Annotated in this window: 59 protein-coding genes; 37 read left to right on the forward strand and 22 right to left on the reverse strand. The window is 36.8% G+C overall.

Annotated features, from left to right (window positions below):
* The first annotated feature begins 162 nt into the window (after positions 1–162).
* The gene (locus CQ046_RS12360; protein ID WP_228406941.1) at positions 163–651 is read left to right on the forward strand and encodes a response regulator transcription factor; all 489 of its coding nucleotides are present in this window, start codon (positions 163–165) and stop codon (positions 649–651) included.
* Between the two features lie 363 nt (positions 652–1,014).
* Here the strand turns inward: CQ046_RS12360 and CQ046_RS12365 are convergent, their stop codons facing one another.
* The 6 genes from CQ046_RS12365 to CQ046_RS12390 all read right to left on the reverse strand — a co-directional run bounded on the left by CQ046_RS12365 (position 1,015) and on the right by CQ046_RS12390 (position 6,425).
* A complete protein-coding gene (locus tag CQ046_RS12365; RefSeq protein ID WP_105702542.1) occupies positions 1,015–2,526 on the reverse strand; it encodes a carboxypeptidase-like regulatory domain-containing protein in 1,512 nt (503 codons plus the stop codon).
* 11 nt (positions 2,527–2,537) lie between these two features.
* Positions 2,538–3,902 (reverse strand): CsgG/HfaB family protein, encoded by a 1,365-nt coding sequence (locus tag CQ046_RS12370; protein WP_105702543.1) that lies wholly within the window; start codon positions 3,900–3,902, stop codon positions 2,538–2,540.
* A 24-nt stretch (positions 3,903–3,926) separates the two neighbouring features.
* Positions 3,927–4,337: a curli production assembly/transport component CsgF gene (locus tag CQ046_RS12375; protein WP_105702646.1), complete on the reverse strand. Its 411-nt coding sequence runs from the start codon at positions 4,335–4,337 to the stop codon at positions 3,927–3,929.
* Positions 4,338–4,348: 11 nt separating this feature from the next.
* A complete protein-coding gene (locus CQ046_RS12380) occupies positions 4,349–5,083 on the reverse strand; it encodes a curli production assembly/transport protein CsgE (RefSeq protein WP_228406942.1) in 735 nt (244 codons plus the stop codon).
* A 7-nt stretch (positions 5,084–5,090) separates the two neighbouring features.
* Complete coding sequence (locus CQ046_RS12385; protein WP_105702544.1) at positions 5,091–5,489, reverse strand: hypothetical protein; 399 nt, start codon at positions 5,487–5,489, stop codon at positions 5,091–5,093.
* Positions 5,490–5,606: 117 nt separating this feature from the next.
* Entirely contained in the window at positions 5,607–6,425 is an 819-nt protein-coding gene (locus tag CQ046_RS12390) for a hypothetical protein (protein ID WP_105702545.1), read from the reverse strand.
* A gap of 513 nt (positions 6,426–6,938) precedes the next feature.
* On the opposite strand from CQ046_RS12390, the gene CQ046_RS12395 reads away from it, so the two are divergent.
* From CQ046_RS12395 to CQ046_RS12420, 6 genes are all read left to right on the forward strand, one after another.
* Positions 6,939–7,568, forward strand: coding sequence for an NUDIX hydrolase (locus CQ046_RS12395; RefSeq protein ID WP_105702546.1), 630 nt, complete (start codon positions 6,939–6,941; stop codon positions 7,566–7,568).
* Between the two features lie 27 nt (positions 7,569–7,595).
* Positions 7,596–8,402, forward strand: coding sequence for a lysophospholipid acyltransferase family protein (locus CQ046_RS12400; RefSeq protein ID WP_047373745.1), 807 nt, complete (start codon positions 7,596–7,598; stop codon positions 8,400–8,402).
* Positions 8,403–8,418: 16 nt separating this feature from the next.
* Entirely contained in the window at positions 8,419–8,856 is a 438-nt protein-coding gene (locus CQ046_RS12405) for a hypothetical protein (protein WP_105702547.1), read from the forward strand.
* A 6-nt stretch (positions 8,857–8,862) separates the two neighbouring features.
* Positions 8,863–10,200: a UDP-N-acetylmuramate--L-alanine ligase gene (locus CQ046_RS12410; protein WP_105702548.1), complete on the forward strand. Its 1,338-nt coding sequence runs from the start codon at positions 8,863–8,865 to the stop codon at positions 10,198–10,200.
* Positions 10,201–10,503: 303 nt separating this feature from the next.
* Positions 10,504–11,292 carry a C-type lectin domain-containing protein gene (locus CQ046_RS12415; protein ID WP_105702549.1) on the forward strand — a complete coding sequence of 263 codons (789 nt, stop codon included), beginning with the start codon at positions 10,504–10,506 and terminating at the stop codon, positions 11,290–11,292.
* An 11-nt stretch (positions 11,293–11,303) separates the two neighbouring features.
* Positions 11,304–12,095 carry a C-type lectin domain-containing protein gene (locus CQ046_RS12420; protein ID WP_105702550.1) on the forward strand — a complete coding sequence of 264 codons (792 nt, stop codon included), beginning with the start codon at positions 11,304–11,306 and terminating at the stop codon, positions 12,093–12,095.
* Between the two features lie 55 nt (positions 12,096–12,150).
* Here the strand turns inward: CQ046_RS12420 and CQ046_RS12425 are convergent, their stop codons facing one another.
* Positions 12,151–12,762, reverse strand: coding sequence for a hypothetical protein (locus CQ046_RS12425; RefSeq protein WP_105702648.1), 612 nt, complete (start codon positions 12,760–12,762; stop codon positions 12,151–12,153).
* 413 nt (positions 12,763–13,175) lie between these two features.
* Between CQ046_RS12425 and CQ046_RS12430 the strand changes: the two genes are divergently transcribed.
* Positions 13,176–13,604: a hypothetical protein gene (locus CQ046_RS12430; RefSeq protein ID WP_105702551.1), complete on the forward strand. Its 429-nt coding sequence runs from the start codon at positions 13,176–13,178 to the stop codon at positions 13,602–13,604.
* 114 nt (positions 13,605–13,718) lie between these two features.
* On the opposite strand, the gene CQ046_RS12435 is transcribed toward CQ046_RS12430, so the two are convergent.
* The 3 genes from CQ046_RS12435 to CQ046_RS12445 form a co-directional block, all read right to left on the reverse strand.
* Entirely contained in the window at positions 13,719–14,783 is a 1,065-nt protein-coding gene (locus tag CQ046_RS12435) for an NAD(P)H-dependent flavin oxidoreductase (protein ID WP_105702552.1), read from the reverse strand.
* Between the two features lie 88 nt (positions 14,784–14,871).
* Complete coding sequence (locus CQ046_RS12440; protein WP_105702553.1) at positions 14,872–15,576, reverse strand: DNA alkylation repair protein; 705 nt, start codon at positions 15,574–15,576, stop codon at positions 14,872–14,874.
* Positions 15,577–15,679: 103 nt separating this feature from the next.
* Positions 15,680–16,555 (reverse strand): aldo/keto reductase, encoded by an 876-nt coding sequence (locus tag CQ046_RS12445; RefSeq protein ID WP_105702554.1) that lies wholly within the window; start codon positions 16,553–16,555, stop codon positions 15,680–15,682.
* Positions 16,556–16,839: 284 nt separating this feature from the next.
* Between CQ046_RS12445 and CQ046_RS12450 the strand changes: the two genes are divergently transcribed.
* On the forward strand, positions 16,840–17,274 hold the full coding sequence (locus CQ046_RS12450; protein ID WP_105702555.1) for a GNAT family N-acetyltransferase: 435 nt from the start codon (positions 16,840–16,842) through the stop codon (positions 17,272–17,274).
* A complete protein-coding gene (locus CQ046_RS12455) occupies positions 17,275–17,742 on the forward strand; it encodes a GNAT family N-acetyltransferase (RefSeq protein WP_105702556.1) in 468 nt (155 codons plus the stop codon).
* Here the strand turns inward: CQ046_RS12455 and CQ046_RS12460 are convergent.
* Positions 17,719–18,615, reverse strand: coding sequence for a LysR family transcriptional regulator (locus tag CQ046_RS12460; protein WP_105702557.1), 897 nt, complete (start codon positions 18,613–18,615; stop codon positions 17,719–17,721). The two genes, CQ046_RS12455 and CQ046_RS12460, sit on opposite strands and share 24 nt — an antisense overlap.
* A 40-nt stretch (positions 18,616–18,655) precedes the next feature.
* Positions 18,656–19,402, reverse strand: a complete 747-nt coding sequence (locus CQ046_RS12465; RefSeq protein WP_105702558.1) for a metallophosphoesterase family protein — start codon at positions 19,400–19,402, stop codon at positions 18,656–18,658.
* A gap of 391 nt (positions 19,403–19,793) precedes the next feature.
* On the opposite strand from CQ046_RS12465, the gene CQ046_RS12470 reads away from it, so the two are divergent.
* The 7 genes from CQ046_RS12470 to CQ046_RS12495 all read left to right on the forward strand — a co-directional run bounded on the left by CQ046_RS12470 (position 19,794) and on the right by CQ046_RS12495 (position 24,561).
* On the forward strand, positions 19,794–20,411 hold the full coding sequence (locus tag CQ046_RS12470) for an NAD(P)H-dependent oxidoreductase (protein WP_105702559.1): 618 nt from the start codon (positions 19,794–19,796) through the stop codon (positions 20,409–20,411).
* Positions 20,408–21,292 (forward strand): NAD-dependent epimerase/dehydratase family protein, encoded by an 885-nt coding sequence (locus CQ046_RS12475; RefSeq protein ID WP_105702560.1) that lies wholly within the window; start codon positions 20,408–20,410, stop codon positions 21,290–21,292. Before CQ046_RS12470 ends, CQ046_RS12475 begins: the two co-directional genes overlap by 4 nt.
* A gap of 2 nt (positions 21,293–21,294) precedes the next feature.
* On the forward strand, positions 21,295–21,582 hold the full coding sequence (locus tag CQ046_RS12480) for a putative quinol monooxygenase (RefSeq protein ID WP_105702561.1): 288 nt from the start codon (positions 21,295–21,297) through the stop codon (positions 21,580–21,582).
* A gap of 2 nt (positions 21,583–21,584) precedes the next feature.
* Positions 21,585–21,782, forward strand: a complete 198-nt coding sequence (locus tag CQ046_RS23880; RefSeq protein ID WP_228406943.1) for a hypothetical protein — start codon at positions 21,585–21,587, stop codon at positions 21,780–21,782.
* A gap of 57 nt (positions 21,783–21,839) precedes the next feature.
* Positions 21,840–22,337 carry a type 1 glutamine amidotransferase domain-containing protein gene (locus CQ046_RS12485; RefSeq protein ID WP_228406944.1) on the forward strand — a complete coding sequence of 166 codons (498 nt, stop codon included), beginning with the start codon at positions 21,840–21,842 and terminating at the stop codon, positions 22,335–22,337.
* Positions 22,338–22,499: 162 nt separating this feature from the next.
* Positions 22,500–23,483 carry an aldo/keto reductase gene (locus CQ046_RS12490; RefSeq protein ID WP_105702649.1) on the forward strand — a complete coding sequence of 328 codons (984 nt, stop codon included), beginning with the start codon at positions 22,500–22,502 and terminating at the stop codon, positions 23,481–23,483.
* A 109-nt stretch (positions 23,484–23,592) separates the two neighbouring features.
* Complete coding sequence (locus tag CQ046_RS12495) at positions 23,593–24,561, forward strand: cyclase family protein (RefSeq protein WP_105702562.1); 969 nt, start codon at positions 23,593–23,595, stop codon at positions 24,559–24,561.
* Positions 24,562–24,774: 213 nt separating this feature from the next.
* Here the strand turns inward: CQ046_RS12495 and CQ046_RS12500 are convergent, their stop codons facing one another.
* The 3 genes from CQ046_RS12500 to CQ046_RS12510 form a co-directional block, all read right to left on the reverse strand.
* Positions 24,775–25,218, reverse strand: coding sequence for a carboxymuconolactone decarboxylase family protein (locus CQ046_RS12500; protein WP_105702563.1), 444 nt, complete (start codon positions 25,216–25,218; stop codon positions 24,775–24,777).
* A 4-nt stretch (positions 25,219–25,222) separates the two neighbouring features.
* Complete coding sequence (locus tag CQ046_RS12505) at positions 25,223–25,657, reverse strand: DoxX family protein (protein ID WP_165790511.1); 435 nt, start codon at positions 25,655–25,657, stop codon at positions 25,223–25,225.
* Between the two features lie 63 nt (positions 25,658–25,720).
* On the reverse strand, positions 25,721–26,293 hold the full coding sequence (locus CQ046_RS12510; protein WP_105702564.1) for a Crp/Fnr family transcriptional regulator: 573 nt from the start codon (positions 26,291–26,293) through the stop codon (positions 25,721–25,723).
* Positions 26,294–26,357: 64 nt separating this feature from the next.
* Between CQ046_RS12510 and CQ046_RS12515 the strand changes: the two genes are divergently transcribed.
* From CQ046_RS12515 to CQ046_RS12530, 4 genes are all read left to right on the forward strand, one after another.
* Positions 26,358–26,723 (forward strand): DUF1304 domain-containing protein, encoded by a 366-nt coding sequence (locus tag CQ046_RS12515; RefSeq protein WP_105702565.1) that lies wholly within the window; start codon positions 26,358–26,360, stop codon positions 26,721–26,723.
* Positions 26,724–27,252: 529 nt separating this feature from the next.
* Positions 27,253–28,503: a glycine betaine/L-proline ABC transporter ATP-binding protein gene (locus CQ046_RS12520; RefSeq protein ID WP_105702566.1), complete on the forward strand. Its 1,251-nt coding sequence runs from the start codon at positions 27,253–27,255 to the stop codon at positions 28,501–28,503.
* Between the two features lies 1 nt (position 28,504).
* Entirely contained in the window at positions 28,505–29,332 is an 828-nt protein-coding gene (locus CQ046_RS12525; protein WP_105702567.1) for an ABC transporter permease, read from the forward strand.
* A 1-nt stretch (position 29,333) separates the two neighbouring features.
* On the forward strand, positions 29,334–30,188 hold the full coding sequence (locus CQ046_RS12530; RefSeq protein ID WP_105702568.1) for a glycine betaine ABC transporter substrate-binding protein: 855 nt from the start codon (positions 29,334–29,336) through the stop codon (positions 30,186–30,188).
* A gap of 58 nt (positions 30,189–30,246) precedes the next feature.
* Here the strand turns inward: CQ046_RS12530 and CQ046_RS12535 are convergent, their stop codons facing one another.
* Positions 30,247–30,636: a winged helix-turn-helix transcriptional regulator gene (locus CQ046_RS12535; protein WP_105702650.1), complete on the reverse strand. Its 390-nt coding sequence runs from the start codon at positions 30,634–30,636 to the stop codon at positions 30,247–30,249.
* Positions 30,637–30,728: 92 nt separating this feature from the next.
* Here CQ046_RS12535 and CQ046_RS12540 point away from each other — a divergent pair, with 92 nt between their 5' ends.
* Together CQ046_RS12540 and CQ046_RS12545 are read left to right on the forward strand one after the other, a co-directional pair.
* Positions 30,729–31,718: an NADP-dependent oxidoreductase gene (locus tag CQ046_RS12540; protein ID WP_105702569.1), complete on the forward strand. Its 990-nt coding sequence runs from the start codon at positions 30,729–30,731 to the stop codon at positions 31,716–31,718.
* 3 nt (positions 31,719–31,721) lie between these two features.
* On the forward strand, positions 31,722–32,192 hold the full coding sequence (locus CQ046_RS12545) for a cupin domain-containing protein (RefSeq protein ID WP_105702570.1): 471 nt from the start codon (positions 31,722–31,724) through the stop codon (positions 32,190–32,192).
* A gap of 173 nt (positions 32,193–32,365) precedes the next feature.
* On the opposite strand, the gene CQ046_RS12550 is transcribed toward CQ046_RS12545, so the two are convergent.
* Both CQ046_RS12550 and CQ046_RS12555 read right to left on the reverse strand, forming a co-directional pair.
* Entirely contained in the window at positions 32,366–32,827 is a 462-nt protein-coding gene (locus CQ046_RS12550) for a thioredoxin family protein (RefSeq protein ID WP_105702571.1), read from the reverse strand.
* Positions 32,824–34,893, reverse strand: a complete 2,070-nt coding sequence (locus tag CQ046_RS12555) for a TonB-dependent receptor plug domain-containing protein (protein WP_105702572.1) — start codon at positions 34,891–34,893, stop codon at positions 32,824–32,826. Before CQ046_RS12555 ends, CQ046_RS12550 begins: the two co-directional genes overlap by 4 nt.
* A 123-nt stretch (positions 34,894–35,016) precedes the next feature.
* On the opposite strand from CQ046_RS12555, the gene CQ046_RS12560 reads away from it, so the two are divergent.
* The 9 genes from CQ046_RS12560 (at position 35,017) to CQ046_RS12595 (ending at position 45,082) form a co-directional block, all read left to right on the forward strand.
* Positions 35,017–36,168 (forward strand): homogentisate 1,2-dioxygenase, encoded by a 1,152-nt coding sequence (locus CQ046_RS12560; RefSeq protein ID WP_105702573.1) that lies wholly within the window; start codon positions 35,017–35,019, stop codon positions 36,166–36,168.
* Positions 36,169–36,339: 171 nt separating this feature from the next.
* Positions 36,340–37,851 carry a succinate CoA transferase gene (locus CQ046_RS12565; RefSeq protein ID WP_105702574.1) on the forward strand — a complete coding sequence of 504 codons (1,512 nt, stop codon included), beginning with the start codon at positions 36,340–36,342 and terminating at the stop codon, positions 37,849–37,851.
* A 180-nt stretch (positions 37,852–38,031) separates the two neighbouring features.
* A complete protein-coding gene (locus tag CQ046_RS23570) occupies positions 38,032–38,217 on the forward strand; it encodes a bacteriocin-like protein (RefSeq protein WP_410493686.1) in 186 nt (61 codons plus the stop codon).
* Positions 38,218–38,683: 466 nt separating this feature from the next.
* Positions 38,684–39,958 carry an acetyl-CoA hydrolase/transferase family protein gene (locus CQ046_RS12570; RefSeq protein ID WP_105702575.1) on the forward strand — a complete coding sequence of 425 codons (1,275 nt, stop codon included), beginning with the start codon at positions 38,684–38,686 and terminating at the stop codon, positions 39,956–39,958.
* Between the two features lie 138 nt (positions 39,959–40,096).
* The gene (locus CQ046_RS12575) at positions 40,097–40,888 is read left to right on the forward strand and encodes a hypothetical protein (protein WP_105702576.1); all 792 of its coding nucleotides are present in this window, start codon (positions 40,097–40,099) and stop codon (positions 40,886–40,888) included.
* Positions 40,889–41,125: 237 nt separating this feature from the next.
* Positions 41,126–42,256 (forward strand): 4-hydroxyphenylpyruvate dioxygenase, encoded by a 1,131-nt coding sequence (gene hppD, locus CQ046_RS12580; protein WP_105702577.1) that lies wholly within the window; start codon positions 41,126–41,128, stop codon positions 42,254–42,256.
* Positions 42,257–42,327: 71 nt separating this feature from the next.
* Complete coding sequence (locus CQ046_RS12585; protein WP_105702651.1) at positions 42,328–42,792, forward strand: hypothetical protein; 465 nt, start codon at positions 42,328–42,330, stop codon at positions 42,790–42,792.
* Positions 42,793–42,845: 53 nt separating this feature from the next.
* Positions 42,846–44,093 (forward strand): fumarylacetoacetase, encoded by a 1,248-nt coding sequence (fahA, locus tag CQ046_RS12590; RefSeq protein WP_105702578.1) that lies wholly within the window; start codon positions 42,846–42,848, stop codon positions 44,091–44,093.
* Positions 44,094–44,257: 164 nt separating this feature from the next.
* A complete protein-coding gene (locus CQ046_RS12595; RefSeq protein WP_105702579.1) occupies positions 44,258–45,082 on the forward strand; it encodes a flavin reductase family protein in 825 nt (274 codons plus the stop codon).
* Between the two features lie 193 nt (positions 45,083–45,275).
* Here CQ046_RS12595 and CQ046_RS12600 read toward each other — a convergent pair whose 3' ends face one another.
* Together CQ046_RS12600 and CQ046_RS12605 are read right to left on the reverse strand one after the other, a co-directional pair.
* Positions 45,276–45,785: a hypothetical protein gene (locus CQ046_RS12600; RefSeq protein ID WP_105702580.1), complete on the reverse strand. Its 510-nt coding sequence runs from the start codon at positions 45,783–45,785 to the stop codon at positions 45,276–45,278.
* A gap of 48 nt (positions 45,786–45,833) precedes the next feature.
* Entirely contained in the window at positions 45,834–46,676 is an 843-nt protein-coding gene (locus CQ046_RS12605) for an alpha/beta hydrolase family protein (protein ID WP_105702581.1), read from the reverse strand.
* A gap of 60 nt (positions 46,677–46,736) precedes the next feature.
* Between CQ046_RS12605 and CQ046_RS12610 the strand changes: the two genes are divergently transcribed.
* From CQ046_RS12610 to CQ046_RS12630, 5 genes are all read left to right on the forward strand, one after another.
* Positions 46,737–47,993, forward strand: coding sequence for a T9SS type A sorting domain-containing protein (locus CQ046_RS12610; protein ID WP_105702582.1), 1,257 nt, complete (start codon positions 46,737–46,739; stop codon positions 47,991–47,993).
* A gap of 15 nt (positions 47,994–48,008) precedes the next feature.
* A complete protein-coding gene (locus CQ046_RS12615) occupies positions 48,009–48,782 on the forward strand; it encodes a HipA family kinase (protein ID WP_105702583.1) in 774 nt (257 codons plus the stop codon).
* Complete coding sequence (locus CQ046_RS12620; protein WP_105702584.1) at positions 48,769–49,152, forward strand: DUF3037 domain-containing protein; 384 nt, start codon at positions 48,769–48,771, stop codon at positions 49,150–49,152. The genes CQ046_RS12615 and CQ046_RS12620 overlap by 14 nt, the downstream gene beginning before the upstream one ends.
* Positions 49,153–49,173: 21 nt before the next feature.
* Complete coding sequence (locus CQ046_RS12625) at positions 49,174–50,211, forward strand: alpha/beta hydrolase (protein WP_105702585.1); 1,038 nt, start codon at positions 49,174–49,176, stop codon at positions 50,209–50,211.
* A 193-nt stretch (positions 50,212–50,404) separates the two neighbouring features.
* A complete protein-coding gene (locus CQ046_RS12630) occupies positions 50,405–52,246 on the forward strand; it encodes a carbon starvation protein A (RefSeq protein ID WP_185126186.1) in 1,842 nt (613 codons plus the stop codon).
* Positions 52,247–52,319: 73 nt separating this feature from the next.
* Here CQ046_RS12630 and CQ046_RS12635 read toward each other — a convergent pair whose 3' ends face one another.
* A complete protein-coding gene (locus CQ046_RS12635) occupies positions 52,320–55,088 on the reverse strand; it encodes a TonB-dependent receptor plug domain-containing protein (RefSeq protein ID WP_105702586.1) in 2,769 nt (922 codons plus the stop codon).
* A 209-nt stretch (positions 55,089–55,297) separates the two neighbouring features.
* Positions 55,298–57,628 carry an ATP-dependent helicase gene (locus CQ046_RS12640; RefSeq protein WP_105702587.1) on the reverse strand — a complete coding sequence of 777 codons (2,331 nt, stop codon included), beginning with the start codon at positions 57,626–57,628 and terminating at the stop codon, positions 55,298–55,300.
* Positions 57,629–57,671: the final 43 nt, after the last annotated feature.

Raw genomic sequence — 57,671 nt, forward strand, 5'->3', positions numbered from 1 at the left:
TAGAAGAACTATGGCATTTTGGACAATCCATTTTTTTTATTCCAAAAATATAAAATCTATTTTATTTTAACAATACCTAATATTTTTAGTACCATTGACATTTGTAATTCTTTAGAACCCCTCACCAAACGTTTAAAAGATCAGCCTCCGGAAATGCTAATCATGAGTTCCAATATGCTGATGCTAACGGAACTCTGCAAGCTTACAGAAAATATTATTTCTGAACATCGAAATATGAAAATCATTATCATAGGAAGTTCTTATGATGTGATCGATATCCGGAAACTTTTCAATAAAGGCATCAAAGGTTATCTTGACAAAAATTGTACGTATGATGAATTCCTGAAGTCTATCAATATTTTACTCCTTAACGAGATCTACATCTGTGATCATGCAAAGGAAAAAATGATCAGCTTTATCAGTAGTGAACAGGAAAAACCCAACCCTCATATCAGAGAGCCTCTTACCCGCCGCGAAATGGAAATCCTAAAACTTATATGCGACGGAAACAGCAGTAAAGATATCTCTGAAAAACTTTTTATAAGTATCAATACGGTAGAAACACATCGAAAAAGAATTCTTTTAAAACTCAATGCCAAAAACTCAGTCGGAATTGTAAAATATGCTATTGAGAATCATATCATCGACTGAAATTCTTCCATGAACAACTCGAAAAAATTCCAAACTTTACAGTTTGGAATTTTTTTGTCTGCATTTGGTCTTGTGACTCAGAATGGGACAGACAACTCATTAATAAATTTTATTTTAAGGCTGGAAGTGAGATAAAGAGATTGAAAACCGGGCAACTAAAAACTATATTGCTTAGACCTTATTATTTCATTTGCAAACAACCCGAATTTCCAATCTCCTGTTCACCACTGGAACTTTAACCTTAAAACCTGGACTTTATATTAGTAATAATCATTTCTCAGGTAAAGCCCATCATTAAATTAAATGTCAATGAAAATGATAAACAACATTAAACTAAAAACATTAAACTTTGAATCTTGAACCTTATTCATAATCCGGCATTTCTCCGTTACTGAAAAGTGTAGTATGCGTAAGATCTGTCAGACTACTCGATAGGTCAATTACCATCACGTTTCTTTGCGAAATATTATCATTGGAAGTATTCATAAAAATGATCTGAGCATTATTAGGTGAGAACCTTGGATCAAGATCATTGGTTCCCATTACTTTTTCGCTTTCAGCAGAAATATCACTTACAACATCAGTAACCATATTATAGATAAAGATGTGGGAATCCAGCTGACGGTAATTTCCACTTCCATCCAGATATCCTGAAATATCGCGGGTAAAGAGAAGAAGCTGTCCGTCTACAGAGAAATTCAAACCACCGCTCGCTCCGACAGAACCGGACAATATGGTTTTAAGAACACTTCCCATCATATCTATTACATAGATTTTGGTATTATATCCATTATAATCATTGGTTTTCAATGCGATCTTGCTTCCATCATAACTCCAGTCGCATTCGGAAATCAAGCTTCCATCCGGAGTGGTATACACCAGACTCAGACCGCTTCCGTCTTTATTGATTCTGTACAGTTTATTAAAGTTAGAATAAATAATCTCTTTACCGTTGGTACTCCAGGAAAAATCCATTTCATAGTTATTAAAGCCTGCTACGGGAACCGTTGTTACTTTAAAAGGATTGGAACCATCAGGATTAGCGGTATAAATATGGGTACTTCCGCCTTCTGTACGAAGAAATGCTATGAGACCTGCATTATTATTTTTACGTGGCCGCCAGCTGTTGTAGGAGGAATTGGTAAACTGGAAGTTATTTCCCTGATCATCACTGGAGACGATAACGAAGTTTCCATTTTGCTTTTGGGTATAATGATACCTGTTGGCAGGAACAGTATTGGTGGTAAATTTACTGATAGAGCTTAAAACTGGCTGGTGAATGCCGTCCGAAACAGACACCTGCCAGAAGTAACTTACACCAAACTTCAGATTTGAAAGCGTATAGTGGTTAGCTGTCAAATCATTAACCTGAATCACATTAGTGTCAAGATTATTTTTAATTGTCAAACTGTATTTTAAAACATCCGCTGTATCCGGATCTGTTGCGCTCCAGGTTAATTCGACGCTCAAAGGTTGATTTACTGCGTTATCTATCGGACTTAGCAACTGTGGTGTAGTGGGAGGAGAGTTCAATGAAGTATCATCATCCATCTCAAAAACTACCGTTACCACCTGATTTTCATTTTGTATATTAACTGACTGAAAGCTTGTGATATATCCTGAAATTTCTGCTTTCACAGAATAATTCCCCACCGGCATGGCATCGATTTGAAATGAACCGTCTGTGCCACTGAAAACCGTCTGTGTCGTAGGATTAGTGAAAATTTTCACATTAGGAATCGGCACATTACTGCCTCTTTTTACGACTTTCCCTTTTAACGTTCCTGTTTGAGCCTGTTCTACAAGGTCTTCATTGCATGAAAACAGACAAAAAGCAAAGATGAATATGCTGAGTATTTTAATTAAAGTTTTCATAATTCGTGTTTTTATTTGTTTCCGAAGTAAAAATTGATTCCTATACCAAAGCGTAAAGCCTGATCTTTTCTTTTTCCAGTGACAAGGCCTTCCCAATCATCTTTGAAGCCCATATCATATTGAGCAGAAGCCCTTAATGAAAAATTCTTGCTGATCATATATTCCAGCCCGCCTCCTAACTGTGCTTTATATTGAGGTTTGTATTTTGAATACATTGCTCCTGCTCCACCATATATATAGGGACTGAATCTGTATTTTGGAAAAAGTATATATTCCAGGTTCACTTCGGGACCATAATAGTTTCTTTTCACAATATTTGAATTTTCAAGAGTAAAATAATTACCATTTATTTCTACGTTCAGATAAGGAGTCAGGAAATATTTGAATCCCACTTTTCCTCCTACGTTCATTTTAGGACCTACATAATCATCTCTGACTTTCTGTCCCTCAACATTAGCAAACATGGAAAATTTCTGTCTGTAGTTTTCAGGATATCTGCCACCTACTACTCTTCCATCATTTTGATCCTGTTCTTTATTATAATCATTGATTAAAGTTTGGTAGGGTCCGTTAGGGTCTACCGCTTTCCCCCAAATCTTATCCCTAATTCCTTCTACGATAAGAGATTTCACAGCCTTTTCGATAGCTTCGGTTACCGCAAGCTGTACGGGCTCATTTTGAGTGAGACCTACCTCAGCTTCAAGAAGTCTTTCCGTATCAATATATCTGAAAAAACTTCCGTTTACGCTTGTTGAAAGGATTGTTTTAGAGGTATAAACTGTTTTAAGAATCTCTCCATTGAGAGTAGAAACAGCACGAAGGTAAATGGTAATTCTGTCCTGACGATACTGTGTGGAAGCTCCGATACCGAAATATCTGGCTCCCAGCCCTCCTGTAAGAATATTACTATCATAGGAAATGACACCGCCTTCAAGAAGAATTCCGGCGTATAAAAGAGGGGGAAGTGCCTGGCTGTTTTTGTCAGCATCCTTTATATACTCCTGACGTGTGGAGCGGATGATTTGTCTTTCATTGAGAAGATTCGCAATATTTTCCCTTTCAATAGGGATAAACCAATGGCTGTCTTCCAGTGCTTTGATGAGAATAGTAGTGGTTCCTTGGGGAACTGCCGTACTCCAGTTGTTTCCGTTTTCGGAGGGTTTGTACTGGCCGGTCTGGTCTCTGAATTTGTAGACTCCTATTACAATCTTCTCTTTAGGAAGCGGGAGATTTTTCAATTCTGCGGTAGAAGAGGTAACCTCTCCCATCGTTGGTTTTTCGGGATCCGAAGGTAAACCAAATATTGAACTACAAGCCTGCAGAACGCATAGCAGGAAACTACAGAAAAAGATTCTGGTGTAAGTGTAGGTTGTCATGGTAAGTTTATTTTTAGTTATTTCCTATTTCGGAATTACGATCTCGGACTGATCGCCATTGCTGGTATCCAAAATATTGATTAAAAGTCCCTGATTAGTATTGGTAATTTGTAAATAAAGTGATCCAAAAAGATAATTTCCGGGCTTTATATTTCCATCACCAAACTGTTCATCAAACAGTTTTCTTGAAAGTTCACTGAGGATTTGTCTGTTGAGACTCTGGGTAAAACTGTCAAGAGAGTTTACACGATCAAGCAAATTGCTGTAATCATTTTTTTCATCGAATGGGTTTTGTGCATTAGCAGAGCTTAAAAGCCACTGATAATTAAATGTATCTCCTCCGAAAGCCGGATTTACCGGTTTATAGACGAGCTGCTGAGATTTTCCGTAGAAAATACCCGCAATACATGTCAAAAAAATGATAAGGGTTTTCATGGCGGACATTTTTAGTAGATGAATTCATTTTTAATAAGGTTTTTCTTAGCGTTAAATTCCTTGATATATTTTAAGCTGTAGGCCAGCTGTTCTTTTAAATAATCTTCTGCCGGATTGGTCATAAAACTGTAAATGATTTTATCTTCCATCTGAATATTGATCTGACCGCTTGTTCCACGAAGAGGAAGTTCTGTAATGGTAACAGCGCTGCTGCTCTTATCCGGAAGCTGGCTGTACTGCATATAAAACAGATCATAAAAATCTTTTCCTACTTTGGTTTTGGTTTCATCAATAGTAAGACCTCTCAGTTCATACGCGGCATCCTCTTCTATCTTGGCTGTTTTCTTTTTAAAAAGATCACTGTTCAGTTCCAGACTATCTTTGGCGACCAGCTTTTGTGTTTCTTCATCCCTGATATAAAGGAAAGCTTTCAACGCATCTTTTGATTCAAGGTTTACACTGATCTCTGATAATATTTTGACTTCATTGGGGTTGACAGAAAATTTACCACTCTGCTGATTGTTTGAAAGATTCCCTCCGTTTCCTTTTTTAATAGAAACCAAAAGATAATTCAGTTCCTTATAAACGGTAGTATTGTTCATAACAATGGCTTTCAATATAATCTGATTTTCAAGGAGACTGCTCTCTATCCTGGCATTTACTTTTTTATCTTCCTGCCCATAACCCCATACAGACAGGAAGGCAAAAAAGGTACTCAGGCTAAGGGAATATAAAAGTTTCATCATTTGTGTTTTAATAGTTTCTCATGAAAACGGTTTTATTATCCCCTTTTACATTGATCTGAATTCCGTCCGAAATACTATTACTTCCGGTGACATCAATAATATTATTATTTCCCTGTGCAGTAACAGCAGCTTTTGTTTCTTTATCCGTGAATGAATTGATAAAATAGAGGGTATTAAAATCCCCCAGTTGTTTTACCACAATATTAGTTCGGGCGTTAAGAGAAAGCTCTGCATTATTATAGCCACCTATCTGAATGATATTGGAACCGTAAGAACTCTGATCAGTCTGCTGCCTGGCTATAAGATTAAAGATTGTATTACTGTTGACCTTATCCCAGTCTATCTCTTGTGCATGCAATCGCAGTAGTGCAAAAAGAGCGAAGGCACTCCATCTTAAAGTAAACATAGCCTATCTGGTTTTAATTACATCTATACAAATCATAGAAAATCGAAGGTAAAAAAAGGAGAAACACTGTAGTTTCTCCTTTACAATTTCTAAGATTTACAGTATGTGTTATAGGGCTTAATTGGATTGATTCACAATCATTGAGTTTCCGTTACCCATCTGAGTTCCTACGTGGATATGACCATCACCGCTTTGAGATACCCAGGTAAAGTTACCGTTACCCATTTGAAGGTCAATAGCTGTGTTAGCATCTCCTATCTGGAACTGATAAAGTTGGTTGGCATTACCTGCCTGTACTCCTACAGTAGTGTTATCATCACCTACCTGAACTGAAGCTGCTATATTACCGTTTCCTGCTTGTGCATGAGTAGCACTGTTATCATTACCATCCTGATATTGAACAAGAATATTGTTAGCACCTACCTGAACTCCAGTAGCATCATTTCTTCTTCCTAACTGAATCTGATATGCCTCATTTCCAAGACCTACCTGAAGAGCAGAAGCATCATTTCTTCTTCCGTCCTGATATTGAACGACTGAGTTTCCTAATCCGATCTGTACTGAAGAAGCATCATTTCTTCTTCCGATCTGAGTTTGTTCTGTAGAATTAAGTACTCCAAGCTGCCATGTTGAAGCAGAGTTTCTGTTACCCATCTGCATTACTTCATTTGAGTTTCCGATACCCACCTGATCCACATCTATAGAGTTTCTGTTTCCGATACTTTGTGCATTATTGACGTTTAAAATTCCAACCTGGTCAATATCTGCAGTATTACGATTCCCTGTTTGTGTAAGAGAATTGATGTTCAAAAGACCAGTCTGGTCTACAGTAGCAACATTTAAGTTTCCTGTTTGGGTAGTTACATCAATATTGAATTGTGCAAATCCGAAACTCATGGCGAATAGTGTAAGTACACCTGTAAGTAAATTTTTCATCTTAGTAAAAATTAATTGGTTAATAGTAAGGCAAAGGTAGCTTCTACATCAAAGTGAAAAACCACCATCAAAGTGTAAATTTCAAAAGTCACGGTTTATAGTTGGAGGGGTCACCAATTGCCGTCGTACAAATGTCATTGTTTTCAGTGACGGGAAAATACGGTAGTGAATTATTACCTAAAAGTAAGTCCGTAAACAGTGATATTAAATAGTTTACAAATACCACACATACTCATTATTTCACTTTTAGTACAGTATTAAAACATCACAATGGAGGGGTTTAAATTTCTTACCATCACTGCCCATTTTTACTCATCCGGGAAGCAAAACTGATGAATGAAATTAAAGATTAAAGTTTTTAAGGGTAAGGTTTTAAATTTTTATTCCTTGCTGGTGACGATGATCTATTTTTGAAGTACAGTTCATTACAACCATCTTCTACTCTTAATTTCTGCATAGGTTAATTAATGTTAAGGCATTTATTTCTTCAATATATATTGTTAAATTTGAGGTATGGAAAATTTTGGAAAAGATTTATTACGAAAAATAAAAAGCGTGGAACTTCCCGGTGAACATGCACATGGAGTATTCTCCCCTCCCTACCGACCCGTTTTTACTTATGAAGAAGTATTGGCAAAGAATCCCAAATTTGCAGCTGTCAATATTGTTCTCTATCTAAAAGATAACGAGTGGTATTTTCCATTGATTCAAAGAACGATTAATGAACACGACAGACACAGCGGGCAGATATCACTGCCTGGAGGAAAGCGTGAAGAAATGGACAGAGATTTTGCTGAAACCGCAGTTCGCGAAACCTCTGAAGAAATAGGAATAGATAAACATTATGTAAGGATCATCAGAGAGATGTCTCCTATTTATATTCCACCTAGCAATTTTTATGTATATCCTTATATCTCTTATACTAAAAAGGATCCTACCTTCGTTCTTCAGCAGACAGAAGCTGTGGAAACCATAGAATTTCCTATTACTTCCTTTCTAAACCTGTCCGACATCCCCGAACTCATGGCTTTGCCTGGCGCAAGCGGACATGAGGTTCCTGTGATCAATTTCAACGGATACATTATCTGGGGTGCTACAGCAATGATATTAAGTGAATTCAGCCAGTTGCTGAAAAAAATGTAACTTTGCACTACCGTGTTTAATTGAGAGATGGCGAAGAAAAATATTTTTACCGATGCATTCGGAACCCCTTATTTTTTGAAAAGGTTTATTATTTTTATTTTAGGAGTTGTATCATACAGACGATTCAACGGCTTTAATAAGTTAAAGATAACCGGTACAGAACACCTTGTGGATCTTCCGGACTCTAACGTGCTTTTTGTATCCAACCATCAAACCTATTTTGCAGATGTGGCAGCAATGTACCATGCTTTCTGTGCGGTGAACAATGGATATCTGAACACAATAAAAAACCCGATCTATCTGCTAAACCCTAAGATTGATTTTTACTACGTAGCAGCAGAAGAAACCATGAATAAAGGGATTCTTCCCAAGATTTTCAAAATTGCAGGAGCTGTAACAGTAAAAAGAACATGGAGAGCAGAAGGAAAGAATGTCAACAGAATGGTAGACATGAGTGAGGTAGATAATATTATGAAAGCATTGGACAATGGCTGGGTAGCTACTTTCCCTCAAGGAACTACATCAGCTTTTGCACAGGGACGAAGAGGAACTGCCAAATTGGTAAAAAATCAGCGTCCTATTGTAATTCCAATCAAAATAAACGGATTCAGAAGAGCTTTTGATAAAAAAGGACTCCGCGTAAAGGTAACCGGTGTAAAACCTACGATGGAATTCAAAGCTCCTTTGGATATTGATTACGATAATGAAAAAGCACCGGAAATTTTATTGAAAATCATGACTGCCATTGAGCAGACAGAAGATTTCAACCTATTACACAGTTATGATGAAGAACTTAAAGCTAAAAAATTAGAACAAAAGGACTCAAATAATTAAAGTAAATAGAAAAATTATGAACAAAATACTTGGAATATTATTCGCAATCATAGTATTAGTTTCATGCAACAGCCAAAAGGTATATTCGGATTTTGATATCAGCTATTCGAAAAGCGGAGGCTTTGCACCCGTATATGAAAACATGCTTATAAAAGGTAATAACATACACTACTCTTTTGAAGGGCAGGGCAAAAAATACAAACAGGATTTTAAAATTTCTGATGAAGATCTGAAAAAACTGGATCAGGTTCTTTCTCAGAATAATTTTAGAAGAATACAGGAAGACCGTAAAAAATTGTATGACAATATTTCAACTTCCATCAACATCAAGAAAGGTCCCAATGAAGGCAGTAAAACAGATGCCAGCCTGATTACTTCAAATTATCAGACCAATTGGAACAATATTCTTGAAGCTTTCCAGCAGATCATAAATACTAATGTTAAAAAACAGTAAATAGAATTGAAAACCCACTTCATTGCTATTGGCGGAAGCGCCATGCATAATCTTGCGATTGCATTAAAAGACAAAGGATATCAGGTAACAGGCTCTGATGACGCTATTTTCGAGCCTTCAAAATCCCGACTGGAAAAGAAAGGAATTCTGCCTCAGGAAATGGGCTGGTTCCCGGAAAAAATCACTCCGGATACTGATGCTGTTATTCTTGGAATGCATGCACATCAGGATAATCCTGAACTTGCAAGAGCAAAAGAGCTGGGCCTGAAAATATATTCTTATCCTGAATTTCTTTACGAACAGTCAAAAAATAAGACAAGAGTGGTTATCGCTGGATCACATGGTAAAACAACCATTACTTCAATGATTCTTCACGTACTGAACTTCCACCAAAAAGATGTAGATTTTATGGTAGGAGCTCAGCTTGAAGGTTTCGACTGTATGGTAAAACTGACTCAGGATAATGACTTCATGGTATTGGAAGGTGATGAATACCTTTCTTCCCCTATTGATCTTCGTTCGAAGTTTTTACTGTATCAGCCCAATATTGCTTTAATGAGTGGTATTGCATGGGATCATATCAATGTTTTCAAAACTTTTGATGATTATATTGAGCAGTTCAGAAAGTTTGTAGCAAGTATTACAGCAGGTGGAGTTTTGGTATATAATGAAGAAGATGCTGAAGTAGTAAAAGTAGTGGAAAATGCTGAAAACTATTTCAGAAAGATCCCTTATAAAACACCTGAATATGAAATCAACAACGGGAAAGTATATTTGAAAACCGAAATGGGAGATGTTCCACTTTCTGTTTTTGGAGCCCATAACCTGTTGAATATGGAAGGAGCAAGACATATCTGCCAGCAGCTTGGTATTATGGATGAAGATTTCTATGAAGCGATTATGAGCTTCAAAGGAGCATCTAAACGTCTTGAAAAAGTAGAAAGAGAAGATAAAGGAACTCTTTATAAAGATTTCGCTCACGCACCAAGTAAGGTGAAGGCTGCTGTAAAGGCTTTTGCAGAACAGTTTAAAAATGATAAAAAATACGGGTTCCTGGAACTTCATACGTATTCCAGCTTAAATCCGGCTTTCCTTGAGCAATATGACCACGCCATGGATGGTCTTGAAGAAGCTATCGTCTTTTATTCTGAAGATGCTTTGAAGATCAAGAGAATGGAACCTATTTCTCCGGAGTTTATCAAAGAAAAATTCAAAAACGAAAATTTAAGGGTTTTCACGAATGCTGAAGATCTTCATGCCTATTGGAATACACTTGATAAAACAGATGGTGTTTATCTGATGATGAGTTCCGGAAATTTCGGAGGTCTTGATTTAACTAAATAATGACCATCATCGCCAGTTTAGTTTAAAAATTTAATGTTCAGAAATACTTTTCAACATAATAAAAACTTCTTTCAAACGAAAGAAGTTTTTTATTTCCCAAATAAAACAAATTTTCAAAATAAATAAAATATGTTTTATTTATTTTATCATAAAATTATTATTAATGAAAAATATTTATCAATAAATAAACTAACATGTAAATATCGTTTTAAAACAATTGTTTAATTAGTTGATAATCAATAAATTGTGATTTATTATCGTAAAATATTTTTATATATTTGAGATGAATAAAAAAGCATAAAAATGAAAAAAGCTATCTTATTTATGGTTTTACCAGTAGCTATAAGTGCTCAGGTTGGGATCAATACAACTTCTCCTGCAAAAACACTTGATATCAATGGAGAATTACGAATCCGAACTTTGCCAGCTGGTGCAGCTGCTGATGACATCCTCTCAACGGATGCCTCTGGAAATGTAAGAAAGGTATCCAGAAGTGATCTTAGCAGCGGATCATCATCCGGTTTCAACAATACCATACTGGGATACGACCCAAAACCAGTAGCTACAAGGCCACAACCACCAGGTTCAGTACCAGGAGGAGGCACAGCCACTGAGCTTGGATGTAAGAAATGGTCTGGGAATAATCATACCTATTGTGCATATCAGCTTTCACAAGCTATTAACTGGTTCAATGCATTCAGTTTTGGAAAACAAATGGGCGGATATCTGGTGACCATGCCTAATGATGCAGAGAGAACGTGGGTAAATACCAATATTGTAGCTTCAGGAACGGGTTATAACCTAGCTAACAATGTATGGATTGGTTTTAATAAAATTCAGAGACCGGGAAATCCGGATCAGCTCCAATGGATTACCGGAGAAGAATTTAGAATCAACTGGTCTACCAATCCTGCCACTACAGAAAATTGGTTTAATCCCGGAGAGCCTAACAATTCAGGAGGAGTAGAGGGAGCAACCCATATATTTGCAGGCAGTGTAAATGCTGAAAGAAGATGGAATGATCTAAATGGAACATTGACTGCCAATTCCAGCATCTCCATGAACCAGCTTATTATTGAGTTTAATGAATAATAAAAGTACCTATGAAAAAATCAATTTTACTATTCATTATTCTTCCTTATCTTGCCTGTGCTCAGGTTGGAATTAATACAACCACTCCTACAAAGACACTAGACATTAATGGGGAATTACGAACCCGAACATTGCCACAAGGTGTTGCAGCTGATGACATACTTTCTACGGATGCCAATGGAAATGTAAGAAAGATTGCCAGAACCGATCTTAGTGGCGGAACAGCATCCGGGTTCAATAATTCTATATTAGGATATGATCCAAAACCAGTAGCTACAAGACCTCAACCACCGGGAGCAGTACCGGGAGGCGGTACAGCCAATGAACTGGGATGTAAAAAATGGACAGGAAATAATCATACCTATTGTGCTTATCAGCTTTCACAGGGGATTAACTGGTTCAATGCCTACAGCTTCGGAAAGCAAATGGGAGGTTATCTGGTGACGATGCCTAACGATGCGGAAAGGATCTGGGTTGCCACTAATATTGTAGCTTCGGAAACGGGTTATAATTTGGCTAATAATATATGGATTGGCTTTAATAAAATTCAGAGACCTGGAAATCCGGACAGGCTTCAATGGATTACCGGAGAAGAATTCAGAATGAACTGGTCTACCAACCCTGCCACCACAGAAAACTGGTTTGCTACGGGAGAACCAAATAATTCCGGGGGAACTGAAGGATCTACTCACATTTATAATACTACCGGAAACGCAGAAAGAAGATGGAATGATTTAAGTGGAAGTACCACAACTTTTACCGGATCAGCGATGAACCAGCTTATCATTGAATTCAGTGAATAAAAATAAAAAAGCTTCAGAAAAATAATCTGAAGCTTTTTTTATTGCATTTCCATTTCTAATCGTTCAATTTTTTGTTATTGGTCAGTTCAATACTTTTGATGGAGCCTACAGGTGCTATTTTTATTGTTTTATTTCCTTTAGCCAGATAGATATAATACATACTGTTGGATCCTATCACATAGACTTGCTCAGAATTTTCATCTCCATAGTTCAGTTTATAATCATATTTAAGCTTGTTTTCTCTTATTTTTCTTGTGAGTCCAATTCCTTCTCCCCAGCCTATTCCTACGAAGAAAGACAGTAGCATCATGGCAAGAAACCTTACAAACATATTGGTAAAATGATTTTCAATAGCCTCTTTAGTCATTGTTTCATGTTCCTTAAGAGATGCCATCTTCAGTGCCCACTTTTTATTTTTATTGGCCTGCTTTGACAAAAAAGAAGGAAAGGCAAATGAGAATACAATTATAATAATAAGGGCAATCAATATGACCGGATGAGACGTTAACGTTGCAATCGGGCTTATCAGAATATCCATGATTGTTGAGTATTTCAGAATATTAATATTGATCTGATAGTAAAAGACGCTTTCTTTTAATATTCCCATCACCACGAGAAACAGATAGCCGAACGGAAGTGATCTCTGAATTCCTTCTGAAAATTTCATGTATATTTTCGCTGATTTTAGTTTTATAATTGATTTACCAGATGTTTCTGAAAGAATTTTAATAAAAATAACTTCAACCCATCCAATAATCCTGATCACGAAAATATAAAATTACTATTAATTTTAAAACATATTAATGATATATATTTTTTCAAAAAAGCATAAAAATCAAACTTATCTGAGAGGCTTTTCATTGATTTTTTTAAAATCCAATTTAAATTCATTCAACAACATAATTAATATTTTCATTTTAACAAAGCAAAATATTCATAAACAGTTAAGCAATTAAACTAATGTCGTACATACATCATATCTAGCTTACATCTATGTAAGGTCTATGTAGGATCTCGTTTTATATCATCATTCCATAATATACATTACCTTCAGCCACACTAATTTAAATATTAATTTCAATGAAAAACAACACAAAAAAAAATTACAAAAAAATTATTTTTCTAATGATTATGGGTTTATTTGCAACATTTCTTTCGTGTAGCGATAGCGATCGTAACGATGAGCAGCCCCAACTTACAGATAAAGAGTGGTATTATAAGGTCGAGGTATCACAGGGCTCTACAATCACCAACATTCTTTATCAGAGCATTGTTCCCTCTCCTCCCTATTGGGATGATATTCCAGTTACAGATATAAATGGTACCTCATGGACAAGTCCAGTAAATAAAGTACGAGATAATGGAACAGGTCCTTCCCCAAAAATTAGAGTAAAGGCAACTGGATTAAGTGACCAATCTACTTTAAAGGTACAATTTTATCTCAATGGGGTTTTAAAAGCTGAAAAGAAGGATATTGGAAAGATACTTGATGTTTCTTTGGGCAATTAAATAAACTAAAATATCAATCCTTCTCAATATTGAAAGGGATTGGTATTATCACCTTATAAAGAAAAATCTTCAACCTCTTTCGTAATTTATATCAATTAAAACTATTATTATTTTTTAAGATACAGCTTCAGTTTGGCTAATAAGTTTTGCCAAAATTTCTTCTGTAGAAAGATCGCTGTACTGATGAATAGACTGCCCCACCCAGATCCCTACAAATTCTGGATTTCGCAGGTTCTTTGCTGCTTTACGCAATGCATTGGTCAGTTTATTCTGATAAGGATATGGTAAAATATATTCTGAATTTTCAACCTTTTCTATAAATTGATTTTTAATTCCTCTGGCATACCTTCCGGAGAAACTCTTTGTTAAAACAATCTCGTCTTCTTTTACTTTTTTAAGCCTTTCCTTTTCAAAAGGCAGTAAAGCACTTTCCTGAGAAGCCAATAAAAGATTGCCCACCTGAAAACCCTGAGCCCCCAGATCTTTAACAGCCTGCAATGTTTTTGCGTCATAAATTCCTCCTGCGTAAATCAAAGGCACTTTCACATGATCATAGATCTGTGACAGTAAAGACAACCCTCCGATTTGCGGAATATTCTCTGCTTCAAAACTTCCTCTGTGTCCTCCAGCTTCAATTCCCTGGGCACAAATGATATCAATGCCTGACTTTTCAAGCAGCAAAGCTTCTTTCACAGAAGTGCAGGTTCCTATAAGAATAACTCCGTTTTCCTTTAGTTTCCGAATACTTTGATCATCCAGGTTTCCAAACGTAAAACTTAGAATTTTACAGTTTTCTTCGATAACAGCATCTATCTGCGCATGATAAGTACTTACATTGATCTCTTCAAGATCCGGAAGATGTACTTCTATAGCATTTTCTTTTGCCAAATGCCCAATAAACTGCTTGGTTCTAGTATATCTTTCTTTTAAAGCATCTGTCACTTCCGGAATATCATGTACAAAAATATTGGCAGCGAAAGGTTTGTCTGTCCTCTTTTTCATTTCTCTGATCAATTCCACAGACTGATCTGCAGAAAGATCAGCCAGTGCCAGTGATCCGAGACAATCTGCTTTCGTTGCGGCAACAGCCATCTCTACGGTACTTACTCCAAACATCGGAGCCTGAATAAGAGGATATTGTATCCCTAGTTTTTTACTGATTGTATCTGGCCAAAACATAAGTGGTTCAAGGTTCAAGGTTTAAAGTTCAAGGTTTAGAGTTTGTGATTGGGAATAAACACCTATTGTGCATTGGATGAATCAGGGTCTATTTTTCCTTTCTGAGGTTTTTATAGTGCAATTTTGATTCCGGATCCAGTTTTTCTGTTGCATAAGAAAATGTAACAGCAGGCATGGTTTTCACATAGGTGTTGAGAAAATGCTGCAATTTCTTTTTGTCTTTTTTTCCGGCTTCCCGGATCCAGCTTCCTACGGCTTTATTTACCAATTCATTAGGATCATGAATAAGGATTTCCGCAATAGCAAAAGTATCCTCCACATCATTTTTTCTGATAAATGCATGTGTACAGACAATAGCTGTCCTTCTTTCCCATGGACTGTCGGAATAAGCGAGTTTATATAAAATATCTCTAGGTTTATCCATAAGATATTCTCCAATAACATTGCGTGCTGCCCTGTCTACAAAATCCCAGTTATTGAGACGGTCGTGACGGCTAAGATACAGATCAAAAAGAGCTTTCTTCTGTTCTTCAAACGTTTTTTTATTTCTTGCCTGAAAATCCATAATGCTCACCGCTCCCATTCTTACTTCATAAAAATCACTGTCAAGAAGCTTGTTGATCTCGTCTAAAGACATTTCCGAAAATTCCTTAGCCGTAGTAAAAACATCTCCAAATTTTACACCAAAGCTCTTGGTAACTCCATCATTTCCTTTGAAAAACTTATCAACTTTGCCAAGTTCTTTTTCGTTCTTAAACAATGTAAGTGTTTCTATGAATTCTTTTGCAGTCATGGGTTATTTTTTATTTAAAAATCCCACAGGTCTCACAATGACTCAGATTCATAATCTGTCAACCTGTGAAAGCTGCGGGAGTATTTTATTTTTAATTCTGAAATTAAATATCTGCTACGGAGTTTAGCATTTTTTGCTCCCATTCAGGATCTTTAGGATCAAAGAATAATCTTTTTCCTGTATCTAAAGAGCGAACAACGTTCATTTCATCCTCTGTAAGTTCAAAATCAAATACATTAAAGTTTTCCTCAATTCTGGATGGAGTTACAGATTTTGGAATCACCACAAATCCTTCCTGCAGGTGCCATCTCAGAATGACCTGCGCTACTGTTTTTCCGTATTTCTCTGCAATAGCTTTCAAGTCAGGGTTGCTTAAAAGATTCGCGTTACCGTTTCCTAGCGGGCTCCAAGGTTGTGTTACGATATTATTCTCTCTGTCATATACCTGCAATTCTTTCTGCTGGAATACAGGATGCAGCTCAATCTGATTAATCACCGGTAAAACAGTTGAATTGGCTTTCAACTCTTCCAGCTTCTCAACAGTAAAATTACACACTCCAATAGCTTTGATTTTCCCTTCATGATACAATTCTTCCAACGCTTTCCAAGTGCCCAGAAAATCTCCATACGGCCAGTGGACAAGATACATATCAAGATAATCCATCTGCAGTCTGTCTAATGTTCTCTGAAAAGCACTTTTCGTTTTTTCATATCCGTGATCCTGAACCCATACTTTTGATGTGATAAACAATTCATCTCTGTTTACTCCACTATTTTTAACTCCAGATCCTACTGCCGTTTCGTTCTGATAAATGGCAGCCGTATCAATAATTCTGTACCCTGTCTGAATCGCTTTGATTACCGCGTTTTCACATTCTTTCAGGTCTTCCATCTGCCACACTCCGAATCCTAAAGCCGGAATATCCACTCCGTTATTTAATGTTACCACAGGCTGCCCTGTATAGGTTTTCTTTTGCATAAGTCTTTATTTTAATGATTAATATAAAGTGATAAACAAATTTGCAACAAAAAATTGAAAATTCTGCCTACCAATTTTACTGTTTCTTCTAAAAACAACTGCTTTATAAGAGATTTAGGATAATCTTTAAACTACCCCGTCTTTTTGCTTTGCAAAAATCCACCCCTTCATGGAAGGGAAATGATTGTGGTCGATAAAACCTATCATGCCACTTCTAGCTTCTAACTTCCAGCATCTATCTTACTTCCTCAAATTTTCTTTATTTTTGTTCAAAATTAAAAATCATGTCACAAAATATCAGATTGGCTACAGCAGAGGATTATCCGAGAATGATGGAAATATGGGAATCCGCTGTAAAAGCAACACACGATTTTCTTGCCGAAGAGGATTTCAATTATTTCAAAGAAGCCATTCCAAGAGACTATCTTCCTCATCTGGAAGTGTATTTAATTACTGAAAATAATGAATCTAAAGGCTTTGCATCTGTAGCAGAAGGCAATCTGGAAATGCTTTTCATTCATAATGACACGCGTGGAAAAGGCTACGGAAAAACACTTTATCAGTTTATGAAAGAGAAAACCGGACTGACCAAAGTAGATGTGAATGAACAAAACCCTCAAGCCATCGGATTTTATGAAAAAATGGGTTTCAAAAAGACCGGAAGATCCGAGAAAGACGGTTCAGGAAAAGACTATCCACTTATTCATATGAGTCTGTAAATGGAAGATTTCACTTTCAATCTATTGCATTCTGATTCGGAAATTCCTTATCATTTATTATTGTTGGCAGATGAAACTAAAGAAGCAATCAATCAATATATTTTCAATTCTGACATTTATCTTTTACACAACAGTACTGAAAACATTGCCGTAATGGCATTGTATAAGAAAAGTACTACCGAACTGGAAATTAAAAATATTGCTGTGATTGAAAGCTACCGAAACAAAGGAATCGGAAGTATCCTAATGAATAAAGCAAAAGAAATTGCGAAAGAAAATCATTATAAAACACTGACTGTTGGAACCTCAGATACCGGTTTCCAACAGATCAGATTTTATGAGAAAAACGATTTCATCAAAAGTGGAATTCTGAAAGATTTCTTTATTGAAAATTATCCGGATCCTATTTATGAAAACGGTTTACAAATGAGAGATATGGTCTTATTAAGCCATCACCTTACGGAATAACCCTTTAATATGTTCAATTTCGGTTTGATAATTGGTTTTCTTACGGCATCCGAAATACAGGGTATTTTCAAACTTTTTCTTTCCTTCCCAGATGAGCTGAATATCACCGCTTTCAATATCATTCCTGCATAGAAAATCAGGAACAACAGCTAATCCTGTTCCCCCTTTGAGACAACGGATGATTGAGTTCATGTTGGGAACGATATAATTGGGGCGGAAATTAGGTTTATGTCCGAAATTCAATATCCAGTACTGGAAAAGATGCTCCATATCTCCGGTGGTTCCGTACCATTTTTCGTTTTTCAGCCATTCTTCAATCTGATCTGCATCTTTTGTTTTCAACACTTTATTGAAAGCTGTTTTATCTACACCTTTCCCTCCTACCAGGATGATCTGCTCCGAAGAGAATGCTTCATGTTCGATATTGGGTGAAGATCCTTTTTTCGGAGTAATGATTAGATCAAGAATTCCTTTGTCCAGCTGATCCAGCATTTCGGGGTATTCTCCAAAGCTGATAATCAGATTAAAAGGTAATGAAGAAACATACTGCTCCAAGGTGGTCTGAAATGTTTCAAAACACATCCCAACACTGATGGTTGGAGTATGCTTTTCTGTAGACTTTTGAAAGTTTTTCTCTACATCTTCCAGTTTGGTAATAGGCTCAGCCACTGCATTAAACAATACTTTCCCTCTTTCTGTAGGGATCATTTTTCTTCCCGTTCTGTCAAACAGCTTATATCCTACATAAGCTTCCAGAGAACTTAAATGCAAACTCACCCCGGGTTGTGATATGAATAGAGCATCTGCTGCACCTGTCAATGTCCCGGTTTTATAGATCGCCTTAAAAGTACGATACCATTCTAAATTAACCATGACTTAATTATTAATATTCTGATACAAAATTACAAAATAATTATAATATTAATGATGTTTCATTCTTCAGAAATGAAGCATAATAATCCGGAATATCACTTTCCTCAATTCCACGAATGGTTTCTTCAAGCGGATAAGATAATTGTACAATTTCAGGAGTAATTTTCTCTTCGTCTAAAGTCAGCACCAAATAAGAAGCCAGCCTGTTTTCTTCTTTAGAACGCCCCATGGAACCACAATTAATGGCCCATGTGTTATTTTCAAACTGTTTTTTAAAAGATAAATGGGTGTGTCCCATGACAATGACGTCAGATTGAGATTCTTTCAGCATTCTCATAAAAATCTCATCCTCTTCTGATTCATATAAATAGGTATCGTTACTTGATAAACTGGAATGAACCAACTGAATATCCCAGTGCTTCTTCCCTACTTTATAGTTTAATTTTAAATGAAAAGGCAGTTCTGATAAAAACTTTTTATTCTCCTTTGTAATATATTTTTTAGAATGATCTATTGCTATAAATCTTGCTTCAGTCTCTTCTTCAGAATGCTTTGATAGAGGAACAACAGGAATATCAAAAGCAATCCTTTCATCATGATTTCCCATTAAACAAAGAATATTCAGACTTCTTATTTTTTCAATCACTTCATTTCCCCAGGGTGCAAAATCTACCAGATCTCCCAAACAGAATTTCTGATGAATTCCTCTTGCTTCTATATCCTTCAACACAACTTCCAATGCAGGAAGATTCCCATGCACATCACTAAAAACAGCTATCTGTATCATTGTCCTTCAATTTGTTAAACAAATTTACATGACAGAAAGGAATTCCAGTTCAGAGAGAATATGATATTTTACCATGAAATGGGAAATGGTCAATAGTGAATGGTGAATTTTTGCTACGCAAAGTCAATTGTGAATGATTAATTACTTACAACCTCGAATCAAACAACCCGAACCTCAAACCTTAAACCTCAAATCTCATACCTCGCACAACGTACTCCAAAACGTCTAAAAAATTCACAAACGAAGCGGATTGACCATTGACCATTCACATATATAACCTTAAATCTCTCAAACTATCATTTAAATAATACTTTAATATAATTTATATTATTTTTATTATACAACAATCCATCCTAACTTTGCAGAGTAAAATTTAAACAATCATAAAAAAATGAAAAAAGTACTAATCATCAACGGTGGGCAAAATTTCGGACATTCCGGAGGAAAATATAATCAAACAATCGCGGAAAATACATTAACAGTTCTTAAAGAATTCGAGAACGTAGAGGTAAAGATCACGAATGTAAGTGAAAACTATGACAAAAATGAAGAAGTAGAAAAGTTTGTATGGGCAGATTATATCATTTATCATACTCCCATCTGGTGGTTCCAGCTTCCTAACGGACTTAAAAAATATATTGACGAAGTATTCACAGCGGGTCATGCCAAAGGAATTTATATGAGCGACGGAAGAAAAGCTGAGAATCCGGAAATCAACTATGGTACAGGAGGAATGCTTGGAGGAAGAAAGTATATGCTGACTACCAGCTGGAATGCTCCTGCAACAGCTTTCACGCTTCCCGGAGAATTTTTCAGTGAAAAAAGTGTGGATGAAGGTCCGTTATTTGGATTTCATAGAATGAATGCCTTTGTTTCATTAGAGAAAATGGAAAGCTTTCACTTCCATGATGTGGAAAAGAATGCCAATATAGAGCGTGATATGAAATTGTACAGAGCGCATGTAAGAAATGTATTTGAAAAAGAATTGAAACCGGAATTGGTATCATGAAAAAAATACTGATCACAGGTATTACCGGCTATATTGGCGGAACTATCGCAAAAAAACTCCTTGACAGGAATTATGAAGTGACAGGACTGGTTCGTAATGAAGCTCACGTTCAGGAACTGGAGTCATTGGGAATCAAAACCATTGTGGGAAATATTCATGATAAAGATCTTATCAGAACAGCAGTTTCCGGTGTAGATGCGATTATCCATAATGCAGATTCTGCGGATGATGCTTATGCAGCAGATAACTTTATCAAAGCTCTGGAAGGAAGTCATAAAACGTTTATATTTACTTCAGGATCAGCTATTTTTGGAGGAAAAGAGAATGGTAGAAAAAGTGATTTTATCTTCAGAGAAGATTTCCCATTGCAGCCAAGACTGGAGATGGCATCAAGAGTTCTTATCAACAATCATGTACTGCACTCTGCAAACAAAGGCATAAGAAGCATTGTTATTGTTCCTACCATGGTTTATGGAGAAGGTTTAGGAATAAAAAAAGACAGCATTCAAATCCCTGCTCTTATCAACTTCTCTAAGGAAAAAGGACATGGAGTGTATTTTGGTGAAGGTGAAAATATCTGGTCTAATTTGCATATTGAAGACCTGGCAGACTTGTATGTACTTGCATTGGAAAAAGCAAAAGGAGGTTCTATTTATTATGCTGAAAACGGTTCATCTTCTTTAAAAAATATAGCAGAAAACATCAGTAAAAAATACAGTTTAAAACCTGCAAAGTCATTAAGTATTCAGGAAGCAGTTGATAAATTCGGTCCTGCAGGAGGTTATTTCGGCTTTGCGTCTAGCAGCAGATGCAGTTCGGATAAAGCCAGAGCAGAACTGGAATGGAAACCTATCTATAACTCAATTGAAAATTTTATTTAATTATGAAAATTCATCTTATAGCGATTATAAAAGCAAAAGAAGAACATCAGACAGAAGTCCTGGAAGTTCTTCAGAATATGGTAAAAGAAACAAGAAAAGAAGAAGCTTGTGAGCTTTACAGCCTGCATCAGGGTATTGAAAACAAAAATGAATTTGTTTTCTACGAAATCTGGAAAAGCGAGGAAGGACTGGCTCAACACAATCAACAGCCTTACATTCAGGCTTTCGGTGCCCTGGTAGATGAGAAGCTTCAGGAAAAACCACAGATTTATCTTACCCATATCATTTAATTATGAAAAAACTAGCGTTGTTAATGCTTGCAGTCTTTATGATAGGATTCGTTCAGGCTCAAACCAAAAAATCAAAGAATATGAAAAAGAAAATTTTATTCGTCGTAACCAGCCATGATAAGAAAGGCAGTACAGGTGAAGATACAGGATATTATCTGGGTGAAGTTTCTCACCCTTGGGAAGTTCTTCACAAAGCATGATATGAAATTGACTTTGTAAGCCCGAAAGGAGGAACTCCTCCGGTAGACGGCTTCGATTTGAAAGATCCTGTCAACAAAGAGTTTTGGGAAAATAAAGAATATAAAAACAAGATTGATCATTCTATGACTCCATCTCAGGTTAACCCAAAAGAATACTCAACCATTTTTTATGCAGGAGGACACGGAGCGATGTGGGATTTTGCAGACAATAAAGAACTGGCAGATATTACTTCTGAAATTTATGAAAACGGTGGGATTGTAGCCGCTGTATGTCATGGCCCTGCAGGTTTGGTGAATGTCAAACTGAATAACGGGAAATATCTTGTAGACGGTAAAAAAATCAATGCTTTTACCAATGAAGAGGAATCTGAGGTAAAGTTAACAAACGTTGTCCCTTTCCTACTGGAAGATAAACTGAAAGAAAGAGGCGCAAAATTTGAAAAATCCGGGCTTTGGCAGAATCATGTGGTAACCGATCAGAGAGTGATCACAGGACAGAATCCACAGTCAGCAAAAAGCGTTGGGGAAGCTGTCGTAAAAGAATTAAATAAATAACAGACAATTTTTAACCACAGAAGTCACGACAGCTTTCAGACACTTAAATTCTTAAAAGTGTCACCATTGAAACAGCGAGAATTCCCCTCCTCCGGAAGGGTGGCGAAAATTCAAAGAATTTTTGACGGGGTGGTTTACAACAACAATTTTAAAACAAACAAAATGGAATATAGAAAATTAGGAAATACTGATTTGGAATTATCAACCATCACACACGGTGCTTTTGCTATCGGTGGAAACATGTGGGGCGGTAATGAAAAACAGGATTCTATCAATTCTATTCATGCTTCACTGGATCACGGGGTAACTTCTATCGACACAGCACCATTCTATGGTTTCGGACTGAGTGAAGAAATGATTGGTGAAGCCATCAAAGGAAAAGACCGTTCAAAAATCCAGCTTTTAACAAAATTCGGATTGGTTTGGGACGGAAGCAATAATGGCAAAGGAGAATTTTTCTTTGATGCAGAAGACGAAGGAAAAACCATTCCGGTTTACAAACTGGCTTCTAAAGAAAACATCATCAAAGAAGTTGAAGAAAGTTTAAAAAGATTAGGAACAGACTATATCGATCTTTTACAGCTTCACTGGCCGGACAGCACAACACCTATCTCCGAAACTATGGAAGCTATGGAGTTATTGATCCAGCAGGGAAAAGTTCGTGCTGCAGGAGTAAGTAACTACAGTGTGGCTCAAATGGAAGAAGCCAACAGAACTTTAAAGCTTGCCAGCAACCAGGTTTCTTACAGTATGCTGAACCGTGCGATCGAAAATGATCTTGTTCCTTATTCTTTGGAAAACAATACGGGAATCATCGTCTACAGCCCTATGGAAAGAGGTCTTTTAACCGGTAAATATTTCAAGGAAACCCAATTGAAAGATAACGACCACAGAAACGGATATTTCTCTCAGTTTGATTTGAATAAGGTAAAAACTTTCTTAGAAAAAATAGAACCTATCGCTCAGGAAAAAGGAGTAAGCCTTTCTCAACTGGTATTAAGATGGACTACGCTGCAACCGGCTATTACAGTAGTATTGGCAGGTGCAAGAAATGCACAACAGGCCATCGAAAACACAAAGGCAATGTCTATTGATCTTTCACAGGAAGAATTGAACTTCATCAATTCAGCGTTGAGCGAAATTTAATGTAAAGGCTGGAAGCTGGAAGAAGGAGGCTGCAAATACAATAAGTCTTCAATAACTTCCCTCTCCCTGCTTCTCGCTTTCCTCCCCTACCCCCCAAATCTTTTTAAAAATGAAAAATAATCTGATCAAAATGTTCGGGTTAGCCACTCTATTGACTATTAACAGTATTAGTTTAAGTGCTCAGACCCTCGTCAATCCGGAAGACAAATCATGGTATCCTTCTGCTTACGGTGCGCAAGATGAGATTGGAGCCGCCAATCTGTTAACCCCCGAAGTTGTAAAACAGGCTTTAGGACTGGTAAAACAAGGCAAAACATTAGCACTTGCTGTTCCTATGGATAAAAATCTGCCTGCTTTCAGACACAGAAGTTTCAATTTATATAATATTCAACCGGGAGAACAGGGTGGAAAAAGCATAGGTTCTAATAAATTCACCTTCAATGACGAGTTAGTAAACGGATGGACCGGAGTGGGAACACAATTGAACGGCATCGGGCACATTGGTATTGACAACACCTACTACAACGGAAATAAAGCTACAGATTTTGTAACCGTGGAAGGCGTAAAAAAACTGGGTGTTGAAAAAGTACCTCCTTTCGTTACCCGCGGTGTCGTCCTTGATATGACTACTCATTATGGAAAATCAATCGTACCCGGAGGAACAGAATTTACGGTGGAAGACATCAAATCTGTTTTAAAGAAACAAGGACTTACTCTAAGAAAAGGTGATATTGTTCTTTTTAATACCGGATGGCTTGAATTAATTGGTAAAAATAACCAACAATTTCTGGAAACAGAGCCCGGAATCGGTATGGATGCCGCAAAATGGCTTGCCGATCAGGGAATCGTAGCTTTTGGTGGTGACACCTGGGCTTCCGAAGTATATCCTAACCCAAAAAGTAAAGAAGAATTCCCCATCAACCAGTTTATGCTGGCTAAAAAAGGAATTTATAACCTGGAGCTGATTGACAGCCGTCCTTTGGTGAAACAAAAAGTATGGGAGTTCTTATTTGTGCTGGGACAGCCTTTGTATGTAGGTTCTACGCAGGTGAATGTAAATCCTGTGGCTATTTATTAATTAAAAAGCAGAGTAACAAAGTAATTCCGGTTAAAAAATAAAGCTAACCTTAGAATTTATTTTAGAATTAATACCCAAACTATGCTACACTGTCACTTTGAATCTTGAACCCAAACGGCCTTTCAAAAAAATTGAAAGGCTGTTTTTAAATAAAGTAAACATCCGTAGATGATGCAGTCTTCATCAACTTCCATCTTCCATCTCCCCGCGCCATTATTTTGCAATCGGAAGATGAGTACTTACTGCAATTCTGTTCCAGGCATTGATGGTAATAATCGCCATAATGATCTGAGCAATCTGGTTATCGTCAAAGAAAGACTTCGCTTTTTGATACGTTTCTTCCGTTAATCCTTTATCGCTGATCAGTGTAATTTCTTCTGTCATTGCCAATAGCACCTGCTCTTCTTCAGTGAAAAATTCTTTTGCTTCTGTCCATCCGTTCAGAATAAAAATTCTTTGAGGACTTTCTCCGTATTTGATGGCATCTTTGGTGTGCATATCAAGGCAGAACGCACATTTATTGATCTGGGAAGCTCTGATTTTAATCAGTTCCTTCTGAATGTGTGTTAAAGAAATAGTTTGTAAATACCCTTCCAATCCCAGCATGGCTTTGTATGCTGCTGAATCTACTGTTGCAATATTTAATCTTGCGCTCATAATATTATATTTTTTTGGTTAATTGATCTATACTAAAAGAATAACGTTGCTGTACCGCCAGTAAAAGAGCGGCTGCACTTCCCACCCACACAGAATAGTTCAGTGGAGCTTTTGGCCCTGATGCAATGGTCATGGATATGGCAAAAATCAACATTAAGATACTGCTTCCATAGGCTGCCAACTTTGTTTTAAATCCAAAAATCAGCATCAAAGGAAAAAGGATTTCTAAAAAAGTAGCGGCATACGCTGAAACCGTACTTAACGCTTCCGGAAGGAAAAATGTCAGTGTTCTTGTATATTCTTTAAAACGCTCCATGTTTCCCCATGATGAATTTTCTTTGCTCCACCACCCAAATCGGTCTGCCACTGCAGAAAGCATTGTAACGGCAAGAGCCAGTCTTAAAAAAAGTTGCGGAAATTGATTTTTATTATCTGTCATTGCATTAGCTTTTAATCACATGACAAATTTCCGGTTTCTGGTTCGTAAAAATCTTAAACTGGTTTAAGATCGTAATTTTGCTCTGATTTCACTCAGATATTCCGGAGTAAGATTCAAAAACGAAGCAATCAGATATTGAGGAATTCTCTGGATAAACCAAGGATATAATGTGCTGAAATGCATATAAAGCTCTTCCCTGGACATTTCATACAAATAACGGATTCTCCTTTCCGAAGCTGCATAAGCTCTTTGATAGATCATCCGGAAATACCTTTCCATTACAGGATGTTTTTTTAATAATTCTTCCTGACGCTCCAGATCAATCACCAAAATAGAAGAATGTTCTACAGCCTGTATAGAAAAATCCGTTGGAATCTGTCTTTCATAAGCAAATGTATCCGTTATCCACCAGTTTTCAATGGCAAATTCTGTGGTTTGCTCCACTCCTTTCTCGTTGATGAAGAATTTTCTCAGACATCCTTTCACCACAAAATACATCGTCCGGCAGATCTCTCCTTCCAGCACCAGATTCTGTTTCTTTTTCACATCAAGAACCTGAAAAAAAGACGCAATAGAAGCATATTCCTCGTCAGTTACAATAATAAATTTGTTTAAATGTGATTTGAATGAGTCCATTGTAAGAATTAATACTCAAACTTAACTTTATTTTTTTAGTTTTACAATGAGAAAATATTGAATCATGGAAATCGTTGCTAAAATTCTGATCGCTGTTGTTGCACTGGAACACCTTTATATTCTTTGGATGGAAATGTTTGCATGGGAAACCAAAGGTAAGGAAGTTTTTAAAGCTGCTCTGCCTGCAGAAATGTTTAAACCAACGAAAGGACTCGCTGCCAATCAGGGACTTTACAATGGTTTTCTGGCTGCCGGACTAATCTGGTCTTTTTTGATTGAAGATCCTCAATGGCAGACCAATGTAGCATTATTCTTTTTAGGGTGTGTAGCCGTTGCCGGAATCTATGGTGCAATTTCTGCTGCTAAAAAAATATTTTTCGTTCAGGCATTACCCGCTATCCTTGCCATTCTTGCCGTTTTATTGAAATAATCTTACAGGTTATCTTTTAAAATAATTACCATATTCATCTTCTCTTAACTTGAATGATAAGAGAAAAAATTCCTGTGAAATTTTCCCTCCATAACAATATTGAAAATCAACACCTTACACACGCAAAAATCCATTTAATATAAAATTCGTAAATTTGCACCGTCATAAAAAATTGATATACAGTTTTTTGATGCTGGCAAGCATTTTGATCAAATGTAGCCATTCAAGTTGTTCAGTACACATATCTGTAATTACCTCATCAGTAATTTAATTGTAGAATCTATGTAAAAGATCGGTTTCTTTTTACATGATACACTCTTCTTCTAGAGTATAATCTATTGAAATATTTAAAATAAACATAAGGCCACAAGGTCTTTATGCTGTTATTTTTTTGTTTAAAGCTTTTATCATTAAAGGCTTAGCAAATTATTTTATCCTATCGTCATCAGCAGAACAACGAAAGCTAAACGTATATAATGAATTGGTGTACAATTTTTTATATCATTTATTAATTTGAAAAATTCTGAATATGGAAAAAAATGAAAACACTAGAAAAGTAAAACTTAAAGTGGAAGACCTGACCATCATCTTTGGTAAAAACAAAGAAAAAGCTCAGGAACTTCTGGACAAAGGTTTTTCCAAAAAGGAAATTCTTGAAAAAACAGGCTGTACCATAGGGATCAACAAAGCCAGTTTTGAAATCTATGAAGGAGAATTCTTTGTGATCATGGGATTGTCAGGAAGTGGAAAATCCACTTTACTGCGCTGTCTTAACAGGCTAAATGAGCCCACTTCCGGAAAAGTATACATCAATGACGATGATATTACCGGGAAAAACAACAAAGAACTACTGGAAGTAAGAAGAACGGAAATGAGTATGGTATTTCAGAAATTTGGACTGCTCCCCCATCATACAATTCTCGACAACGCAGGTTTCGGACTTGAAATCAGAGGTGAAGACAAAGCTTCCCGTGATCAAAAAGCACAGAAAGCATTGGATATTGTAGGATTAAATGGTTTTGAGAATCAGTATCCTTCCCAGCTTTCAGGAGGAATGCAGCAGAGAGTAGGATTGGCAAGAGCTCTGGCTAACGATCCTGAAGTGTTGCTTATGGATGAAGCCTTCTCCGCACTGGATCCTTTGATAAAATCTGAAATGCAGGATCAGATGCTTGAACTACAGAATACATTACAAAAAACCATTGTCTTTATTACGCATGATTTGGATGAAGCCATTAAAATCGGAGACCGTATCGTCATTATGAAAGATGGGGTGATAGAACAAATAGGAACAGCGGAAGATATTTTAACCAATCCTGCCAGCGACTATGTGAAAGCGTTTGTTGAGAAAGTAGACCGTAAAACGATTATTACCGCAAGATCTTTAATGTTTGATAAAGCTACAGTAGTACGTTTCAGAAAAGACGGTCCTGAAGGCGCTTTAAGAAAAATGAGAGCTACAGGTCTGGAAAACTTACCTGTTGTGGATTTTCAAAATAAATTTCTTGGTTTTGTAACCCTTAACGATGTTGTACGCATCGCCAAAAAGAAAGAACCTACGGTAGAATCAATCATCAACAGCAATGTTCCTTCAGTTTATCCTGAAGTGACTGTAGAAGAAATGCTGCCATTGATCTCCGAAAATAAATCGTCCATCGCTGTGGTAGATGAAAACAATAAATTCTTAGGTCTTATTACCCAATTATCACTCATCATAGAAGCCACCAAGTTTAACGAAGAAGAGATCATAGAATTAAAAGAAATCGCAAACAATCAATAAGATGAATAAAACTATAGATATAGGCCAATATGTAGAAACTGCAATCAATTGGCTCACAGAAAACGGAAAGCCTGTATTTGATGTTATAAAACATCTGGGAAATTCCTCCATTATGGGGATTGAATGGGTTTTAACAAACACTCCTTTTTATGTAATCATTCTCTTTTTTACGCTGCTGGCATTATGGAAAGCCGGGAAAGGCATCGCTGTAGTAACAGCAGCCGGATTAAGTTTAATATTTTTAATGGGACTTTGGAAAGAAACCATGGAAACACTGGCACTTATCTTTGTGTCCACCATTACGGCTCTTATTCTTTCTATTCCTTTGGGAATTTTAGCGGCTAAAAGCACAATAGCAGACAAAATTATTCGTCCTTTACTGGATTTGATGCAGACCATGCCCGCATTTGTCTATCTGATTCCGGCTGTACTGTTTTTCAGTATCGGTAAAGTACCCGGAGCTTTTGCGACCATCATTTTTGCGATGCCGCCCGCGGTTCGATTAACAACTTTGGGAATTGAAGCCGTTCCGAAAGATATTGTAGAAGCAGCCAGAGCTTTCGGAGCGACCAACCGTCAGATTTTGTTCAAAGTAGAGCTTCCTTTAGCGATGAAAACGATTTTAACAGGGATCAATCAAACCATATTATTATCATTATCCATGGTCGTTATTGCAGGAATGATTGCTGCAGGAGGTTTGGGAGAGAAAGTATTGGAAGGAATTAATAATCTGGATATCGGATTAGGATTTGAAAGTGGTTTATCCGTAGTGATTTTAGCCATTATCCTCGATCGTATTACCCAGGGATTTGTAAAGAAAAAGCAATAAAATGAAACAATTTAAATATCTGTTTTTACCCGTTTTAATGTTAATATTTACAGCATTAAGTTCGTGTGAAAACATAAAAAACTCCAAATATATTACCATAGGAATGGTAGACGGGTGGGCAGAAGATGTGGCGATGACCCATATTGCGAAAGCCATTCTTGACAAACAAGGTTATCATGTAATTATTCAAAAAGCCTCTACAGATATGATTATGGCTTCAATGAATAATGAAGATACAGACCTTTTCATGGGAGTCTGGCTTCCTTACACCCATGCTAAAAAGCTGGCTAAGTTTCCGGGACTGACTCATCTTGGAACCAATTACGACAACGGCCGTATCGGATTAGTTGTGCCGGAATACGTTCCTGTTAATTCCATTGAAGAGCTCAATCAGCATAAAGATCAATTCAATCATAGAATCATTGGGATTGAAAAAGGAGCCGGATTAACCACTGGAACAGATAAAGCGATTGTTGATTATAAGCTGGATTTTCAGCAGATCAACTCTTCTACCATTGCCATGATCACCGAATTACAGAATGCCATACAACGTAAAGAATGGATTATAGTAACCGGATGGCAGCCCCACTGGATGTTTGGTAAAATGAAGCTTAAGTTTCTTGATGATCCCAAAAAGATATATGGTGAAGCAGAGCAGATTAAAACCTATTCCAGAAAAAGCTTTGCAAAAGATCATCCAGAGCTGGCCAAATTCTTTTCAAAACTTCATTTTGATGATAAAAATATGTCTGATCTTTTAATGAAAATGGAACAGAGTAAAAATAAAGAAGCCACCGCTAAAGAATGGGTGGAAGATCACGCTGAGCTGATACAATCGTGGTTAGATAAAAATTAATAAACAATTTGGTATTATTTAAAATCCTCAACTCTAAATGAGTCTGAGGATTTTTTATCTATACATCAGAAGAACTCATTGATTCTTTGATTTTCTCACGATGAATGAGCCCCCAATTCACCAATGTTTCCGTCACGGGAAATACAGATTTCCCATATTCCGTCACCGCATACGTTACCGTAATCGGTTTTGTATCCTGGATAGTTCTCGTGATCAGGAGATTGGTTTCCAGCTCTTTTAATTCTTTGCTCAGCATTTTTGCAGAGATTCCTTCAATACTGCGTTCCAGCTTTTTAAAATGAATCATCTGATCCGGTCTGTTCGTCAGATACCGTAAAATCATCAGTTTCCATTTTCCTCCCAATACATCCAGACTGTCGCGCATTGCGAATAACTCTTCTGTACAGCTGGCTTCTCTTTCGATACCGTTTTCAATGATTTTTGCCATAATAGTTTCATGAAGGTAACTAGTTACCATTGGTTAACTAGTAGCAAATATAAACTATTCCCTTTTTACATTTGTGTATCAAATTAACAATAATGAAAGCAATTATTTTAAATAAAAATGGAAAGCTGGAAGATGGATTTGCCAAACAGCCTCAGCCCAAAAGCAATGAAGTTTTAATCCAGATTAAAGCAAGCGGTTTCAATCCTATCGACTATCAGATGCTGGAAAATGAATTGGAACGAAAACTGATCAGTTCCCCAATATTAGGAAGAGAATTATCAGGAATTGTAGTGGATAAAGGTTCCGAAGTTACAGCATTTAATATTGGAGATGAAGTCTACTGTGGAAGCGGCTCTATGGGAAGCAACGGTACTTACGCTGAATATATTGCCATTCCTGAAGCCATTGTTTCCTTTAAACCTAAAAATATTTCATTTGAACAGGCAGCTTCTATTCCTTCGGCTGGACTTACTTCTTTACAAATCTTTAACCGTTTGAAACTTAACCCCGAAAATACAGTTCTGGTAACGGGAGCAACCGGAGGTGTGGGTTCATTTCTGATTAAACTTTTACTCTCCCATGGTATCCAAAAAATCACAGCCACAGTGGGTAGTGAAGAAAACAGACAGATTCTCCTCAATATGGGACTCAAAAAGCATCAGATCATTAATTACAGGGAAGAGAATCTTATTCAAAATATTGTAAAAGCCAATAATGATCAGCCTTTTGAATTTGGAATTGACTTGGTGGGAAACTCCATGTCAGAAATTACGGCAGAAGTTTTGAAAATTAACGGAACGTATGTAGATGTGACGGCTTTGGTTACAAAAGATGCTCACGAAATCCTCTTCAATAAAGGGACATTGATTATGAACATCTCCAATTATACTTACGGAATGGTTAAAAAATATGAGTATTATAAAAACAGTTTACTTGAAATAAAGAGACTTATTGAAAATGAAACGATTTCTCCTCCTCAGTATAAAATCGTTGGAAATCTTTCTTTAGAAACGGTTCTGCAGGCACATTCTATTCTAAAAAATAATCAGACCCAAGGTCATAAACTGATCATGAAACATTAATCTATGAACAAAATACCAAGACGAATCGTAACAGGAACGAAAGACGGAAAATCTACTATTATAGAAGACCAACAGGTAGAAAATGCTGTGGAACATTTTCCGGGACTGATCATTTCAGATGTATGGAATACCCAGACAATGCCGGCCAACCTGGACTTTGAAACCCAAATTCCCAATACCGGATTTCCGCAAACGCCTAAGAACGGCACTTACTTCCGATATGTAGTAGTTCCTCCTGATAAGGGTTTAGGAGTAGAATGGAAAAAGAATGAACCTCATCCGATGATGCATCAAACTTCCACACTGGATTATATCATTATTCTTTCCGGTGAGCTTTACCTCATCATGGAAGAAGGGGAAACACTTCTGAAACCGGGCGACATCGTCATTCAAAGAGGAACAAATCACGCATGGAGCAACCGTTCTGACGAGCCTTGTATTCAACTGGCAGTGCTGATTGATGCAGATATTTAAATTTACACGGCTATATAGGATTTTACACCATTGTCATTCTAACGAAGGAAGAATCTCATGTAAAGCTTAGATTCTTCATTTCACTGCGTTACATTCAGAATGACAGTCATAATAACAAGATAGCAGGATTAATGTGAAATTGTATATAATTGTCTAAATTTAAATATCACACATTACAAAGCAGAAATCTCCAACAGCTTCTGCTTCATTTTTTCAGGCGTCATCTGCCCTTCCTGATAATACACCAGATTCTGATGCTTATCCAGAAATACCCATAAAGGATAAACCGGCTGATTTTTATTCTTAGATAAAGCCAGCGCCAACTCATGAATTCCGGAATTTCCATTCTGCAGATATTCAAACTCCTGATTCTGGAAATGAATTTTCTCCTTCGTCTTTTCCGCCTCGAAATTGACAAAATAAAAATGATCATTGATCATATCAACCAGCTCTTTATCTTTACTCAAGCGAAAAGATTCAATTTTACAAACAGCACACCAATCGGTGTAAAGATGAATAACAACCGGCTTCGGATTTTCTTTCTGCTGAACCTCAAGATCAGAAAAAGTGCCTGTCTTCATCTGAGACAGATAAAAACAGGGCACTAACATTAAAAATAAAGCTATTTTTTTCATTTTAAAGTATATTTTACTCCCAGAAATCCTCTGATTCCCTGCATCGGTGCATAGCCGTATGCCGTATCAAAAGTATAATGATTAGGATTGTTGATAGGATCATCAACATGCTTATCAAATGGGTCAAATGGTCTCATCAAGGGATCTTTAGGTCTGAAATTGAATAAATTTTTCATTCCGCAATACACTTCAAATCCGGATTTGAAACTCTTGGACACCTGAATATTAGCCAAAGAATAAAAGGGTGAATATTCAGGGCGGTAGTCGTTCACTAAAACAGGAAGTCGCATTGATCCGTAGAACTGTCCTGTAAAATCGATGGTCAGGTTATTCTCGAACTTATACGTCAGGTTATAAGTACCACTCCACTTCGGGGCATGCAGCTGTTGTGTTTTTTGATTTTCGTTATCGAATTTCTGGTATACGTCCAGATAAGTCACTCCCAGATTAACACTCAAAGGAAACTGAAAACTAAAATCGACATTCAGGGAAGCTCCTCTTGAAATTCCATATCCGTGGAGATTATCATAAATAATTTTATTAGGATCAGAATCAAAGTCCCCTACAATTTTATTACTGAAATAAGTATAGAAAGCAGAAGCATCAAGGTTCACCATTCGGTTACCTACAGGGATTTTCCAGATATAATTCAGGTTTCCGTTGATGGATCTTTCCGGTTTCAAGTCTGATTTCACTACAACTTCCCTTGAACCCGTCAATGCTGCATGATCTTCTGTAAATAAATTAACCACTCTGAATCCTGTTCCAAAGTTGAAACGTAAAGTGTGATACGGATTAGGGTTGAATTTCCATGCAAACCTCGGTGAGTGTACGGAATGATGTACTTTATCATAATCATATCGGTATCCAAGCAATAAGGTATTTTTATCATTGATTTCCCATTGATCCTGAATAAAGGCTCCCCAGATAGGAGACTTCATCGGGGCATTGGTGATACCGTCTGAAGCTAATGTTCCTGGTGTATTGTCATCGTAAAAAGTTCTTTTGAAAGTAAGTCCGGCAATAATATCATGTTTCCCGAAGCTTCTATCCCAATACGTCTGCACAAAAGCTACTTTTTGTGTAGCATTGAACGGATTGGATCCATAAAAAGAATTCTGGTCGTGATAATTATAAGAAAACTGAGTCACAATATGTTCTTTCATCGGCCATTCATATAAACCGAAAACCTCTGCTCTATTTGTATAAATACTTTCTCCGTACACCTCATCACTGCCACGGAAAGATTTATTCCATTGCATTTCTCCCCCAAAACGGTCTTCATACAGATACCTCAAAGCAAAACTTGCCTGTCTGTTTTCTTTTCTCTTAAAATTCCACTTGTTAAATACGGAAATTCTGCTTTGTAAAGTGGTATCCGTGAAATTATCTTTATTCTGATCTATTCTTTGCTGAAAACTAAAATAATTTAAACTTAATAATGAAGCTGCATTCTTTCCTACATTGAATTTGGTGGAAAGATCCAGATTATTTTCAAACCAGCTTGTTGTCATCAGGTCAACACTTAATTTAGGAGCGGTCAGTGCATTTTTGGTGATAATATTAATCACTCCTCCCATCGCTTCAGAACCATAAATAGATGATGCAGGACCTTTCACAACCTCTATTCTGTCAACCAGACTATTTGGAATTCCGCTCAATCCATATACTGTGGAAAGTGAACTTACGATCGGCATTCCGTCAATCAGAATCATGGTGTAAGGTCCCTCTAATCCGTTGATGTGGATATCCCCTGTATTACAAACAGAACAGTTCAGCTGAGGTTTTACCCCATTCACCATCGCAATGGCTTCAAAAATACTGGGAGTAGGATTTTTCTGAAAAAATTTCTGACTGTAGATCTCTACTGCTACAGGACTTTTAGACCTGCTCATCGGTTTTATGGTACCGGTAACCACTACATCTTCAATGTTACTTGTCTTGATTTCCCTCTTTGTAACTCTCGCAGAATCCAGATTTTTAGTCTGTTGTAAACTCAAACTATCGGTCTCCTGCGCAAAACAATAGGTTGATAAAAAAGTAATAGAAAATAATATTCGTTTCATGAAATTAAAATTGTTAGACAAATCTAACAATTATTTTTCAAATACAAAACTTAATGCAAAAAATATAGGTTGAGCCAATTCATGAAAAATGATTAAATTTGAGAAACTACATATGAAAGTAAAATGAGATATCATCACTTGGGAAATATCCCACCAAAAAGGCATACGATCTTTAAGTCTCCGGAAGATAAATTTTACTATGAACAGCTTTTCGGTACAGAAGGCTTCCATGGTATTTCTTCTTTGTTATATCATATCCACCGCCCTACGCAGATCAAATCTATCGGTGAGCCGAAAGATGTCACTCCAAAAATTGCTGTGGAAAAAAATGTTGCTCCAAGAATGTTTAAGGGAATGAACGTCACTCCTGAAGATGACTTTATGGACAGCCGAAAGATCCTTTTGATGAATAACGACCTGAAAATGGGATTGGCAAAGCCAAGAAAATCGATGGATTACTTTTACAAAAATGCAGAATGTGATGAGCTTTTGTATGTTCATAACGGAACCGGAATTTTGAAAACATTTGTAGGTGATCTTGAATTCGTAACCGGAGATTATCTTATTATTCCGAGAGGAACCATTTATCAGGTGGAATTGAAGTCTGATGATACAGTTTTTTTTGTATTAGAAAGCCACTCTCCTATTTATACTCCGAAAAGATACAGAAATGAATTCGGGCAGCTATTGGAACATTCTCCATTCTGTGAAAGAGATATGATTGCTCCTACTTACAGAGAACCCATCGATGAAAAAGGAGAATTCCTAATCAAAGTAAAAAAAGAAAACCAGATTACAGATTTCATCTACGCTACACACCCGTTTGATGTGGCAGGCTGGGACGGTTATTTTTATCCTTATAAATTCAATATTAAAAACTTCGAACCGATTACCGGAAGAATTCATCAACCGCCACCGGTTCACCAGAATTTTGAAGGACATAATTTCGTAGTGTGCTCATTCTGTGCAAGAATGTATGATTATCATCCACAGGCTATTCCTGCACCTTACAACCACTCTAATATTGATTCTGATGAGGTATTATTCTATACAGAAGGTGATTTCATGAGCCGTAATCACATTGATTTAATGGACTTTACCCTTCACCCAGGAGGCATTGTACACGGACCTCACCCTGGTGCCATGGAAAGAAGTATCGGTAAAAAATTCACGGAAGAATATGCCGTAATGGTAGACCCTTTCCGTCCTTTAAAAATTACAGAAGAAGCTTTAAAAGTAGAAGATCCTTCTTATAAAACTTCATGGCTGGAATAAAACAGTAAAATTATCAAGAAAGTACTACTGAATACATACAAAAGACGCTTTAAATCCTTTATTTAAAGCGTCTTTTTTCGTAAATTTGTGAGGTATGGTTAACATATTAACCATCATTATTTTTCATAACGCATCCTAAGTAATGGTGGTTTAAAACAAAATCAATATTACATGTTAGAAAGAATCAGATTAGAAAGTCTACACGAAAAAGTTACTACAGCTGAAAATGCAGTAAAAATCATTAAAGACGGTATGACCATCGGGTCCAGCGGCTTTACAAAAGCAGGTGACAGCAAAGCCATTTTGCCGGCACTTGCAGAAAGAGGAAAAACAGAAAACCTGAAAGTCACTTTGATGACCGGAGCTTCATTGGGTCACGGTACCGACGGAAAACTGGCAGAGACCAATGTTTTGAAGAAAAGAATGCCATTTCAGGTAGATCCTATCTTAAGAAACAAGATCAATAACGGTGAAATTCTCTTCATCGATCAACATTTAAGCGAAAGTGCCGAACTTCTTCACACTAAAAATCTTCAAAGCATAGACGTAGCCATTATCGAAGCTGCTTATATTGAAAGAGACGGAAGCATTGTTCCTACTACTTCTGTAGGAAATTCAGTGACTTTTGCGGCTTTGGCTAAAAAAGTGATTATTGAGATCAATACCGAAGTTCCTGAAGAAGTCTACGGAATTCATGATATCTACCAGGCTGAAGATTATCCTTATAGAAATGTTATCCCAATTGTAGCTCCATGGAACAAAATCGGGAGAAAAAGCATTCCTGTAGATCCTGAAAAAATTGAAGCCATTGTTTTCACCAACCGTAAAGACAGCCCGGCCGATATTGCAGAGCCAGATGAAAAAACAACAGCTATCGCCAAGCACCTTCTTGCCTTCTTTGAGAATGAAGTTCTTTTAGGTCGTCTTACCGACAGATTACTTCCTCTTCAGGCAGGTATTGGTAAAGTTGCCAATGCTGTTTTGACAGGATTCAAAGACAGTAATTTTTATGACCTGACGATGTTTTCTGAAGTACTGCAGGACAGCACATTTGATCTGATAGATTCCGGTAAGCTAAGCTTTGCTTCTGCATCTTCCATTACCGTTTCTCAGGAATGTTATGAAAGAGTTTTAGGAAATCTGTCAAAATATAAAGACAAGTTCGTTTTAAGACCTCAGAATATTTCCAATACTCCGGGGTTGATCAGAAGGTTAGGAGTAATTGCCATCAATACAGCTATTGAATTTGATATCTATGGAAACGTAAACTCTACCCATATTGGAGGTACAAAAATCATGAACGGAATCGGAGGTTCCGGAGACTTCGCAAGAAATGCCTATTTAAGTATTTTCGTAACTCAGGCAGCTTCAAAAGGCAACAATATTTCCCATGTTCTTCCAATGGTTTCCCATACCGATCATACAGAACATGATGTAGATATTCTGGTAACAGATGTTGGATTGGCTGACTTAAGAGGATTGGCTCCAAGAGAAAGGGCACAGAAAATCATCGACAATTGTGTTCACCCGGATTATAAGGAAGAATTACAATCTTACTTCGACAGAGCTTGTGAAAAGGGAGGCCATACTCCCCATTTACTTCAGGAAGCGTTCAGTTGGCATTTACGATTTGCAGAAACCGGGAGTATGAAGCAGAAAACAACCGCAGAAATTTCTAATTAATCTGGAATTCAGTTTAAGAAAAACCTAAAATAATTGACCGTCATTTGCTTTTTTAAAGTTTAATGACGGTTTTTTTGGAATAAATTATATATTTCGGAATTAATTTTTAAATTTAAAAGATTTTAAAAGCGTACTCCGAAAAGCTATATGAGTAGGAAAAACTAAAAACAATAATAACTTATGAAAAATCTTAAAAAAATGAAGAGAAACGAGCTAAAAAATGTAAAAGGAGGTGATAATCCGACACGTATTGTTTGTGTTCAACTTATGAATCAATTTGTAGAAGCATTTCCTGAAGATTTTTGCTATAATCCGGAAAATTCGAGTCATACAGTATGTGTATGCAAAAGACTGTATGGTTTATAATATGATAATACAAGGACAATCATCGGTCTAAGTTTATTAAAACTATGGCATACGATGAGTTCTGCTTTATATAATTATCAATAAGCAAAGTTTAAAAATAATTGACCGTCATTTACTTTCTTTAAGTTAAATGACGGTTTTTTTTGGAAACAAATATTCGATCAGACTTCCCAAAATATTCACTGTAAATTGTTGACGTTTCGATGTTGTATCTTCTATCTAACAATGATTTTTCCAAGCTCAGGCTAATTAAGAACCCTACATCAATAAGGCAAAAACCATTGAATTCCAACACATTAAACCCTTCTTATTTATTCCTAAATTGTTTCCCACAACATGACAAAAGTCTGCATAATATCCTCAAAATATTTATATGAATATAAAATTATAAAGATTATCTTTGAGAGAATAGAAGCATTTTATAAGCTGTATCAATACGCTAGACACCTTTAAAAAAAGACAAAATATGAATAATTACATCAGTGCAGAAGAAGCAATATATACCATAAAAAGCGGAAACCGTGTATTTTTCCATGGGAGTGCATGCACTCCCAATTATTTGATTGATGAGCTGGCAAGACAGTCTGGCCGGTTACAAAATGTTGAAATGGTTTCTATTACCCAGCAGGGAAATGTAGAGATTGCAAAACCGGAATATAAAGACAGTTTTTTCATCAATTCTTTATTTGTTTCCACACCTGTGCGTGATGCTGTGAATTCTGAACGCGGAGACTTTGTTCCCGTTTTCTTAAGCGAAATTCCTATTCTATTCAGAAAAAACATTCTCCCTCTTGATGTAGCCATTGTCACAGTTTCCCCTCCGGACAAACATGGTTTCTGTACATTGGGAACCTCTGTAGACATCGCAAGAGCTGCTGTAGATACGACGAAAATCATCGTTGCCATTGTTAATCCGAGAATGCCGAGAACCCATGGGGACGGAATGATCCACATCAGCAGAATCCATAAACTGGTTTGGCATGAAGAAGAACTTCCTACCGTAGATTATGGTTCAAAAGTAGGCCCCGAAGAAATGCTTGTAGGAAAAAATGTGGCAGAACTTATTGAAGACAAATCTACTCTTCAGATGGGTATCGGAACGATTCCGGATGCAGTGCTGAAATGCCTTACCAATCACAAGGATCTGGGAATCCACACAGAGATGCTGAGTGACGGTGTTATTGATCTGATTCAGGATGATGTGATCAACAACAAATACAAGGGCTATAATGATAACAAAACCATTACCAGTTTCTGTTTCGGAACCCGAAAACTTTATGATTATGTAGATGACAATACCGTATTTGCGTTCAGAGACGTAAGTGAAGTCAATTTCCCGATCAACATCATGAGAAACAAAAAAATGGTAGCCATCAATTCTGCCATTGAAATAGATCTTACAGGGCAGGTATGTGCAGATTCTATAGGAACCATGCAATACAGCGGAATCGGAGGACAAATGGACTTTATGCGTGGTGCTGCTTTAAGTGATGATGGAAAACCTATCATAGCCATTACCGCAAGAACAAAAAAAGGAATTTCCAGAATTGTACCTTTTCTTAAACAGGGTGCCGGGGTAGTCACCACAAGAGGCCATATTCATTATGTAGTTACAGAGTACGGAACAGCTTATCTATATGGTAAAAACCTCCGCCAGAGAGCACAGGAACTCATCAGTATTGCCCATCCGGATGACAGAGAAATGTTGGAAAGAGCTGCCTTTGAAAGGTTTAAACACTGATAATCAAACCACAAAGATTTCAAAAACTATTCTTCACCTGAAAAATAAAACAAATTTTGAATTTAACATCACAAAATCGTACGAAAATATTAATATTTTGGCAGTATATTTGATAAAACTCATTCAAAAACAAGGAAATTGAAAACTATATATAATTCGATACGAGAGGAGGTTGTAAAGCATTCCAAGGTAAGAAATTCTGTTTTGGGGAATGTGAGTGAATGGAAGAGAAGCCATTATATTATTCTTTCCGAAATCATCAAAGACGAACTCTCTGAAGCTGAAGAACTAAAAGGTGGTAAAAAATTTGAAATCGGAAATACCATTTCCCATGTTACCCTTCAGCGTTTTTTTGAAAATGATTATCAGGATAAAACCCACAGTGATCTCAGATTTTTAAAAACGTTGGATAAGATTTGTATCTTCCTGGGCTATAAAGACCTTAACGATTATATCCTTACGGTAAGATACAGGAAAGAAGACGAAGAAGAAATCGATGATCAATCCTATCTTACGCAGATGGTTTATGATTACTGTGCATCCGCTTTTGAGTTTTATAAACTGTTCCCTATTCACAATACTGAACTGCTAAAAGATTTGGTATTCGCCGATTCACCTTTCCTGGAAAGAGCATCTCAATTCAGTAAGGAACTGTGCGACAAGGATTTTCACCTGGTTACCAAAAACAACAGATCCAACTACGAAGTATTTGATATTCATATTGTTACTGACGAACCAGACAAAAAAATATTAGAATCTCAGGAATTCTGGAATCTTCTGTTTAAAGTGGGAGAAACCGGAGAAGAGCATTTTGTGAATCAATTGAGCACTCAGATCTATTTTATCCGAAAAATAAATGATACATGGAAGATATGGGATAACTATAATCCCGATGCAGGAATGCTCAACAAAAGAATTGAAACAGTCTGAAAATTAAGAAAGCCGTAGAGAATCTCTACGGCTTTCATGTTTCGAAATATTTTTTCACTTGTCTTTTGTATAACAAATGTAGGTAGCCAATTTTAAACTTAAGAAACTTAAATATACTTAAGTAAACTCTTCTTTAACTTTATGTTAAATATATTCAATGAATCCGTGGTAATATTTTCGCGATATCTAAGAATTTTGTAATTTGCATACCAATAAAATAAAAGTAAAAGAGAAAATATGTCAACACTTACATTTGCCGAGAAAATAGCTCAAGCAGAAAATTTCTTACCGATTAATGGTACAGATTATATTGAGTTTTATGTAGGAAATGCAAAACAGGCTGCCCATTATTACAAAACCGCTTTCGGTTTTCAGTCTGTAGCTTATGCCGGTCCTGAAACAGGAGTAAGAGACCGTGCATCTTATGTGCTTCAACAGGGAAAAATCAGATTGGTATTAACTACCGGATTAAAATCTGACTCACCTGTAAGCGAGCACGTAAAAAAACATGGTGACGGAGTAAAAATTTTGGCACTTTGGGTAGATGACGCTTATGCAGCTTTCGAAGAAACAACCAAAAGAGGTGGAAAACCTTATTTAGAGCCGGTAACGTTAACTGATGAGCAGGGTGAGGTAAGAATGTCCGGAATCTATACGTATGGAGAAACCGTTCACATGTTTGTTGAAAGAAAAAATTATAACGGAGCATTTATGCCTGGTTATGAAAAGTGGGAAAGTGATTATAAGCCTGAAGAAGCAGGTTTATTGTATGTAGACCACTGTGTAGGAAATGTTGATTGGAACAGAATGATCCCAACCGTAGAATGGTATGAAAAAGTAATGGGATTTGTAAACATTCTTTCTTTTGATGACAAGCAGATCAACACAGAATATTCTGCATTGATGTCTAAAGTAATGTCAAACGGAAACGGATTTGCAAAATTCCCTATCAATGAACCTGCAGAAGGTAAAAAGAAATCTCAGGTAGAAGAATATCTTGATTTCTATGAAGGTGAAGGTGTACAGCACATTGCTGTAGCAACGAAAGATATTATCCACACCGTAACTGAATTGAAGAAGCGTGGTGTAGAATTCCTTTCTGCTCCACCAGAGGCTTATTACGATATGGTTCCTGAAAGAGTAGGTCATATTGATGAAGATCTTAAAAAACTTCAGGATTTAGGTATACTTATTGATCATGATGAAGAAGGATACTTATTACAGATCTTTACGAAGCCTGTAGAAGACCGTCCTACTCTATTCTTCGAAATCATTGAAAGACACGGTGCCCAGAGTTTTGGTGCCGGAAATTTCAAAGCCCTATTCGAAGCATTAGAGAGAGAGCAGGAAAGAAGAGGTAATCTTTAATTTTACATTAAAAAATATAAGTTTTGTCAGGATACAGTATTCTGGCAAAACTTTTTTATAAAACACAGTATATGAGAAAATTTTTGATCGGGATTTTTCTTTTGGGAACATTGGGGCTTAAAGCTCAATACGGTTCTCTGAATGAAATCCTTAACAGACTTGAACAAAGAAAAGGCATCAATCAGCATCTTGAAAATGTAAATATTGACAACAAAAAGTTCGTTTTCATCAAAGATGAAGCCGATCATACAGAAAGAGACTTTATTATTATCAAAGGAAATAATGCCACGTATGTAGAAGTCTTTGATGATAAAGCCACAGGAGAAAGCAGCTCTAATGTTTTTACAGGTGATATCATCAGGAAAAAAAATATTATTTCTTTAAGAGCAGACCTGCTTGAAAATAAAAAAATCCCAATGCCTGTTACTAAAACTTTATTGTTGACCCAGCAGGACAATATTCTGTACCTCATTGATGTCAATACAAGAGACAGATGGATAGATGAAGGATCTTACTCAACAAAAAAGGCAAAATAAATTTTCCGGGGAAATGCTCTGGATGATATGTAATCTAACTAAAATCTAAACTTATGAAATCATTTGTAGACTATTCCTCAAATTCGGATTTTTCTATACACAATATTCCTTTTGGAGTCGCAGTTTTTAACAAAGAATATATCGGATGCTGTACAAGAATCGGAGATCAGGTAATTGATCTTGCTACATTGTACGATCTGGGTTATTTTGAAGATATTGAAGGATTAGACGACAATGTTTTTGAAGCCTATACCATCAATGAATTTATTGAACTTGGTAAACCTGTTACCAATGCGGTTCGTGCCAAAATTCAAACCCTTTTACAGGAAGGATCGATTTTGTCAAAAGATCAGAAAACCATTGAAGAAGCCTTCTACGATTTGGATAAAGTAAAAATGATGATGCCTGTTCACATTCCAAACTATACTGATTTCTATAGCAGCATTGAACATGCTACCAACGTAGGAAAAATGTTCCGTGACCCGGCAAACGCTTTATTACCCAACTGGAAACATTTACCGGTAGGTTATCATGGAAGAGCATCTTCTATCGTAATTTCAGGAACAGATATCAACCGTCCGAAAGGCCAGACAAAACCTGCAGATGCAGACAAACCGCTTTTTGGCCCATCTAAACAGCTGGATTTCGAATTGGAAATGGGTTTCATCATCAATAAGAATACAGAAATGGGAGAAAGCATCTCTACCAAAGACGCTGAAGATGCCATCTTCGGAATGGTAGTTTTCAATGACTGGTCTGCAAGAGATATTCAAGCATGGGAATATGTTCCGCTAGGGCCATTCCTTGCAAAAAACTTCGGTTCTTCTATTTCTCCATGGGTAGTTACGCTTGAAGCTTTGGAGCCATTCAGAACAGCTTCTCCAGCTCAGGATCCTGAAGTGTTAGATTATTTAAAATTCGAAGGTGATAAAAACTACGATATCAACCTTGAAGTATATATCCAGCCTGAAAACGGAGATCAAAATCTGATCTGCGAAAGCAACTACAAGCACATGTACTGGAATATGACTCAGCAGCTGGCACACCATACCGTAAACGGATGTAACGTAGAAGTTGGTGATCTATACGCCAGCGGAACCATTTCAGGAAGTGATCCAAAATCTTTCGGATCTATGCTCGAATTGACATGGAGAGGACAAAATCCTTTATCATTAAGCAACGGAGAAGAAAGAAAATTCATTGAAGATAATGACACGGTTACCATGAAAGCATGGGCTGAAAAAGACGGTGTAAGAGTAGGTTTCGGTGAAGTTTCCGGTAAAATTATCCCGACTCTCTAATATAAAAATTAATCATTAAATGCTTCGACCCTGCTCAGCATGACATTGCTAGAAATATGCTGTAAAAACAGTTAGTATTAGAAGTGTCATGCTGAGCGGATTCGAAGCATCTTTTTTAATATCATTTGAATACTTAAGTTGCATTAAGTATTAAAAGTAAAAATATGAAAACAGTAATCCCCTCCGAGATAACCTCCGTACAACTGCAGACCATTATGCAGACAGCCGTTTCACCACGTCCTATTGCATTGGCATCTACGGTAGATAAAGACGGCAATAATAATTTATCTCCATTCAGTTTTTTTAATATGTTCAGTACTGTTCCTCCCATTTTGATCTTTTCACCCTCAAGAAGAGTTCGGGACAATACTACAAAACATACGCTGGAAAATGTTCTTGAAGTACCGGAAGTGGTAATCGGAACTGTAAATTTTCCGATTGTACAGCAGATTTCTTTAGCTTCTACAGAATATGAAACCGGAGTCAATGAGTTTATCAAATCCGGTCTTACGATGAAAGATGCAGATCTTGTACAGCCCAAACTGATTGAAGAATGCCCTGTCAACTTTGAATGTAAAGTTCTGGAAGTAAAATCATTAGGAGATCAGGGCGGTGCAGGAAATCTTGTGATTTGTGAAGTTCAAAAAATCCATATCAGAGAAGAATATCTGAACGAAGCAGGGAATCTGGATCAGAAAAAACTGGATATGGTAGCCCGTTTAGGCAGCAACTGGTACTCCAGAAGCAATGAGAACAGTCTTTTTGAAGTACCGAAACCTTTGGTAACCAAAGGAATTGGTTTCGATCAGCTGCCTGATTCAATAAAATACAGCAAAGTATTTACAGGAAATGATCTTGGAATGCTTGCCAATACAGAAGTATTACCTGTAGGTGATTTCCACGCTGATGAAAATATTCATCTTGATGCCCAGAAACTGCTTCTGGAAAGCAAAGTTGAGGAAGCGTGGGTTTTACTCACTATTCAATAAAAAAGCGGCCTGAAATTTCAGGCTGTTTTTTTATTTACGATGGAAGTTAGAAGCTGGATCTAGGAAGTTCATAAACTTTTCTGAATAACTTTTGTCCAAAAGAAGAACCTTTTGGAAAACAGTTCTATTTTGATTTCAATAGATATAGAATACCGTCAATAACTTCCCAGCATCCAGCTTCTAGCATCCTTTCTTATTTCGCTTTCAATGATTCTGAAACCGTAATTTTTCCTTTTTCAGCAAATTCTGTTGCTTTCCCATTTTTATCAATAGAAACATTCAGATTATCATTCTTAGCATCATAGAAAATACTGGTAGCATATCCTGGGCAGTCATGTTGCTTACAGCCTGTCAATTTATAGATTCCGTTTTCTGATGTGATAGGACTTTCTACATTAAAATTCTTCACCATCTCATCATACTGAGATCCGGCCAGTTTTTTCAACCTTTCTGTGATGCTTTTGTCTTCAAAAAATTTAATATCATGAGGATATTTACCCACATTTTTGGTGATAATATTCTGCGATCCCGAAGCAGAAGGTGGTAGTGATGCAATAGAATCGCTTTTTGGAGCAGATACGGAATCTTTAGGTGTTACCGTAGCCAATGTATCACTGCTTACAGAAGATTCTGTCTTGGCTTCTTTTTTACAGGAAACAACAAATAATGAAAGCGCGAATGCGCCTGCAATAATTTTTTTCATAATTATACTTTATGGTGGTTAATTTATAATAACGCAGTTTTGAACGTTTTATTTCAATTTTTCTTTTATAAAATCAATACATTTTTCAGTTACGCTATATAAATCTTGTGGTAAATCAGAATCTGTCCATGGCTCTTTCGCTCCGAAAGTATGATTGGCATTTTCGATCAGAAACAATTCAGAATTCGGATGAAGAAGATGAAGATGCTCCGCCTGTTTCACTTCTACTGCTTCGTCCTCCGTTCCATGAACAATCAGCATATAAGCTTTGGCCATTTCAGCAGCTCTTTCTACATCAAAACGGTGAATATCCTTCTCATAATCTTCATAAAACTGATAATAGTGAGGCATTTCCTGTTTGGTACGGCCATTCAGTGCATAGTACACTCCATTATTCTTCCACTTCTCAAAAGCATCTCCTTTGGGGAAACGGTCTAAAGTATCTACACTTGCCAATGTAATTAAACCGTTGATTCTTTCATCTTCGGAAGTTTTAATAATAGAAATCCCACCTCCTCTGCTATGTCCTATCAGAACAATTCTTTCATTATCCACATGTGGATCTTTACTAAAATGATCGATCACCACTCCAAGATCAGAAAGCTCTTTAGAATAATTATTATTGCCAAAAGCTTCGAGATCCGCGAAGTTATAAGGATCTTCTACCGTTGTTCCATTATGTGAAAAATTAAACTTCACAAAGAAAAATCCTGCTTCCGCAAACTTTTCTGCCATCAGATTCCAGGCACCCCAGTCTTTATAGCCTTTATATCCGTGAACAAATATAATCAGCGGAAGTTTTTTTTCTGTATCAGGATAAAAAACATCAGCTAAAAATTTTTTTGTTTCTTTATTCTCTAAACCGACTTTCTTTTTAAAAACAATATTCATAAAACAAATTCGTTATAATCAACACACCCACACATATAAAGTTAATATAATTATAAATATATGAAAAAAATTACATTTCTTTTATTCCTGATTATTTTTCATTTTACATATAGCCAGACAAACAAACGTGTTTTATTTATTGGAAACAGCTATACTTATGTTAATGATTTACCAGGTTTGATCAAGAAGGTTGCCACCTCTAATGGAGATGTTTTAGAATATCAAAGTCAGACACTAGGAGGTTCCACACTGCAAAACCATGCTAATAATCCGGACGTTGCTACAGCGATCAATCAGGGAAACTGGGATTATGTCGTATTACAGGAACAGAGCCAGCTTCCGTCATTTCCGGATTCCCAGGTTCAAAATCAGATATACCCTTATGCACTTCAGCTTTCAAATTTGATCAAAACATCAAATCCCTGTGGAAATATTATCTTTTATATGACCTGGGGACGTAAAAATGGAGATGCAGGTAACTGTCCCAATATACCGGCAACCTGTACTTACCAAAGCATGGATCACCAAATCTATAGCCGATATATGGAAATGGCAGCTACCAATGAAGGCATTGTTTCGCCTGTAGGTAAAGTGTGGAGAACAATCAGGGAGCAAAACCCAGCTATTGAATTGTATGATCAGGACGAATCGCATCCAAGCTATATTGGATCTATGGCTGCTGCATATACATTTTACACTATTTTATTTAAGAAAGATCCTACATTGATCCCTTTTAATGGGAATCTTAGTCCGGCGCAGGCTCAGTTGATCAAGGAAATCGTTAAAACAGAGGTTTATAATCAGCCTGCTAAGTGGTTTGTAACCAGTAATGATGTTCACAGCAGATTCACCTATCATGTTACCGGGACCGGAACAGTTCAGTTTATGAATACTACACAAAATGCAGGCTCTTATTCATGGGATTTTGGTGATGGTTCAGTTTCTACTATAGAAAACCCTATACACACATATAATACAGGAGGAAGTTATAATGTTAAACTGACAACAAATGCCTGTGGAACAATTACTACCAAAACAAAGTTGGTTGTCATAAGCACATTAAATACAGCAGAAACTGCTATTGATAATCTGACTCAAATTTATCCTAACCCTACTCAAGATCATATTAACATTATTTCTAAAAAGAGAGTTGAAGTAATTTCACTTAAAGATGCTTCTGGAAGAATAGTTCAATATCATTTGAATAAAACAGATTCAGGATATATTCTACCACTTCAGCATTTGAGCAGTGGAGTTTATTTTCTACAATATAAAGCAGGTGAAAAGGAATCCACTAAAAAGATTATAAAAAAATAACCTTATTTTTGCTTCATGCAGAATTTAAGAACTGTAACCGTGATGCGTTACATTCTGCCTCTGAGAGAAGGAGGATCTCTACCGGCTCTGGCAGAAGCTGATGATGATTTCAAATATGTATTAAAATTCCGTGGTGCAGGCCATGGAGTAAAAATGCTGATCTCCGAACTTTTGGGCGGAAAGATTACCGAAGCGTTGGGGCTTAAAATTCCTGAACTGGTTTTTATCAATCTTGATGCCGATTTTGGGAGAACGGAAGCCGATGAGGAAATACAGGATCTTCTGAAGCATTCTGAAGGCCTGAATCTTGGGTTACATTATCTTTCCGGCTCCATTACCTATGATCCGGGAGTACGTGTGGATCCGCTTTTAGCTTCAAAAATAGTATGGCTGGATGCATTCATCACCAATATTGACCGTACTTTTAAAAATACCAATATGCTGATGTGGCATAAAGAACTTTGGATCATAGATAATGGTGCTTCGTTCTATTTTCACCATTCATGGCAGAATTTTGATGCGGCAGCCAAAACACCTTTCAAATATGTGAAAGATCATGTGCTGCTTCCTAAAGCAAAAATGCTTGACGAGGCTGACAAGTTTGCCCATGAAATACTGAATGAAACTCTTTTCAGAGAAATTGTTAACACAATTCCTGAAGACTGGTTACAGTGGAATGATGCTGATGAAACCCCAGATGAAATCCGTGAAATCTATTTTCAGTTTATGAAAACCAGATTAGAAAATTCTCAAATCTTTGTAAACGAAGCGAAAAATGCAAGAGGATAAAATATATGAATACGCGGTAATACGCCTGGTACCTAAGGTTGAAAGAGAAGAATTTTTCAATATCGGACTGGTGATGTTTTCTAAAAAAGAAAAATTCATCAGAGTGGAATTCTATTTGTGTCCGGACAAATTTAAGCTAATGCACAGCAAGCTGGATTATGATGATGTTATTCACAATCTGGAAAGCTTTCAGAAGATAGCGAACGGTGCTAAAGACGGCGGCCCTATTGCCTTTCTGGATGTTCCGGAACGCTTCCGATGGCTGACAGCTGTGAGAAGTTCTGTTGTACAGACTTCCAGACCTCATCCGGGGAAATCCAAAGACCTGAACGCTACTTTTGGTAAGCTTTTTGAGGAGTTAGTAAAGTAACATTTTCTTAAAAAATTTATTATGAATTTATCAACACACAACATATCAATCTACAGGTTTTTCACAAACCTGTTTTTTATTTTAATAATAAGTTTTTCTAATTTATTTTTTTCACAGAATTTTTCGCAGGTACAGACTAAGGCTCCTCTTGTAAAAAGTACATTACTTCCGGAAATAGCCCATCTGTCTGAGGACATTGTATACAAAACCAACAGAAAAGGAAATGCTGTAAAACTGGATGTTTTTACTCCTAAAAATGCTCCTTCAGGCCAGTTGTTACCTGTATTAATCTATGTTCATGGAGGCGGATGGATAGAAGGTGATAAAGTGATCCACTCGGATAATTATGTAGAAACTACCATTGCCAAACTGATGGCAAAACAATATGCCGTAATCAGTATTAATTATACGCTTCTGAATGACAGCACTCATTTTCCACTGCCTTTGGAAGACACCAAAGATGCGGTAAGATGGGTAAGAAAAAATGCAGTACGATATCATTTTGACACCAATAATATTGGATTGTTCGGGGCTTCAGCCGGAGCCCACCTTTCCCTGATGGCAGCATATACTTCGGACAATGCTTATCTGGGCAATCCGGAACTTTCCTCTTATTCTGCTAAGGTAAATTATGTAATTGATCATTATGGCCCTGCAGACCTCAACAAACTTTTCCACACAAAACTAGGCACGATTCCGGTAGCTCTGGTTGGGTTAATGTCTAAAAAAATTGTCGGTTTACAGGAAAATCTTGTTAAAGGAATTTCTGGGTATAATATTAGAAAAGATCAGGACAGTGCTATTGATTATCTTAAAACCATATCTCCCGTTAATTTCGTTTCGGGAGGAGTCCCTACTTTAATTGTTCAGGGGAATAATGATAAAATAGTTCCTTTGAACCAGTCTAAAAAGCTTCACAGAAAATTAAACAGAGCCAAAATTCAAAACTCTCTGATTATTGTAGAAGGCGGAGTACATGGTTTTGGAACCACTGATAAAACTTATCTGGATCAGATGACAGATCAGATGGTAGAGTTCATTATTTCACAAAAGAAATAATATACATTTACTTATTCAAAAAAATACAAAACATTATAAATCAATATAATAAATAACATATTAACAACAAATTTGCTAGATTGATATACATATTGATATTTTTTCATTGAGAATTAATTACCTTGGCTATTGTTTAAATTATTTATAACAAAAACACCAATAAATTAATTTTTTATCAATAAAAATAAGCAATATGGAATCTTTAAACAATATCAATGCGCTTACTCTCATCTTTGTATCTGTTCTTATTTTTGCAATAGCTTATCGTTTTTATGGTATTTTTATTGCCAATAAAGTCCTCAGGCTCAACGACCAGAATATGACCCCTGCTGTGGAATTTGCAGACGGTAAAGATTATGTTGCTACCAATAAAAATGTACTTTTCGGACATCATTTTGCAGCTATTGCAGCGGCTGGGCCTTTGGTAGGACCTGTTCTTGCTGCCCAGTTCGGATATCTCCCCGGTGCTTTATGGATATTGATAGGATGCGTACTGGGAGGCGGAGTACATGATATGATTGTACTCTTTGCTTCCGTGAGACATAAAGGGCAGAGTCTTGCGACGATTGCTTCTAAAGAAATCGGAAAGGCAACAGGAACTGTAGCAGGTTTTGCCATTCTTTTTATCCTGATTCTTACCCTTGCCGGTTTATCTCTAGCCTGTATCAACGCGATGCATGAAGCTTCATGGTCTCTTTTTACTGTTGTGATTACTATGCCGATTGCGATCATTATGGGACTGATTATGCGTTATAAAAAGAACAGCGTTCTGTTTGCAAGTATTTTGGGAGGAATTCTTCTGATTGCAGGGATTATCGGAGGACACACCCTGATGCAGAATCCTACAATGAATAGTTTATTTTCCTGGGATATTAAAACCATTTCTATTGCGATTCCTCTCTATGGTTTTATTGCTTCTGTATTACCGGTATGGCTTCTTTTGGTTCCGAGAGATTATCTTTCGACTTACTTAAAAATAGGAACCATTATCATGCTGGCCATCGGAGTAATTGTCATCCATCCTACTATACAAATGCCGGCTATTACTGCTTTTGTTAACGGCGGTGGTCCTATTATTGGCGGTCCGGTACTTCCTTTTATCTTCATTGTGATTGCCTGTGGAGCGATTTCCGGATTTCATGCTGTGATTGCTACAGGAACTACTCCGAAAATGCTGAACAAAGAAAGAGAAATTCTTTTCGTAGGATATGGAGCCATGCTGGTGGAAGGTTTTGTAGCACTGATGGCACTTATTGCTGCCTGTACATTGATGCCGGGTGATTATTTTGCGATCAACACTCCCAAAGAGGCTTATGATTCTTTTCTTGCGGCACATCCATCTTTACACGGTGTAGATATCGATTATTATTCACAGAAAATAGGTATTGATCTGTATGGAAGAACCGGAGGGGCTGTATCGCTGGCTGTGGGAATGGCACATATTTTCAACAAAATTCCGTATATGGATCAGTTGACGGCTTATTGGTATAATTTCGCGATTATGTTTGAGGCGGTATTTATTCTTACGGCTATTGATGCCGGAACAAGGGTTGGACGCTTCTTTTTACAGGAAATGCTGGGGTCTGTGGTTCCAAAATTTAATGATAAAAACTGGATTCCGGGAATTATTATCAGCAGTATTCTTTTCACCTTTGCATGGGGATACCTGGTGTACACCGGAAATGTAAACAGCATCTGGCCGCTATTCGGAATCAGCAATCAGCTGCTGGCAGCCTGTGGACTTATTGTCTGTACAACGATGCTTATTAGGATGAAAAGAGGAAAATATGCCTTATGTTCGGCTATTCCGGGTGTTTTCATGGCTGGAATTACATTCTGGGCGGGCTATATTCAGGTAACAGCTATTTATATTCCGAAAGGACAGTATTTACTGGCAGTTTTAGCGGCGACAGCTATGATTCTTATGCTTATTGTATTCATAGGAGCATTCAGAAAGTGGTATCAGCTGCTTCAGATCAATACAACTGAAATTGACCATTATGGTGAACCTGTGAAAGAATTGGTAGAAAGATAAAATTCATATTACATAAAGAAAAAACAGTTCAGGATTTCTGAACTGTTTTTTATAACATTATCTTATGTTTTATTTAAAAATTGAAATTAAGCCTAGCAAAAACATATCTTCCATTCTGCCCAAACTGTGAAGTGGAACGTGAATAGATAAACTGGTCATTATTGGTAGAAGCTGTAAGGTTTTTTGTTGGATAAATATCAAACAAATTGTTTACGCCTAAAGTCAATCCTACATATTTTGTAAACTGGTAAGCGGCAGATAAATCCGTAATGATTTTATCTCCGATCGGCTGGTGTTCATTAAAATCAATAATTCCGTCTCCGTTTACATCAATAATATCAGCTCCTGTTACTTTTCCAAAATAGGTATTTCTTAGGTAGAAACTTGCACCCTTCCATGAAAGCGTGTGAGAAAGACTGGCTTTTACTCTAGGTACAGCTTCTTCCAGATAGACTCTTGATTTTTCAGAGAAGTATACTTTTTCAAGCTGTGGCGACTGTAAAAGTCCTGCAGAATGGATATCACCCACCTGTTTTGTTTTATTAAGGTTAATAGCGAAGTTGTTATCTAATTTAAATCCAGAGAATCTGGCATTGTGTGAAATCACTACATCTAAACCTTTTGTTTCTGTATCAATAGCATTCGTAAAGAACTGTGCAGCATTGATTCCCAACTGATCATAAGCTTCCTGTGCTTTCTGAGGAACACTTGCTCTTAAGAACTGGTCGGTAAGAATGATACGGTTATCAATTCTCGTAAAATATCCGTCCGCAGTAAAGGTAAGACTAGCCGAAGGAATTTTGTAAGTAAATCCTACACTTGCTGATTTGGATGTTTCCTGCTTCAGTTTTGGCATATCCAGTAATCCTGCCAGTTGAGAATCATTACTGAAAGTTCCTACTTCCAGAAGTTGATTATTCGTGAATAATGTAGACGTTACATTATAATAAATCTGATGAATAGATGGTGCTCTGAATCCCGTAGAACCTGCAAATCTCACATTGAAATTAGGGGCTACCTTGATTCTTGAAGCCAATTTATAATTGAATGTAGACCCGAAATCTGAATAGTTTTCATATCTGGCTGCAGCATCTACCAATAACCAGTTGGTAAAGTTAAATTCCACGTCTGCATAGGCTGCTACCGATTGTCTGTTTTTATCTACAGCATTTCCAGGCTTAAATCCATTGAATACCTGTGATCCTCCGGGAAGCGCAGCTCCAAAGAAGTCTGTAGGTCTCACAGAGTTTCCGTTCCATACATTTCCGGAAGCATCATAGGTTGCATAAGAAGCTTCTTCACCCTGAGTGATTTTAAAATTCTCATAACGGTGCTCAGCTCCGAATGCTACGTTGATTCCTTCCCATACATCATATTTTTTAGAGAAATCTAAATTGATGGTATTTTGAGAAAATCTTAATCCACCTGCATTAAACTCTCTTGGTGAATCAAAACGCAAAGAGGTATTTCCTGTATTCTGGATATTATAGGTAAATGAATTCTGTCCGTAGGTATTACTGAAATCAATATTCCAGCCTTCCCAGTTTCCTTTGATTCCCGCTGCTAATGAGATATCCTGAATATCCGTTCCGATCTGTGGAAGGTAACCATTAGGATACAATCCTGTAAAAGTTCTGCTTTCGCTTGGTCTTCTGTAAAATCCTCCGGAAGTACCGTGTCTTATGCTGTATCCTCCAAAAGTATATACTTTCCAGTTATCACTTACAGGAATCTCAGCATTTACAAAAAACTGGTGATTATTAAGCTTAGACTGCCCTACCTGCATATTAAAATCTTTTCTCGTCTGTCCTCTGTAAGCCAGCTCCTGATCTGTAATATAATTAAGCTGATCTCTGGTAAAACTTGCAGATTTCAAAACATTCTGTAATGCGGAAATCGTATTGGCTCCCTGAATAGAATTTTGCAAATCTGGAGAGAAATAGCTTACATTCTGTGCATACTGATGGATGTAATTCACAAGCTGCTGTGAATTAGGAGTATTGTTTATATTCGTAAAAAGAGAAGAAAGATTCACTCCGTCATTTAATGCACGCTGTTCAATAGCATTATAAGCATTATAAATAGGTCCACTTTCTGTTCCTGCTCTGTACGTTGGATTTCTGAATTGTGAAGACCAGGTAATATTAAAGAAACCGCCTTTGGTTCCGATTTTATTTCCATAGTTCAAATCCAGCTGAATATTCTGCCCATCAAAATCTCCGGTATGATCGTTAGCTGTTGGCGTAAGGTTTCCACCATAACTTATCTGTCCTGCCAGTTTTCCCGTATCTCTTTTCAGATCAAGGTTGATCACTCCGGCAATGGCATCAGACCCATATTGTGCAGAAGCTCCGTCTCTTAATACTTCAATTCGGTTCAAAGCGAAAGACGGAATAGCATTCAAATCGGTTCCAACAGTACCTCTTCCGGGTGTTCCGTTTACGTTCACCAGTGCTGAAGTATGTCTTCTTTTTCCATTCACCAAAACCAAAACCTGATCTGGTCCCAAACCTCTCAGCTGGGCAGGATCCAAGTGATCTGTACCATCAGAATTGGTCTGAATAGTGGAAGTAAATGAAGGCGCTACAGCATTCAGGATTTGCCCGATATTGGTTTGTGGAAGTATAATTGAAGATTCTTTTACATTGAATACATCTACGGGAACCGGGCTGTCAACTTTAGATCTTGCTCCGGCTCTGGAACCCAATACTACTACTTCTTCTACATTATTGGTCTTTATGGTGTCTTTATTTGTTTTTATGCTGTCTTTTTCCTGTCCGTAAGTAAATACGCCGAGGAAAAACAGAACAGAGGCCGAAAGAATAGTTTTCTTATTATTCATAGTTTAGAATTTGATTAACATTTATGTTTTTTACAAGGTGCAAATGTAAAATTTATTTATTAGTCCACAAAACTAATAGACTTTGTTTTTGTAAAAAATAGTTATCGTTTCTTTCTATCCCTTATTTAAAGTTATGATAAATTAAGGAAACTTTCATAAAAAAACGGATCCAAAAATTGAATCCGTTTTCTTTATATTTTATTTTGAAATTAAATTTTAGTTAGCTTAGCATATTTCAGGATCAGGTTTTTCTCACCCTCATGGATGAAAATAACTTTTGCTTTGATATTCTGAGGATCTGTTCCATCCAGGAAAGAAACTTCCCCTATTCCGAAACGGTCATGTCTCACTTTATCTCCCACTTCAATATCCTGAGAAGAAGCTCCGCTTGGATTAATAATTTTAGCAGTGCTTACCGGTTTCAGTTTTCTGACTTCCTGAGCTGGCTTCGAAGTATCTCCTCTATCGATAGTTTTCTTTTCCACCTTTTTGAAAGATTTCATTTCGGAAGGATGTTCATCAAAGATATTGGACCTCACTCCCGAATTATTGATAAATCTTTTTTCCAAAGCAGGATTAAGGAATTCGATATATTGATCATCAATTTCACTTAAGAATCTTGAAGGTTCCGCATCCGTAATTTTCCCCCATTGGAAACGGGAAACAGCATAGGAGAAAAAGACCTGCTTTTCAGCTCTTGTCAATGCCACGTAGAATAATCTTCTTTCTTCTTCCAGATCTTCTCTTGTTGCCGAGCTCATAAAACTAGGGAACAGGTTTTCTTCCAATCCTACTAAGTGTACCACCGGGAATTCCAATCCTTTTGAAAGGTGAATCGTCATCAATGAAACCATATCATCTCCCAATTCTTTATCCTGAGTATCTGCAGAAAGTGCAATGTTTTCAAGGAAGTTGGAAAGACTCGGATCACCATCTTCAAGCTGCATCTGCTCTTCAATGAATCCCTGCATGGAGTTCATCAATTCCTGTACGTTTTCTACTCTTGAAATCCCTTCAGGCGTCTGATCATCTTTTAAAAATTTGATTAAACCGCTTCGTTTTGCTACTTCCATAGCAACACTGTAAGCCGTTTCTGTTTTCAGCAATACCTGAAAAGCCTTAATCATAGACCAGAAATCGTTCAGTTTGTTCAAAACTCCATTATTCAGCCCTAGCTGCGGAGCATACATCGGAAGATTTTCCAATACTTTTGAAACTGCAATATTGTGAGCGTCTGCAAAAACGATCAGTTTATTTTGTGTTGTTTCCCCAATTCCTCTTGCAGGATAATTGATAATCCTCATCAACGCTTCAGAATCATTTTCATTAATCAGCAGACGAAGATAACCAATAAGGTCTTTTACTTCTTTTCTTTGGTAGAAAGAAAGTCCTCCATATACTTTGTACGGAATATTTTTACGTCTCAGCGCATCTTCAAAAGCACGTGTCTGAGAGTTTGTTCTGTATAAAATAGCAAAATCGCTATATTTTCTCTGATCACGGTTACGAAGTTCCCAGATGTTTCCTGCTACGAAATTCGCTTCATCAGCATCAGAAAGAGATCGGTAAATTTTGATCTTATCCCCTTCTTCATTATCACTGAATACATTTTTCTTAAACTGCTGCAGGTTTTTAGCAATAACAACATTAGCAGCATTTACAATATTCTGTGTAGAACGGTAATTTTGTTCCAATGATACCGTTTTAGCATCCGTATAATCTTTTTTAAAGTTTAAGATATTATAGATATTCGCTCCACGGAAGGAATAGATAGACTGAGCATCATCTCCTACTACACAAATATTCTCAAATTTTGAAGCCAAAGCTTTTACAATAAGATACTGAGAGTGATTCGTATCCTGGTACTCATCTACCATGATATATCGGAATCTGTCCTGATATTTCGCCAATACTTCCGGAAAACGGGTCAACAGTTCATTGGTTTTCAACAAAAGATCATCAAAATCCATAGATCCGTTTCTGAAACACTGATCCACATATTTCTGATAAATCTGTCCGATGAATTTCATATTTGCTTTTTCATCCGCTTCCATCAATTCTGGATTGTTGAAATAAGCTTTTACGGTAATCAAATTATTCTTGTAAGTTGAAATTCTTGCCTGAACTTTTTTAGGTTTATAAAGATCTGCATCAATATTCATATCCTTCAAAACCTTTTTAATCACATTCAGGGCATCCTGCTGATCATAAATCGTAAAATTGGAAGGATATCCAAGATAATGGGATTCAATTCTCAGAATTCTTGCAAAAACAGAGTGAAAAGTTCCCATCCAAAGACTTCTTGCATTGCTGTCCCCTACTACTTTTGCGATACGGTCTTTCATTTCTCGGGCCGCTTTATTGGTAAAGGTAAGAGCCAGGATATTGAAAGGGTCTATTCCGTTGTGTATTAAATGGGCAATACGCATGGTCAGTACACGCGTTTTCCCGGAACCTGCTCCGGCAAGCACCATCAAAGGCCCTTGTAAAGAGGTAACGGCTTCATATTGTGATTCATTGAGTCCTTTCAAATAGTCCATACAGCAAAAAAATTTTGGGAACACAAAATTAAGGTATTCGGAG

Origin of the sequence: Chryseobacterium sp. MYb7 (assembly GCF_002979455.1) — a bacterium.
Lineage (GTDB): Bacteria > Bacteroidota > Bacteroidia > Flavobacteriales > Weeksellaceae > Chryseobacterium.

Bases quoted from the DNA above. Each gene is read 5' to 3' on its own strand.
- CQ046_RS12520 (WP_105702566.1), top strand. From the start codon at position 27,253: ATGGAAAAAAATGAAAACACTAGAAAAGTAAAACTTAAAGTGGAAGAC.
- CQ046_RS12400 (WP_047373745.1), top strand. From the start codon at position 7,596: ATGGCGAAGAAAAATATTTTTACCGATGCATTCGGAACCCCTTATTTT.
- CQ046_RS12565 (WP_105702574.1), top strand. From the start codon at position 36,340: ATGTTAGAAAGAATCAGATTAGAAAGTCTACACGAAAAAGTTACTACA.
- CQ046_RS12375 (WP_105702646.1), bottom strand. From the start codon at position 4,337: ATGAAAACCCTTATCATTTTTTTGACATGTATTGCGGGTATTTTCTAC.
- CQ046_RS12595 (WP_105702579.1), top strand. From the start codon at position 44,258: ATGAAAACAGTAATCCCCTCCGAGATAACCTCCGTACAACTGCAGACC.
- hppD (WP_105702577.1), top strand. From the start codon at position 41,126: ATGTCAACACTTACATTTGCCGAGAAAATAGCTCAAGCAGAAAATTTC.
- CQ046_RS12475 (WP_105702560.1), top strand. From the start codon at position 20,408: ATGAAAAAAATACTGATCACAGGTATTACCGGCTATATTGGCGGAACT.
- CQ046_RS12515 (WP_105702565.1), top strand. From the start codon at position 26,358: ATGGAAATCGTTGCTAAAATTCTGATCGCTGTTGTTGCACTGGAACAC.
- CQ046_RS12550 (WP_105702571.1), bottom strand. From the start codon at position 32,827: ATGAAAAAAATAGCTTTATTTTTAATGTTAGTGCCCTGTTTTTATCTG.
- CQ046_RS12570 (WP_105702575.1), top strand. From the start codon at position 38,684: ATGAATAATTACATCAGTGCAGAAGAAGCAATATATACCATAAAAAGC.
- CQ046_RS12445 (WP_105702554.1), bottom strand. From the start codon at position 16,555: ATGCAAAAGAAAACCTATACAGGGCAGCCTGTGGTAACATTAAATAAC.
- CQ046_RS12640 (WP_105702587.1), bottom strand. From the start codon at position 57,628: ATGGACTATTTGAAAGGACTCAATGAATCACAATATGAAGCCGTTACC.
- CQ046_RS12430 (WP_105702551.1), top strand. From the start codon at position 13,176: ATGAAAAACAACACAAAAAAAAATTACAAAAAAATTATTTTTCTAATG.
- fahA (WP_105702578.1), top strand. From the start codon at position 42,846: ATGAAATCATTTGTAGACTATTCCTCAAATTCGGATTTTTCTATACAC.
- CQ046_RS12630 (WP_185126186.1), top strand. From the start codon at position 50,405: ATGGAATCTTTAAACAATATCAATGCGCTTACTCTCATCTTTGTATCT.
- CQ046_RS12525 (WP_105702567.1), top strand. From the start codon at position 28,505: ATGAATAAAACTATAGATATAGGCCAATATGTAGAAACTGCAATCAAT.
- CQ046_RS12425 (WP_105702648.1), bottom strand. From the start codon at position 12,762: ATGAAATTTTCAGAAGGAATTCAGAGATCACTTCCGTTCGGCTATCTG.
- CQ046_RS12405 (WP_105702547.1), top strand. From the start codon at position 8,419: ATGAACAAAATACTTGGAATATTATTCGCAATCATAGTATTAGTTTCA.
- CQ046_RS12635 (WP_105702586.1), bottom strand. From the start codon at position 55,088: ATGAATAATAAGAAAACTATTCTTTCGGCCTCTGTTCTGTTTTTCCTC.
- CQ046_RS12470 (WP_105702559.1), top strand. From the start codon at position 19,794: ATGAAAAAAGTACTAATCATCAACGGTGGGCAAAATTTCGGACATTCC.
- CQ046_RS12385 (WP_105702544.1), bottom strand. From the start codon at position 5,489: ATGTTTACTTTAAGATGGAGTGCCTTCGCTCTTTTTGCACTACTGCGA.
- CQ046_RS12450 (WP_105702555.1), top strand. From the start codon at position 16,840: ATGTCACAAAATATCAGATTGGCTACAGCAGAGGATTATCCGAGAATG.
- CQ046_RS12555 (WP_105702572.1), bottom strand. From the start codon at position 34,893: ATGAAACGAATATTATTTTCTATTACTTTTTTATCAACCTATTGTTTT.
- CQ046_RS12490 (WP_105702649.1), top strand. From the start codon at position 22,500: ATGGAATATAGAAAATTAGGAAATACTGATTTGGAATTATCAACCATC.
- CQ046_RS12510 (WP_105702564.1), bottom strand. From the start codon at position 26,293: ATGGACTCATTCAAATCACATTTAAACAAATTTATTATTGTAACTGAC.
- CQ046_RS12495 (WP_105702562.1), top strand. From the start codon at position 23,593: ATGAAAAATAATCTGATCAAAATGTTCGGGTTAGCCACTCTATTGACT.
- CQ046_RS12530 (WP_105702568.1), top strand. From the start codon at position 29,334: ATGAAACAATTTAAATATCTGTTTTTACCCGTTTTAATGTTAATATTT.
- CQ046_RS12380 (WP_228406942.1), bottom strand. From the start codon at position 5,083: ATGATGAAACTTTTATATTCCCTTAGCCTGAGTACCTTTTTTGCCTTC.
- CQ046_RS12505 (WP_165790511.1), bottom strand. From the start codon at position 25,657: ATGACAGATAATAAAAATCAATTTCCGCAACTTTTTTTAAGACTGGCT.
- CQ046_RS12440 (WP_105702553.1), bottom strand. From the start codon at position 15,576: ATGACTGCAAAAGAATTCATAGAAACACTTACATTGTTTAAGAACGAA.
- CQ046_RS12615 (WP_105702583.1), top strand. From the start codon at position 48,009: ATGCAGAATTTAAGAACTGTAACCGTGATGCGTTACATTCTGCCTCTG.
- CQ046_RS12465 (WP_105702558.1), bottom strand. From the start codon at position 19,402: ATGATACAGATAGCTGTTTTTAGTGATGTGCATGGGAATCTTCCTGCA.
- CQ046_RS12395 (WP_105702546.1), top strand. From the start codon at position 6,939: ATGGAAAATTTTGGAAAAGATTTATTACGAAAAATAAAAAGCGTGGAA.
- CQ046_RS23880 (WP_228406943.1), top strand. From the start codon at position 21,585: ATGAAAAAACTAGCGTTGTTAATGCTTGCAGTCTTTATGATAGGATTC.
- CQ046_RS23570 (WP_410493686.1), top strand. From the start codon at position 38,032: ATGAAAAATCTTAAAAAAATGAAGAGAAACGAGCTAAAAAATGTAAAA.
- CQ046_RS12370 (WP_105702543.1), bottom strand. From the start codon at position 3,902: ATGACAACCTACACTTACACCAGAATCTTTTTCTGTAGTTTCCTGCTA.
- CQ046_RS12365 (WP_105702542.1), bottom strand. From the start codon at position 2,526: ATGAAAACTTTAATTAAAATACTCAGCATATTCATCTTTGCTTTTTGT.
- CQ046_RS12585 (WP_105702651.1), top strand. From the start codon at position 42,328: ATGAGAAAATTTTTGATCGGGATTTTTCTTTTGGGAACATTGGGGCTT.
- CQ046_RS12620 (WP_105702584.1), top strand. From the start codon at position 48,769: ATGCAAGAGGATAAAATATATGAATACGCGGTAATACGCCTGGTACCT.
- CQ046_RS12420 (WP_105702550.1), top strand. From the start codon at position 11,304: ATGAAAAAATCAATTTTACTATTCATTATTCTTCCTTATCTTGCCTGT.
- CQ046_RS12540 (WP_105702569.1), top strand. From the start codon at position 30,729: ATGAAAGCAATTATTTTAAATAAAAATGGAAAGCTGGAAGATGGATTT.
- CQ046_RS12415 (WP_105702549.1), top strand. From the start codon at position 10,504: ATGAAAAAAGCTATCTTATTTATGGTTTTACCAGTAGCTATAAGTGCT.
- CQ046_RS12610 (WP_105702582.1), top strand. From the start codon at position 46,737: ATGAAAAAAATTACATTTCTTTTATTCCTGATTATTTTTCATTTTACA.
- CQ046_RS12535 (WP_105702650.1), bottom strand. From the start codon at position 30,636: ATGGCAAAAATCATTGAAAACGGTATCGAAAGAGAAGCCAGCTGTACA.
- CQ046_RS12455 (WP_105702556.1), top strand. From the start codon at position 17,275: ATGGAAGATTTCACTTTCAATCTATTGCATTCTGATTCGGAAATTCCT.
- CQ046_RS12360 (WP_228406941.1), top strand. From the start codon at position 163: ATGAGTTCCAATATGCTGATGCTAACGGAACTCTGCAAGCTTACAGAA.
- CQ046_RS12460 (WP_105702557.1), bottom strand. From the start codon at position 18,615: ATGGTTAATTTAGAATGGTATCGTACTTTTAAGGCGATCTATAAAACC.
- CQ046_RS12545 (WP_105702570.1), top strand. From the start codon at position 31,722: ATGAACAAAATACCAAGACGAATCGTAACAGGAACGAAAGACGGAAAA.
- CQ046_RS12605 (WP_105702581.1), bottom strand. From the start codon at position 46,676: ATGAATATTGTTTTTAAAAAGAAAGTCGGTTTAGAGAATAAAGAAACA.
- CQ046_RS12390 (WP_105702545.1), bottom strand. From the start codon at position 6,425: ATGAAAAATTTACTTACAGGTGTACTTACACTATTCGCCATGAGTTTC.
- CQ046_RS12625 (WP_105702585.1), top strand. From the start codon at position 49,174: ATGAATTTATCAACACACAACATATCAATCTACAGGTTTTTCACAAAC.
- CQ046_RS12600 (WP_105702580.1), bottom strand. From the start codon at position 45,785: ATGAAAAAAATTATTGCAGGCGCATTCGCGCTTTCATTATTTGTTGTT.
- CQ046_RS12500 (WP_105702563.1), bottom strand. From the start codon at position 25,218: ATGAGCGCAAGATTAAATATTGCAACAGTAGATTCAGCAGCATACAAA.
- CQ046_RS12560 (WP_105702573.1), top strand. From the start codon at position 35,017: ATGAGATATCATCACTTGGGAAATATCCCACCAAAAAGGCATACGATC.
- CQ046_RS12435 (WP_105702552.1), bottom strand. From the start codon at position 14,783: ATGTTTTGGCCAGATACAATCAGTAAAAAACTAGGGATACAATATCCT.
- CQ046_RS12480 (WP_105702561.1), top strand. From the start codon at position 21,295: ATGAAAATTCATCTTATAGCGATTATAAAAGCAAAAGAAGAACATCAG.